The organism is Pseudarthrobacter sp. fls2-241-R2A-168 (genome assembly GCF_030209335.1).
Lineage (GTDB): Bacteria > Actinomycetota > Actinomycetes > Actinomycetales > Micrococcaceae > Arthrobacter.
This window is the reverse complement of the sequence record NZ_JARVSG010000003.1, coordinates 230687-284654: the sequence shown is the minus strand read 5'-3', so window position 1 is coordinate 284654 and position 53968 is coordinate 230687. Positions and strand designations below refer to the sequence as shown.

At 65.9% G+C, this 53968-nt stretch carries 55 protein-coding genes (1 of these 55 only partly in view); 21 read left to right on the top strand and 34 right to left on the bottom strand.

Annotated features, from left to right (window positions below; translation table 11 throughout):
* Positions 1-123 precede the first annotated feature (123 nt).
* From QRN11_RS01940 to QRN11_RS01920, 5 genes are all read right to left on the bottom strand, one after another.
* Entirely contained in the window at positions 124-1839 is a 1716-nt protein-coding gene (locus tag QRN11_RS01940; RefSeq protein ID WP_285249649.1) for an ABC transporter family substrate-binding protein, read from the bottom strand.
* A gap of 61 nt (positions 1840-1900) precedes the next feature.
* On the bottom strand, positions 1901-4138 hold the full coding sequence (locus QRN11_RS01935) for an ABC transporter ATP-binding protein (protein ID WP_285249648.1): 2238 nt from the start codon (positions 4136-4138) through the stop codon (positions 1901-1903).
* Positions 4135-5124: an ABC transporter permease gene (locus tag QRN11_RS01930; RefSeq protein ID WP_091419555.1), complete on the bottom strand. Its 990-nt coding sequence runs from the start codon at positions 5122-5124 to the stop codon at positions 4135-4137. Before QRN11_RS01930 ends, QRN11_RS01935 begins: the two co-directional genes overlap by 4 nt.
* Before the next feature lie 2 nt (positions 5125-5126).
* A complete protein-coding gene (locus QRN11_RS01925; RefSeq protein WP_091419553.1) occupies positions 5127-6110 on the bottom strand; it encodes an ABC transporter permease in 984 nt (327 codons plus the stop codon).
* A gap of 353 nt (positions 6111-6463) precedes the next feature.
* Complete coding sequence (locus QRN11_RS01920) at positions 6464-7072, bottom strand: TetR/AcrR family transcriptional regulator (protein ID WP_502934997.1); 609 nt, start codon at positions 7070-7072, stop codon at positions 6464-6466.
* A gap of 126 nt (positions 7073-7198) precedes the next feature.
* Between QRN11_RS01920 and QRN11_RS01915 the strand changes: the two genes are divergently transcribed.
* From QRN11_RS01915 to QRN11_RS01890, 6 genes are all read left to right on the top strand, one after another.
* On the top strand, positions 7199-7756 hold the full coding sequence (locus QRN11_RS01915) for an NAD(P)H-dependent oxidoreductase (RefSeq protein WP_091419551.1): 558 nt from the start codon (positions 7199-7201) through the stop codon (positions 7754-7756).
* A 108-nt stretch (positions 7757-7864) separates the two neighbouring features.
* Positions 7865-9109 (top strand): non-homologous end-joining DNA ligase, encoded by a 1245-nt coding sequence (ligD, locus tag QRN11_RS01910; protein WP_285249646.1) that lies wholly within the window; start codon positions 7865-7867, stop codon positions 9107-9109.
* 521 nt (positions 9110-9630) lie between these two features.
* Entirely contained in the window at positions 9631-10044 is a 414-nt protein-coding gene (locus QRN11_RS01905) for a hypothetical protein (RefSeq protein WP_285249645.1), read from the top strand.
* A 99-nt stretch (positions 10045-10143) separates the two neighbouring features.
* Positions 10144-11436, top strand: coding sequence for an aminotransferase-like domain-containing protein (locus QRN11_RS01900; protein WP_285249644.1), 1293 nt, complete (start codon positions 10144-10146; stop codon positions 11434-11436).
* Positions 11437-11485: 49 nt separating this feature from the next.
* Positions 11486-11914 (top strand): universal stress protein, encoded by a 429-nt coding sequence (locus QRN11_RS01895; protein ID WP_091419548.1) that lies wholly within the window; start codon positions 11486-11488, stop codon positions 11912-11914.
* 157 nt (positions 11915-12071) lie between these two features.
* Complete coding sequence (locus tag QRN11_RS01890) at positions 12072-12407, top strand: hypothetical protein (protein WP_091419547.1); 336 nt, start codon at positions 12072-12074, stop codon at positions 12405-12407.
* Between the two features lie 23 nt (positions 12408-12430).
* On the opposite strand, the gene QRN11_RS01885 is transcribed toward QRN11_RS01890, so the two are convergent.
* The 5 genes from QRN11_RS01885 to QRN11_RS01865 all read right to left on the bottom strand — a co-directional run bounded on the left by QRN11_RS01885 (position 12431) and on the right by QRN11_RS01865 (position 18080).
* Positions 12431-13048: a phosphatase PAP2 family protein gene (locus tag QRN11_RS01885; RefSeq protein ID WP_285249643.1), complete on the bottom strand. Its 618-nt coding sequence runs from the start codon at positions 13046-13048 to the stop codon at positions 12431-12433.
* A 5-nt stretch (positions 13049-13053) separates the two neighbouring features.
* Positions 13054-14553: a dihydrolipoamide acetyltransferase family protein gene (locus tag QRN11_RS01880; protein ID WP_285249642.1), complete on the bottom strand. Its 1500-nt coding sequence runs from the start codon at positions 14551-14553 to the stop codon at positions 13054-13056.
* A gap of 7 nt (positions 14554-14560) precedes the next feature.
* Positions 14561-15541, bottom strand: a complete 981-nt coding sequence (locus tag QRN11_RS01875; protein WP_285249641.1) for an alpha-ketoacid dehydrogenase subunit beta — start codon at positions 15539-15541, stop codon at positions 14561-14563.
* Positions 15541-16812: a pyruvate dehydrogenase (acetyl-transferring) E1 component subunit alpha gene (pdhA, locus tag QRN11_RS01870; RefSeq protein ID WP_285249640.1), complete on the bottom strand. Its 1272-nt coding sequence runs from the start codon at positions 16810-16812 to the stop codon at positions 15541-15543. Before pdhA ends, QRN11_RS01875 begins: the two co-directional genes overlap by 1 nt.
* A 149-nt stretch (positions 16813-16961) precedes the next feature.
* A complete protein-coding gene (locus QRN11_RS01865) occupies positions 16962-18080 on the bottom strand; it encodes a histidinol-phosphate transaminase (RefSeq protein WP_285249639.1) in 1119 nt (372 codons plus the stop codon).
* 155 nt (positions 18081-18235) lie between these two features.
* Here QRN11_RS01865 and QRN11_RS01860 point away from each other — a divergent pair, with 155 nt between their 5' ends.
* Positions 18236-18658 (top strand): phage holin family protein, encoded by a 423-nt coding sequence (locus tag QRN11_RS01860; protein WP_142057421.1) that lies wholly within the window; start codon positions 18236-18238, stop codon positions 18656-18658.
* A 26-nt stretch (positions 18659-18684) separates the two neighbouring features.
* Here QRN11_RS01860 and QRN11_RS01855 read toward each other — a convergent pair whose 3' ends face one another.
* A complete protein-coding gene (locus QRN11_RS01855; RefSeq protein WP_285249638.1) occupies positions 18685-20010 on the bottom strand; it encodes a hypothetical protein in 1326 nt (441 codons plus the stop codon).
* A gap of 11 nt (positions 20011-20021) precedes the next feature.
* A complete protein-coding gene (locus QRN11_RS01850) occupies positions 20022-20324 on the bottom strand; it encodes a hypothetical protein (protein ID WP_285249637.1) in 303 nt (100 codons plus the stop codon).
* Positions 20325-20474: 150 nt separating this feature from the next.
* Between QRN11_RS01850 and purB the strand changes: the two genes are divergently transcribed.
* Together purB and QRN11_RS01840 are read left to right on the top strand one after the other, a co-directional pair.
* Positions 20475-21917 (top strand): adenylosuccinate lyase, encoded by a 1443-nt coding sequence (gene purB, locus QRN11_RS01845; protein WP_285249636.1) that lies wholly within the window; start codon positions 20475-20477, stop codon positions 21915-21917.
* 125 nt (positions 21918-22042) lie between these two features.
* A complete protein-coding gene (locus tag QRN11_RS01840; protein WP_285249635.1) occupies positions 22043-22717 on the top strand; it encodes a histidine phosphatase family protein in 675 nt (224 codons plus the stop codon).
* Here the strand turns inward: QRN11_RS01840 and QRN11_RS01835 are convergent.
* From QRN11_RS01835 to QRN11_RS01825, 3 genes are all read right to left on the bottom strand, one after another.
* Positions 22714-23637 (bottom strand): serine/threonine-protein kinase, encoded by a 924-nt coding sequence (locus tag QRN11_RS01835; protein WP_285249634.1) that lies wholly within the window; start codon positions 23635-23637, stop codon positions 22714-22716. The genes QRN11_RS01840 and QRN11_RS01835 overlap by 4 nt on opposite strands.
* A complete protein-coding gene (locus tag QRN11_RS01830; protein WP_285249633.1) occupies positions 23634-23921 on the bottom strand; it encodes a hypothetical protein in 288 nt (95 codons plus the stop codon). Before QRN11_RS01830 ends, QRN11_RS01835 begins: the two co-directional genes overlap by 4 nt.
* Positions 23922-23991: 70 nt before the next feature.
* Positions 23992-24507 (bottom strand): MarR family winged helix-turn-helix transcriptional regulator, encoded by a 516-nt coding sequence (locus QRN11_RS01825; RefSeq protein ID WP_285249632.1) that lies wholly within the window; start codon positions 24505-24507, stop codon positions 23992-23994.
* Positions 24508-24651: 144 nt separating this feature from the next.
* Between QRN11_RS01825 and QRN11_RS01820 the strand changes: the two genes are divergently transcribed.
* The 5 genes from QRN11_RS01820 (at position 24652) to QRN11_RS01800 (ending at position 29852) form a co-directional block, all read left to right on the top strand.
* Complete coding sequence (locus tag QRN11_RS01820) at positions 24652-25155, top strand: GNAT family N-acetyltransferase (RefSeq protein ID WP_091419524.1); 504 nt, start codon at positions 24652-24654, stop codon at positions 25153-25155.
* Between the two features lie 58 nt (positions 25156-25213).
* The gene (locus tag QRN11_RS01815; RefSeq protein ID WP_142057405.1) at positions 25214-25648 is read left to right on the top strand and encodes an acyl-CoA thioesterase; all 435 of its coding nucleotides are present in this window, start codon (positions 25214-25216) and stop codon (positions 25646-25648) included.
* Positions 25649-25851: 203 nt separating this feature from the next.
* The gene (locus QRN11_RS01810; RefSeq protein ID WP_285249631.1) at positions 25852-26928 is read left to right on the top strand and encodes an extracellular solute-binding protein; all 1077 of its coding nucleotides are present in this window, start codon (positions 25852-25854) and stop codon (positions 26926-26928) included.
* A gap of 45 nt (positions 26929-26973) precedes the next feature.
* Positions 26974-28041 carry an ABC transporter ATP-binding protein gene (locus QRN11_RS01805; protein ID WP_285249630.1) on the top strand — a complete coding sequence of 356 codons (1068 nt, stop codon included), beginning with the start codon at positions 26974-26976 and terminating at the stop codon, positions 28039-28041.
* Positions 28038-29852 (top strand): ABC transporter permease, encoded by a 1815-nt coding sequence (locus tag QRN11_RS01800; RefSeq protein ID WP_285249629.1) that lies wholly within the window; start codon positions 28038-28040, stop codon positions 29850-29852. The genes QRN11_RS01805 and QRN11_RS01800 overlap by 4 nt, the downstream gene beginning before the upstream one ends.
* On the opposite strand, the gene QRN11_RS01795 is transcribed toward QRN11_RS01800, so the two are convergent.
* Positions 29853-30908 (bottom strand): FAD-dependent monooxygenase, encoded by a 1056-nt coding sequence (locus QRN11_RS01795; RefSeq protein WP_285249628.1) that lies wholly within the window; start codon positions 30906-30908, stop codon positions 29853-29855.
* 55 nt (positions 30909-30963) lie between these two features.
* Here QRN11_RS01795 and QRN11_RS01790 point away from each other — a divergent pair, with 55 nt between their 5' ends.
* Positions 30964-31500 (top strand): TetR/AcrR family transcriptional regulator, encoded by a 537-nt coding sequence (locus tag QRN11_RS01790; RefSeq protein ID WP_285249627.1) that lies wholly within the window; start codon positions 30964-30966, stop codon positions 31498-31500.
* Here the strand turns inward: QRN11_RS01790 and QRN11_RS01785 are convergent.
* The 3 genes from QRN11_RS01785 to QRN11_RS01775 all read right to left on the bottom strand — a co-directional run bounded on the left by QRN11_RS01785 (position 31497) and on the right by QRN11_RS01775 (position 34688).
* Positions 31497-32687 (bottom strand): 4-hydroxybenzoate 3-monooxygenase, encoded by a 1191-nt coding sequence (locus QRN11_RS01785; protein ID WP_285249626.1) that lies wholly within the window; start codon positions 32685-32687, stop codon positions 31497-31499. The two genes, QRN11_RS01790 and QRN11_RS01785, sit on opposite strands and share 4 nt — an antisense overlap.
* 116 nt (positions 32688-32803) lie before the next feature.
* Complete coding sequence (locus QRN11_RS01780; RefSeq protein ID WP_285249625.1) at positions 32804-33547, bottom strand: IclR family transcriptional regulator; 744 nt, start codon at positions 33545-33547, stop codon at positions 32804-32806.
* A gap of 37 nt (positions 33548-33584) precedes the next feature.
* Positions 33585-34688, bottom strand: coding sequence for an FUSC family protein (locus QRN11_RS01775; RefSeq protein WP_285249624.1), 1104 nt, complete (start codon positions 34686-34688; stop codon positions 33585-33587).
* Positions 34689-34849: 161 nt separating this feature from the next.
* On the opposite strand from QRN11_RS01775, the gene QRN11_RS01770 reads away from it, so the two are divergent.
* From QRN11_RS01770 to QRN11_RS01745, 6 genes are all read left to right on the top strand, one after another.
* On the top strand, positions 34850-35686 hold the full coding sequence (locus QRN11_RS01770) for an ACT domain-containing protein (protein WP_285249623.1): 837 nt from the start codon (positions 34850-34852) through the stop codon (positions 35684-35686).
* A 328-nt stretch (positions 35687-36014) separates the two neighbouring features.
* Entirely contained in the window at positions 36015-37376 is a 1362-nt protein-coding gene (locus tag QRN11_RS01765) for an MFS transporter (protein WP_285249622.1), read from the top strand.
* Between the two features lie 80 nt (positions 37377-37456).
* On the top strand, positions 37457-38137 hold the full coding sequence (locus QRN11_RS01760; protein WP_285249621.1) for a GntR family transcriptional regulator: 681 nt from the start codon (positions 37457-37459) through the stop codon (positions 38135-38137).
* Positions 38137-38922, top strand: coding sequence for an aspartate/glutamate racemase family protein (locus tag QRN11_RS01755; protein ID WP_285249620.1), 786 nt, complete (start codon positions 38137-38139; stop codon positions 38920-38922). Before QRN11_RS01760 ends, QRN11_RS01755 begins: the two co-directional genes overlap by 1 nt.
* 33 nt (positions 38923-38955) lie before the next feature.
* Complete coding sequence (locus tag QRN11_RS01750) at positions 38956-40380, top strand: amidohydrolase family protein (RefSeq protein WP_285249619.1); 1425 nt, start codon at positions 38956-38958, stop codon at positions 40378-40380.
* A gap of 8 nt (positions 40381-40388) precedes the next feature.
* Positions 40389-41132 (top strand): maleate cis-trans isomerase family protein, encoded by a 744-nt coding sequence (locus QRN11_RS01745; RefSeq protein ID WP_285249618.1) that lies wholly within the window; start codon positions 40389-40391, stop codon positions 41130-41132.
* A gap of 24 nt (positions 41133-41156) precedes the next feature.
* Here QRN11_RS01745 and QRN11_RS01740 read toward each other — a convergent pair whose 3' ends face one another.
* The 15 genes from QRN11_RS01740 to QRN11_RS01670 form a co-directional block, all read right to left on the bottom strand.
* Positions 41157-42074 carry a diacylglycerol/lipid kinase family protein gene (locus tag QRN11_RS01740; RefSeq protein ID WP_091419508.1) on the bottom strand — a complete coding sequence of 306 codons (918 nt, stop codon included), beginning with the start codon at positions 42072-42074 and terminating at the stop codon, positions 41157-41159.
* An 83-nt stretch (positions 42075-42157) separates the two neighbouring features.
* Positions 42158-43531, bottom strand: a complete 1374-nt coding sequence (locus QRN11_RS01735) for an NAD(P)(+) transhydrogenase (Re/Si-specific) subunit beta (protein ID WP_285249617.1) — start codon at positions 43529-43531, stop codon at positions 42158-42160.
* Positions 43528-43848, bottom strand: a complete 321-nt coding sequence (locus tag QRN11_RS01730; RefSeq protein WP_142057375.1) for an NAD(P) transhydrogenase subunit alpha part 2 — start codon at positions 43846-43848, stop codon at positions 43528-43530. Before QRN11_RS01730 ends, QRN11_RS01735 begins: the two co-directional genes overlap by 4 nt.
* Positions 43848-45017 (bottom strand): Re/Si-specific NAD(P)(+) transhydrogenase subunit alpha, encoded by a 1170-nt coding sequence (locus QRN11_RS01725; protein WP_285249616.1) that lies wholly within the window; start codon positions 45015-45017, stop codon positions 43848-43850. The genes QRN11_RS01730 and QRN11_RS01725 overlap by 1 nt, the downstream gene beginning before the upstream one ends.
* A 163-nt stretch (positions 45018-45180) precedes the next feature.
* Positions 45181-45507 (bottom strand): MmcQ/YjbR family DNA-binding protein, encoded by a 327-nt coding sequence (locus tag QRN11_RS01720; RefSeq protein ID WP_285249615.1) that lies wholly within the window; start codon positions 45505-45507, stop codon positions 45181-45183.
* Between the two features lie 120 nt (positions 45508-45627).
* Positions 45628-46440 carry an IclR family transcriptional regulator domain-containing protein gene (locus tag QRN11_RS01715; RefSeq protein WP_285249614.1) on the bottom strand — a complete coding sequence of 271 codons (813 nt, stop codon included), beginning with the start codon at positions 46438-46440 and terminating at the stop codon, positions 45628-45630.
* A gap of 22 nt (positions 46441-46462) precedes the next feature.
* Positions 46463-47146 (bottom strand): 3-oxoacid CoA-transferase subunit B, encoded by a 684-nt coding sequence (locus QRN11_RS01710; RefSeq protein WP_285249613.1) that lies wholly within the window; start codon positions 47144-47146, stop codon positions 46463-46465.
* A gap of 1 nt (position 47147) precedes the next feature.
* On the bottom strand, positions 47148-47846 hold the full coding sequence (locus QRN11_RS01705; protein ID WP_285249612.1) for a 3-oxoacid CoA-transferase subunit A: 699 nt from the start codon (positions 47844-47846) through the stop codon (positions 47148-47150).
* A 5-nt stretch (positions 47847-47851) separates the two neighbouring features.
* Positions 47852-49069, bottom strand: coding sequence for a thiolase family protein (locus QRN11_RS01700; RefSeq protein ID WP_091419500.1), 1218 nt, complete (start codon positions 49067-49069; stop codon positions 47852-47854).
* Between the two features lie 86 nt (positions 49070-49155).
* Positions 49156-49617, bottom strand: coding sequence for a 4-carboxymuconolactone decarboxylase (gene pcaC / locus QRN11_RS01695; RefSeq protein WP_285249611.1), 462 nt, complete (start codon positions 49615-49617; stop codon positions 49156-49158).
* The gene (locus QRN11_RS01690) at positions 49614-50432 is read right to left on the bottom strand and encodes an alpha/beta fold hydrolase (RefSeq protein WP_285249610.1); all 819 of its coding nucleotides are present in this window, start codon (positions 50430-50432) and stop codon (positions 49614-49616) included. Before QRN11_RS01690 ends, pcaC begins: the two co-directional genes overlap by 4 nt.
* The gene (locus QRN11_RS01685; protein ID WP_285249652.1) at positions 50425-51873 is read right to left on the bottom strand and encodes a lyase family protein; all 1449 of its coding nucleotides are present in this window, start codon (positions 51871-51873) and stop codon (positions 50425-50427) included. The genes QRN11_RS01690 and QRN11_RS01685 overlap by 8 nt, the downstream gene beginning before the upstream one ends.
* Before the next feature lie 44 nt (positions 51874-51917).
* Positions 51918-52475, bottom strand: coding sequence for a protocatechuate 3,4-dioxygenase subunit alpha (gene pcaG, locus QRN11_RS01680; RefSeq protein ID WP_091419497.1), 558 nt, complete (start codon positions 52473-52475; stop codon positions 51918-51920).
* Between the two features lie 3 nt (positions 52476-52478).
* Positions 52479-53351, bottom strand: a complete 873-nt coding sequence (gene pcaH, locus QRN11_RS01675; RefSeq protein ID WP_285249609.1) for a protocatechuate 3,4-dioxygenase subunit beta — start codon at positions 53349-53351, stop codon at positions 52479-52481.
* Between the two features lie 36 nt (positions 53352-53387).
* Positions 53388-53968: the final stretch of a bifunctional sugar phosphate isomerase/epimerase/4-hydroxyphenylpyruvate dioxygenase family protein gene (locus QRN11_RS01670; RefSeq protein ID WP_285249608.1), read on the bottom strand. The gene runs 1303 nt beyond the window's last position; only the last 581 of its 1884 coding nucleotides appear in the window; the start codon falls outside the window, past its right edge; it ends in the stop codon at positions 53388-53390.

Sequence of the window (53968 nt, the reverse complement as noted above, 5' to 3'; positions counted from 1 at the left end):
ACCAGGCCCAAACACCAACAGCAGCTTGACGAAGAACATAGGGACACTCTCACTTCCTTAAAGAAATTGAGAGAGCGTCACCGGAAAACCCACATTAAGTGAGAGAGCGTCCCGGGGGCGAGGTTACTTCTTTTCCCAGCCGAGGGTGGTCCAGTCCGGAACCTGGGACAGGCTCTGGAACAGGGACGGTCCGTAGTTGGCCAGGCCGGTGCGGACGAAGGAGATCTGGGGCCCGTTCATGACCACGCCCATGGAGAAGTACTTCGCCATGTGTTCCTTCTCCACATCCATGGCTGCCTTGTTGCGCTCGGCGTTGTCCTCGATGGAGGTCAATTCCGCGATCTTCTTGTCCAGTTCGGCGTCGCCGAGGCCGTTTTCGTTGGTCTTGGAGTCGTAGTACTGCTTGACGGCAGACGTGGCGTCGGCGCCAACGGTGTAGCCGGAGACGCTCATGTCGAAGTCGCGGCCGCCGATCACCTTGCCGAAGTCGGCGGAAGCACGCTGGTCGATGCCGACGTCCATACCACCGGCCTGCAGCTGCTTCTGCAGGGTCTGGGTGAAGGCCAGGGTAGTGGGATCATCACCGAAGTTGCTGATCTTGAAGGCGGCGGGCTTGCCGTCCTTTTCCATGATGCCGCTGGCGTTCGCGGTGTAGCCGGCGTCGCTGAGCACCTTCTTGGCGGCATCGGGGCCGGTTTCCTTGACGGGGTAGTTGTCCTGGTAGTACTCGGAGAACGGCAGGAGCATCATGGAACCGGAGCTGGGCTCCTCCCAGTTCAGCCCGTTGAAGCGGACCTTGCGGAGGGCTTCACGGTCAACTGCCGCGAAGATTGCCTTGCGGACTGCCACGTCGGTGATCTTCTGGGCATTGATGTTCATGCCGCCGGCGAAGAGCCGCTGGCCGCGGCGGACCTCGGAGTTTTTGGTGCCCTCGAGCTGCTTGTAGAGGGCAATGGTGTTGGCGGACATGGCGTCGATTTCGCCGTTCTTGAAGGCGGCGATCTGGGCGCTGGTTTCAAGCTGGCGGAACACCACGTTTTCCAGCACGGGCTTGTTGCCCCACCACTTCTCGTTCGGCACCAGGCTCACGGTCTTGCCGGCCGCGTCGTACTGGTCCACCTTGAACGGTCCTGCCATCCACTCCGGGTGCATTTCGCCAACGAACCCCTCGTTGAAGATTTCCGGGGTGTTCACGGCCGGGTGGATGAGGCCAAAGTAAAGGTCCTCAAGAGGGTAGGTGGGCTGGGACAGCGTGGTGATGATTTCTTTGTCGCTGCTGCCTGCCTCTACCGACTCGACGAAGGCGTAGGACCCGGAGGAGACAATGTCATAGCCGGCATCCGGGCTCTTCAGGATGTTCCAGGTGTTCTGGAAAGTCTTGATGTCAATGGGAGTGCCGTCGTTGAAGGTGGCTTTGTCGTTGACCTTGATGGTGACGACCTGTTTGCCGTCCTTCACCTCGCTCTCCACGGATTCGCAGAAATCCTTATTGGGCGTGGCCTTGCCTTCGAAGTCCACCTTCCAGCAGCCGCCGATTCCGCCACCGGTGACCGCCACGGGGTTGATCGGGGCCATCAGCGCGGAGTTGTCCGAGCTGTTGCCGTTGTTGGAGAAGCCGTTGAAGTCCGGTCCGATGCTGCCCAGCGGAAGAGTGACTTTCCCGCCCTTTTCAAGATCGGCTGCCGGCTTCTCGTTGATGCTGATGAGCTTGGACAGATCGCTTCCCGCCTCCTGGCCCTTGGCCGTTTCCGGCCCGGTGGCGCCGCCACCGCCGCAGGCAGTCAGGGTCAGAGCCGCAGCAATAGCCGCCGCTCCGCCGATCTTGGTCAGATTCCTCATGGTGTTCCCTTCGTTGTTGCCGGTGGTGATGCTGGTGACGCTGGTGCTGGATGGAACAAATCTACGGTGCATGGCGGTCCGCCGGGTCGTGGACTACCAGCATGTCCTCGTCCAGTTCCCCGTCCGGGAAGAAGCAGGCGAAGCGCTGGTCGAGGACGGGCAGCGGGTTGGCCGCCAGTGCCTGGGCGGCCGCGGATGGTGCCACTGCTTCCAGCGGGGGTTCGAGGGTAAGGCACTTTTCCTTCTTCGCAGCCGGCAGGGCGGCGAACACGGGGCAGCGGGTGGCGAAGTTGCAGCCCTTGGGCGCATCCAGCGGCGAGGGCAGGTCGCCCTGCAGGATGATCCGCTCCCTGGTCCGTTCCACCCTGGGATCCGGCACCGGGATGGCCGAGAGCAGGGCGCGGGTGTAGGGGTGGCGCGGGTTGTCGAATACCCGGTCCACTTCGCCGATCTCCACGATCTTGCCCAGGTACATCACGGCAACGCGGTTGGAGATGTGCCGGACCACTGAAAGGTCATGCGCCACCAGGAGGTAGCTGAGCCCAAGTTCGGCGCGGAGCTTGTCCAGGAGGTTGATCACCCCGGCCTGGACCGAAACGTCCAGGGCAGAGACCGGCTCGTCGAGGACCACCAGCTTGGGATTCACCGCAAGGGCCCGGGCAATGCCGATCCGCTGGCGCTGTCCGCCCGAGAACTGGTTGGGGAAGCGGTTGACGTGGTCCGGCTGGAGGCCCACCAGCTTCATCAGTTCCATGATGCGCTTCTTGATGGACTGGCGGTCCATGCCCGCATTCTGGAGCGGTTCGGCGAGGACTTCGTAGACGGTGAAGCGCGGGTCCAGGGCGCCGGTGGGGTCCTGGAACACCATCTGGAGTTCCCGCCGCATGGCGCTCTTGGTCCGGGCATCGGCAGCCTGTTTGTTGCTGAGGCCGCCGATCACCACTTCGCCGTCCTGGTCTTTGTGGAACTCCATGATCTCCAGGAGCGTGGTGGTCTTGCCTGAACCGGACTCACCCACGATAGAGAAGCATTCCCCCTCACGGATGTCGAAGCTGAGCCCGTCCACGGCTTTCACCGTGCCGATCCTCCGCTTGAGCAGGGCGCCCCTGGTCAACGGAAAGTGTTTGCGCACGTCCTTCAGCTGCAGGACTGTGGTGCGCTCCCCGCGGGGGATGGAATCGAATTCGGACACCGGGACAGGCGGGGCCGAGAAGATGTCATGGACGTCAACCTCGCCGCCGAGTGACCCGGACTTGATGCAGGCGGCCCGGTGCAGGCTGCTTCCGGCCACCGGCGCGAGGGCCGGTTCACCGTCAAGGCAGGCCTCGGAAGCCAAGGGGCAGCGGGGCGCGAACGAGCAGCCGGTGGGTGTGTGGATCAGGTTGGGCGGAATGCCTTCGATGGGGACCAGCGAGGCCTTCTCCGCGACGTCCACCCGTGGCACGGCGCCCAGCAGACCCATGGTGTACGGCATCCGGGGGTTGTAGTAGATGTCCTCCACTGCTCCGGTTTCCACCGGCTTGCCGGCGTACATCACCATGATGTCGTCCGCCATGCCTGCCACCACGCCGAGATCGTGCGTGATCATCACGACGGCGGCGCCCGTCTCCTCCTGCGCGGTATGGAGTACCTCCAGCACCTGCGCCTGGATGGTGACGTCAAGGGCCGTCGTCGGCTCATCCGCGATCAATACACGAGGGTTGTTCGCGATGGCGATGGCGATCATCACCCGCTGGCGCATGCCGCCGGAGAACTCGTGGGGGAAGGCTTTCAGCCTGTCCTTGGGACTGGGAATGCCCACCATGGCCAAAAGTTCGACGGCGCGGGCTTCTTTGGCCTGCTTGCTCATGCCGGGATGGTGGATAGTGAGCGCTTCGATGATCTGGGTGCCCACGGTGTAGACCGGCGTCAGGGAGGACAGCGGGTCCTGGAACACCATGGAAAGTTCGTTGCCGCGGTAGGCGCACATCGCCTTGTCACTGAGGCCCAGCAGCTCCTTGCCATGGAGGCGGACCGAGCCCTTAATTTCGGCCGTGGCGGGCAACAGGCCCATGATCGCCAGCGAGGTGACTGATTTGCCGGAACCCGATTCCCCCACGATGCCGAGCGTCTTTCCGGGCAGGAGGTCAAAATCGACACCCCGGACGGCGTGCACCACGCCGTTTTCGGTGTTGAAGCTGACATTGAGGTCACGGACGGACAGGACGGCGTCGGTGGGACCGTGCAGCCCCGCGACGTGCAGCCGTTCCACCGTTGACTGGGGTTGTTCCGCGGGCCCGGCGGTGATTTCGCTGCTCATGAGGCGTTCCTCTTCACACTGGTATTCCGGGCTTTGCGCTTCCGTGCGCTGCCGCTGGAGCTGGAGCTGGGATCAAAGGCATCGCGCAGTCCGTCATTCATCATGGCCAGCGAGCCGGTGAGGAGGAACATCACTGTGAGCGGGACCCAGAACATCCACGGGAAGGTCTGCACCTGTGAGGTGGCTCCGCCGATGAGGACACCCAGGCTGACGTCCGGGACCTTGATGCCGATGCCGATGAAGGAGAAAGCCACCTCGGCAAGAATGGCCCCGGTGACCCCGCGGGTGACATCCAGGACCAGCAGCGAGCCGATGTTGGGGACCAGGTGGCGCCAGACGATGCGCCGCGGCGGGACCCCCATGTATTGGGCGGCCTTGACGTAATCCCGCTGCATCAGCGACATCGACAAGGACCGGATCAGGCGGGCGGTGCCCATCCAGCTGAAAACCAGCAGCACGATGATCAGCAGCAGCCAGGAGGGCAGGTCCCGTTTCAGCCCTGCGCCTCCGCCGCTCGTGGCCACTGCGACCACCAGCAGGGCGGGCATCATGATGAGCGCCTCGAGGACGAAGAGCATCACCTTGTCCGCCTTGCCGCCAAAGTACGCCATGGTGCAGCCGTAGACGGCGGCGATCAGGACGGACACAAGCCCCACCACGAGGCCGATCAGGATGGAGATCCTGGTGCCTTCGACCGTCATGGCGTAGAGGTCGATGCCTGCCTGGGATGTACCGAGGTAGTGCTCGGCCGAGGGCGGCATGCCGATGTTGAAGGGATCGATCGTCTCTTTGTCCCACTGGGTGAGGTACCCGCCGACGAACGAAAAAACTGTCAGGGCGAGGAAGATGACCAGGCCGGCCACAGCAGTCCTGTTGCGGAGGAAGCGGCGGAAGATAATGGTGTTTTTGCCGATAATGACGTCGGCGTTTTCCAGGTGCGCGTCCTGGGCGACGGCTGCCGGGTCGACGGCGTTGAGGTTGGTCATGGTTACTGCACCCGCACTCTCGGGTCAACAAGGGTAGTGGCGAAGTCCGCCAGGATGGCCCCGAGGGCGAAGATGACGGAGCCGTAGGCCAGCGTGGCGGTGGCGGCGTTGACGTCCTGCAGTGAGATGGCGTCGATGCTCCAGGAGCCCACACCGGGCCAGGCGAAGATCTTCTCTGCGAAGAACCCGCCGGCAAAGATGGCCGGGATGGTGAAAGCGATGCTCTGGGCTACGGGGATGAACGAAACCCGCAGTGCATGCCGCGAGATGGCCTGGTTGCGGGTGAGCCCCTTCGCGCGGGCGGTCCGGACAAAGTCTGCGTTGACGTTGTCCAGGAGGTACTGCCGCTGGGCTATCTGGTAAGAGCCCCAGCCCACGAGTGTGATCGCGATGGTGGGGACGGCGTAGTGCGCCAGCATGTCCACGAACTGCGCCCACCCCGGCGCTGTTCCGGGGGTGGAGATGCCGGTGACGAAGAAGATCCGCTCCCCCACTGTTTCATTGATATTGATGGCACCCAGCTGCACCAGGAAGTAGGCGATGGGGGCAGGCACAATGTAGGCAAGGTAGCTGTAGGAGGTGATGACGCGGTCCTGGAACTTGTATTGCCGCGCCGCGGAATAGACCCCCAGCGCCACTCCAATGACGAGCGTCAGGATGATGGAGGCCAGGAAGAGCCTCGTGGAGATCCAGACGCGGTCACCAAACTCGGCGTTGATGTAGGCTCCGTTGGGGCTGCGGCCCCAGTCCCAGCGGGTGACGATGGCCGTGAGCCATTCCACGTACCGCTCCCACGGGCTGAGGTCCGGGTCCAGGCCTTTGAGGCGCATGGAGTTCGCCACCTGCTCGGGAGTGGGGCGGGGAATGCGTTCCTGTTCCAGCAAGGCCGGCTTCAGGGAACTGACCGCCAGGAAGTATCCCGCCGAGGTGGTCAGGAAGATCATGAAAACGTACGTGATGCCGCGCTTTGCGAGGTACCTGAGCATGGGCCTAGTTCTGTTTCGCCGCCGCCAGCCGGACGTCGGGGCACCAGGGAGCCGGCAGGTGGGTCAGGGTATCGGGCAAATCAACAATCACGTGCTGGATCCTTCCGTTTTCCCGGCGGTGGCGGGGGTTGTGCCGCCTCGCCGGGTCCTTTGCCAGCGGGTAGCTGGCAACCCGCCGGCTGTTGGGCCAGTCCTGTGGACTATGTTGCGGGTCACATTCGAAGAGGAAACTATCACAAGCGGCCCCGCAAAATACGGGCCCATGCGCGCAAACATAACTGCACGTATCAGATTGTTATGAATAACTTTGTGAAGTTGATGTGACTGGACGAGGGTGCGGGAAGGGGCGTAATCTACGCGCCGCTGACAACCCTTGTGACAAGATCCTGCCAGGAAGCAGCCAGCCGCTCCGTACTCACGCCGTGCACCTGGAGGAGGTTGAGGAGGCGGTCCGGGGCGAGGGTGGCGGCCAGTGAGCGGGCCATCAGCCAAGGGTCCGCTTCGAGCCCCTCCTCACGCAGCAGCAGTTCGATGTGCCGGTGCCACAGGGCGGCAGCAGGAGGCTCGAACTCCCCGCGGGAAGTGTTTTGGGCCGCGAGCGCCAACTCGCCGAACTCCACGGTATAGGCGATGCGTTCCACGCCGAACGCGATGAGGCGCTGCAGGCCCGGCGCTCCAGGGCCAAGCGGCGGGGGCCCGAACATAAAGCGCTCCTGGAAAGCTGCCTCGGATTCGCTCAGCAGGGTCAGCATCAGGCCGGCCCGGCTGCCGAAACGGCGGAAGACGGTGCCCTTGCCTACGCCCGCCTGCTCGGCGAGCCGGTCCATTGTCAGCCCTGCCGCGCCGCATTCGCTGATCAGTTCCCGGGCTGCCGTAAGCAGCCGCTCCCGGTTCCGGGCAGCATCGCTGCGTTCCGCGGCGCCCTTTGACGGAAGTTCGGGGCGCATTGAGATGGAGCTCACATCCCACATTCTAGACCCGGGGAATAAGAACCGGACCATAGTCCGTTTAGATGGATGAAGGCATCGAGCCTCTCTTGTTTACCCGGCCGGCGGTCCCCTCCCGCCGCCCCTACCCCAGGAGTCCATATGACCAAGAGCACCGTCCTTACCCTCGTCGGCAGCCTGCGCGCCGAGTCCACCAACCAGAAGCTGGCTGAAGCCATCCAGCTGAACGCACCGGAGCAGGTGGAGGTTGTCATCCACGAAAGCCTGGGCAACATCCCCTTCTACAACGAGGACATCGACGTCGAAGGCCAGGTTCCCGCCGCTGCTGCCGCGCTGCGCGCCGCGGCCAATGAGGCGGACACCGTCCTGTTGGTCACCCCCGAGCACAACGGCACTGTTCCTGCCGCGCTGAAGAACGCCATCGACTGGCTGTCCCGCCCCTTCGGCGCGGGCGCCCTTGCCGGCAAGCCCACCGCCGTCGTCGGCACCGCCTTCGGCCAGTACGGTGGAGTTTGGGCCCAGGACGAGGCCCGCAAGGCGGCAGGAATCGCCGGCGCCCAGGTCCTCGAGGACGTTAAGCTCGCCGTTCCAGGCTCCATGGTGCGCTTCGCTGAACTGCACCCGAAGGACGACGCAGAGGTTGTGGAGCAGATCAAGGGCGTCTTTGATGCCCTTGCAGCCGTCCAGCCTGCCGCCTAAGCAGCCTTCCCGGATGCCCGGCGCGATACTTCGCGCCGGGCATCTCGTGTTTAACCCGGCAGGCCCGCAACTCTGGCTGACGCGCCGGATCGTTGCTAGCGTGACGCCATGAACCCCTCGAAGGCCCCGGCCAGGATCCTTGACATTGCCGGCGCCGAGGTTCGCGTCTCGAGCCCCGACAAGGTGGTGTTCCCCGGGCCCGGGCTGACCAAGCTGGACCTGGTGAACTACTACCTGTCCGTGGCGGACGGAGCCCTGCGCGGCGCCGGCGGCCGGCCCATGGTGCTCAAGCGGTTCCCCAAGGGCATCGATGCGGAACCGTTCTTCCAAAAGCGCGTACCCGAGAACCACCCGGAATTCATCGATACGGCGACGCTGCACTACGCGTCAGGAACGTCAGCCGAAGAAGCCGTGATCCGCGATGCCGCAGGCCTGGCCTGGGTGGTGAACCTTGGCTGCCTGGACCTCAACCCGCATCCCGTCCGCGCAGAGGACCTCGAGCACCCGGACGAGCTGCGGGTGGACCTGGATCCCATGCCGGGGGTGGACTGGTCGCAGATTGTAGACGTCGCCTACGTGGCGCAGGAAGTGCTCGACGACGTCGGGCTGGCCGGATGGCCGAAGACCAGCGGGTCCCGCGGGCTGCACATCCTGGTGCGCATTGCACCGCAGTGGTCCTACCGTGATGTGCGGCTTGCCGCTGAAACACTTGCCCGTGAAGTGGAGAACCGCGCCCCGGGCCTCGCCACGGCGCGGTGGTGGAAGGAGGAGCGCGGCGAGAGCGTCTTCGTCGACTTCAACCAGAACGCGAAGGACCGTACCGTGGCCTCGGCCTACTCGGTCCGGCCCCTGCCGGATGCCCGTGTTTCCACGCCGCTGGCCTGGGATGAAGTGCGCTCCGCGCGGCCCGAACAGTTCACGGTGCTCACCGTTCCCGAACGTTACGAGGAGGTGGGCGACCCCCACGCCGGGATAGACGACGTGGCGGGTTCGCTTGAAGGGCTTCTTGCACTGGCGGCCGAACTGGGTCCGGCAGAGAAGGCGCCGCGCAGCGGGGACGGCTCTGGACGCCGGCAGTCGGTCATGCCGCTGATCGAGGTTGCGCGCACCAAAACCAAACCCGAGGCACTGGCGGCGCTTGAGGAGTGGAAGTCACGGCATGCCGGCCTCCTGCCTGCCCTGCATCCGGCGGATGTGCTGGTTGATGGAATGCGCGGTTCCAGCTCCCTCTGGTACCGCGTCCGGGTGAACCTGCAGCACGTCCCCGAGGCCGAGCGGCCGAGGCAGGAGGAGCTCATCGCCGACTACGATCCGTGGGCTGGCAAGGTATGGCCGGGGCGACCGGATTCCTGATGGCGGGAACGGCACCGCCGTGACCAACTCTTGTCCCAACCGGTACCTCCCGGACATTCTTTGCCGGATGCGCCCGCCGTAACGTTAATTCACGGAAAGTACCGGGACGGGATTGCGGTGCGCGCATGGCAGGCAGGCGCAGTAATGGACAACGGGTGGCGGTGGTCCGTGCTGTGGTGGCGGCATCAGCCCTCGTCCTTCCGCTGTGGCTCGGCTCCTGCACCCTCGCTCCTCCCGCTCCTGCCCCGTCTTCCCCGGCCCCACCGGTAGACCCTGGTCCCGGCCCCGTGGGGGCCCCAGTACCTGCTGACCCCGCCCCCCAGCCCCAGCCACAGGACCCCCCGCCGCCCCAAACTGCGCCCACCCCCGAAGCGCTGGAAACGCAAGCCGCCCAGGCTCCTGCCGCCTCAACCGGGACCGGGCCCGGCGGCACCCCGGCGCCCGTCCCTGGCATACCGAAAGTACCGGCGTCGCAAAGTCCTGCGACATCCGCGCCGGCCCCCTCAGGCAGGGCAGCGGCGGTGCAGGCAGTGACGGCCTATTACGTGTTGCTGGACGACGGCGGAACCAACGGCGTGCGCTTCGGCTGCAATGACAGCCTGGTGGGGGTGGCCCGCACCAGTCCCGCCGCAGAAGAGCCTCTGCCTGCCGCAGTGGGGGCACTGCTCGAAGCACCAACCGAAGCAGTGCTGCCCAAGCCGGCACGCAAGACCTACAACGCCCTGACCAACTCCGACCTGAAGTTCCTGTCAGGCAGCTTCGATGGCACCACCGTCACGGTGTATTTGGCCGGAACACTCCGGCTGGGTGGGGTTTGCGACATCCCCCGGGTGGAAGCGCAACTGACCCAAACAGCGGTGGCAGCCGTGGGAGCCATCCGTGCCGAAATCTATGTAAACGGCAACGGCCTGGCCGAAGCGTTGCGCCTCGACTGACCGGCCTACGTGCTCCTGTTCCTCCACGTTGTCGCCGAGATCGAGCTCGGAATAAACGAATGTTGCCTAGCCGGCAACTCCCGGCTGTATCCTGTGGATGTGACCCATGAGACACTGGACGCCGCAGCACGGACGCTGCCCGCAGAAGCCATTGATGCCATCGAGCGGGCGGCCACGTCCGCCCACCGCCATGAGGACTTGTTCTCAGAGCGCGCAGCCAACATACGCCAGTCCGCCGTCCGGGATGTCTTTGATATTTCCCTGCGCCCCGGACTTGTTTCGCTTGCCGGCGGAAGCCCCTACCTGCAGTCCCTTCCGCTCGACCGGCTGGCCGCCACCGCTGCCGCCATCATCGCCACCGACGGCCTGACTGCCCTCCAGTACGGCAGCGGGCAAGGCACCCAGGAATTGCGTGAGCAGATCTGCGACGTGATGGCGGCAGAAGGCATCCTTGACGCCCGGCCGGAAAACGTGGTGATCACCGCAGGATCGCAGTCCGCACAGGATGTGGCCACCAAAGTCTTCTGCAACCCCGGAGATGTGGTGCTGGTGGAAGACCCTACCTACGTGGGCGCCCTGAACACCTTCGAGGCGTACCAGGTCCAGGTGGAAACGGTGGAGATGGACCAGGACGGCCTGGTCCCGGACCTGCTGGAGGCCAGGATCGCGGCCCTGCAGCTGGCCGGGAAAAACATCAAATTCCTGTACACGATCCCCAACTTCAACAACCCCTCCGGCATAACCCTCGCCCGGAGCCGGCGGCAACAGATCGTGGATATATGCAGCAGGGCGAATATTCTGGTCCTGGAAGACAACCCCTACGGGCTCCTGCGCTTCGAAGGCGAACTGCTTCAACCACTCCGCGCGGAGAATCCGGGGGACGTTATCTACCTGGGGTCCTTCTCCAAGATCTTCGCTCCGGGGCTGCGCATAGGGTGGGCCCTGGTACCGGAGCATCTTCAGCGCCGGTACTACCTCGCGGCAGAATCGGTCACGCTCTGCCCGCCCGCGCTGAACCAGATGATGGTTTCCGCGTACCTGCGGGAGTACGACTGGAAGGGCCAGGTGGAGACCTACCGCGGACTGTACGCCGAGCGCTGCCGGGCCATGCTCGATGCCCTCGAGGAGCACATGCCCGCGGGGACCAGCTGGACCACTCCCGAAGGCGGCTTTTTCGTCTGGGTGACACTGCCCGAGGGTGTGGACACCTACCCGCTGCTGCACAAGGCTATCGACGCCGGAGTGGTGTTCATCCCCGGCGCCGCCTTCACGCCGTCGGACGAGCCGTCCAACAAGCTGCGCCTCGCCTACAGTGCCGTGCCTCCGGAGGCGATCACCGAGGGTGTGCGCCGGCTGGCGCCGGTACTGCGGGAAGCCATCGCCGGGCTGTAGCGTAGGGCTCACCGGACTTAAGCCCGCATACCAAGCAAAGGAGCAATACATGAGCGGAATCATCGTTGTAGGGGTGGACGGCAGCGGTACGGCAAAGAAGGCTGCAGAGTCGGCCCGGGACCTGGCTGCCGCGCTGGGCGCGTCACTTCACGTGGTCTCGGCCTTTGACAGCGACCGCACCGAAGTCTTTGGCAGCGGCAGCGACCAGTGGATCGTCTCCGACGCCGACGCCGCTGAGCACGTGGCCCGCACCGTTGCCGAATCCCTGGGCCGGGACATCAAGGTGACCTACTCCGCAGCCCGGGGACGCCCGGCGGATGCCCTCATCAAGGAGGCCCTGCGGATGGAAGCGCGGATCATCGTGGTTGGCAACCGGCGCATGCAGGGTATTGGCCGGGTGCTGGGCAGCGTTGCCAACAGCGTGGCCCACAACGCTCCCTGCGACGTTTACATCGCCAACACCTACGACGCCGACTGACAGTTACCGCGGACACTCCCCGGGGTGGCGGAAGTCGCCCCGGTGGGTGTCCGTTCTCACGCCCTTTTACGCCCTTTATGCTGCGGGCGCAACGATAAAATTGGATAAGCCCCCAACGGCGCGGACACCCACCTTCCTCCATTATCAAGGGGCCCCATTGCTCACTCTCCAGCGCCGCCAGCTCGTAGGCCACGACATCCTCCTGGCCCGGCACGGCAACCACATCTGCTCTATGCGGGTTGACCGCGGCAACGGCACCGTGGTTGCACTCCTGGACGACGGAAGCGTGGACAGCGCGCCCAACCTGATTGTTCCCGGCCTGGACATGCCGGCCACTGTGGCCAGCGTTCTGCGGGAAGACTGGAAGCTCCTGACCGCCCTGGGCAGCGCGGGAGCCGTACTGGGCGGGCTGATGATCGCGGCAGCCGTTTCCCTTGGAACCATGGCCGATCCCACCACCATCGAAATGCTTACCGCTTACTCGACTTTCTGAGGCTCCCGGGTTCGTTCCCCGGGCTAAGGCACCATCCAGCCTTGCAGCAGCCACCAGATACCGGCCATCACCACGCCACCGAACAGTGACCCGGCAACCACCTGAGCCACCGTGTGGGCCCGCAGCACCACGCGGGACCAGCCCACGGCGGGGATAAGCAGGAGCAACGGAAGCCAGGCCGGGCCGAGCATCATGACGGCAATCACGGCGGACGAGGATATCGCGGCCGCATGCCCGCTGATCTTCCAGAACGGGCTGACGCCGGCCAGCACCACCACCCCGCCCACCACGGCAAGAACCATGGCAACGACGCTCTCCGGCGCCCCTGCAGCCTCCAGCACCAGCAGTCCTGCCACGATCGATCCCAGCGCCATCAGCAGCACGGGCGCGCGCTGCTTCCGGTCGCTGACGTGATGATCGGTAACTTTTCCCAGCCGCACCAGGACCAGGAGCAGGAGCAGCGGGATGACGCAGACGAATAATGCTGCCAGCGCCCCGTACGCCATGGTGCCGGGAAACCCCGGCTGGGTGAGGGGGCTGACGAGCAGCTGCACACTCACCACCACGGGCGGCTGGAACACCTCGGTGATCCAGCCCGCAATCCGGTTTTTGGCACGGATGGCGCCGGCGTTGATGACCATGTTTCCTAATCCAGCAGGAGCGCCGGCTCCTCCAGGATGGCGGCGACGTCGGCCATAAAGCGGGCGGACAGGTCACCGTCCACCACACGGTGGTCGAACGAGCCGCCCAGGGTGGTGATCCAGCGCGGGATCACTTCCCCGTCCAGCACCCAGGGCTTCTGCTTGATGGTTCCGAAGGCCACGATGGCCACTTCGCCGGGGTTGATGATCGGGGTGCCCGTGTCGATGCCCAGCGCGCCGATGTTGGTAATGGTCAGAGTTCCGCCCTGCATTTCGGCAGGCTGGGTCTTTCCGGCCCTTGCCGTGGTGGCCAGGTTGTTCAGAGCCAGCGCCAGCTCCTTCAGCGACAGGTCCTGCGCGTTCTTGATGTTCGGCACCATCAGGCCGCGCGGTGTTGCCGCGGCGATACCCAGGTTCATGTAGTGCTTCACATGGATTTCGGCGGCACCTTCAGCGGTGTCCACCCAGGTGGCGTTGACGCTGGGGTTCCGGGCAGCCGCCCAGATCACGGCCTTGGCGAGGATGAGCAGGGGGGAGACACGGATGCCTTCGAAGTCCCTGGAGGCCTTGAGCCGCTTGACGAATTCCATGGTGCGGCTGGCGTCCACGTCCACAAAGATGCTCACGTGCGGTGCCGAGAAGGCCGAGTCCACCATTGCCTTGGCCGTCGCCTTGCGCACCCCCTTGACGGGGATCTGCTCGATGCGCTGGTCCTGGGGCTTTCCGGCCTTGCCCCAGAATCCGTCCGCCTTGTCCAGTTCGGCGTCCCGTTGTGCCTGGTAGCTGACCAGGTCCTCGCGGGTCACCTCGCCGCGCAGGCCTGTTGCCACGACGTCTGCCAGGTCGATGCCCAGGTCGCGGGCGATCTTGCGGACCGGAGGTTTTGCCAGGACCTTGTTGACGAGTCCGGTGATGGCACCGCCGAACGTGGGCCGTTGGTCCAGGGTTTCGCCGGTTGGGGCTGCTGCGGCGGCTGGCGCACTCTCCGGTTCCGCCGCGTCGCTGTTGGAGGAGCGGGGCTGGACGGGCTCCACCTCCGGGGCGTTGAGCGTGTGGGAGTCGGCGGGCGCGGTCTTCCGCGGCCGGCGCTTGACGGCGTCTGCCTTGGGTCCGGAACCCACCAGCGGACCGCCGGCCAGGGGACTGCCCGGCCCGCCGCCGTCGGCCGTTGCTTCTTCCGGTACATCCGCGGGGAGCTTGCCGTACAGCGGCTGGACGGGGGCTTCGGGAGCCCGTACGTCAGCCGGCGTGGGGTCGCCGGAAACCTCGTCGCTGACGCTGATGATGGCTGTACCAACGTCGATGGTGATCCCTTCGGGGACCAAAAGTTCGCTGACGGTGCCGGCAAAGGGTGAGGGCAGTTCCACGATCGACTTGGCGGTCTCGATCTCGCAGAGGACGTCGTTGATGGCTACGGCGTCACCGGGCTTCACTTTCCAGGAGACGATTTCCGCCTCAGTGAGGCCCTCGCCCACGTCAGGGAGGTTGAACTTGTTCAGGGTCATGGTGTCCTCAGTAGGAGAGGGCGCGGTCCAGCGCCTCGAGGATGCGGTCGATGTCCGGAAGGTAGTCTTCCTCCACCTTGGCAACGGGGTAGGGCATGTGGAAGCCGCCGACGCGGATCACGGGTGCCTCCAGCGAGTGGAATGAGCGCTCACTGATCCGGGCCGCAATCTCGCCGCCGATCCCGCCGAAGGTGGGGGCCTCGTGGGCCACAATCAGCCTGCCGGTCTTTTGGACCGACGCGGTGACAGTGTCGAAGTCGATGGGCGAGATGGAGCGCAGGTCGATGACCTCCACGCTGTGTCCGTCTTCCTCTGCGGCGTTGGCTGCCGCGAGGGCCACCGGGACCAGCGGCCCGTAGGCCACAATGGTGGCGTCGGTGCCGGTGCGCAGGACATGGGCCTTGAAGGGATCACCGGCCGCGCCGGGAGCATCAACGTCAACCTCGCCCTTGAGCCAGTAGCGCCGCTTCGGTTCGAAAACGATCACGGGGTCCTGGCACTGGACTGCCTGCTGGATCATCCAGTAGGCGTCGTGGGGGTTGGACGGGGTGATGATCCGGAGCCCCGCCGTGTGGGCGAAGAGCGCCTCGGGCGATTCGGAGTGGTGCTCGATGGATCCGATGCCCCCGCCGTAGGGGATGCGGATGACCACGGGGACGCTGAGGTTGCCGTTGCTGCGGGAGTGGATCTTTGCCAGCTGCGTGGTGATCTGGTTGAAGCCCGGAAATACGAAGCCGTCGAACTGGATCTCGCAAACGGGGGTGTAGCCGCGCAGTGCCAGGCCGATGGCCGTGCCGATGATGCCGGATTCGGCCAGCGGAGTGTCCACGACGCGGTCGGGACCGAACTCGCCGATCAGGCCGTCCGTCACGCGGTAGACGCCGCCCAGGGCGCCGATGTCTTCGCCCATCAGCAGGGACTTGGGGTGGTCCGTCAGGGCGGTGCGGAGGCCTTCGTTAATGGCCTTGGCAATGGTCATGGTGGTCATCAGTGGCCTGCCTTTGGGGACGCCTGGGCGGTTACTGCCTGCCGGGCCGGCTCTTCTTCCGGCTCCTCGCCTGCGAACCCGGCCGAGTATTCCTCGAACCATGCGAGTTCTTCGGCTACCAGTGGATGGGCTTCAGCGTACGTGTTGGCAAAGGCGGTGCGGATGTCCGGGGTCTCGAGGTCGTGCGTGGTGCGGCGGACGTAGGCGGCGAGCTCATCCCCATCGGTTTTGACCTTGGCGAAGAATTCTTGGTCCGCCATGCCTTCAGAGCGCAGGTACTTCTCCAGGCGGGCCAGGGGATCCTTGGCCTTCCAGGCGTCCTCTTCTGCTGCCTGCCGGTATTTTGTGGGGTCGTCCGCTGTGGTGTGCGCGCCCACCCGGTAGGTGAAGGCCTCAATCAGGACCGGTCCCTTGCCCTGGCGTGCGTGCTCCAGGGCCCATTCCGTGACGGCGTGGACCGCGATGACGTCGTTGCCGTCAACCCGGATACCGGGGAAGCCGTACCCCTTGGCCCTGTTGGACAGCGGCACCTTGGTCTGCACTTCGGTGGGGACAGAGATCGCCCAGTGGTTGTTCTGGCAAAAGAACACCACGGGGGCGTTGTAGGAGGAGGCGAACACCATGGATTCGTGGACGTCGCCTTCGGAGCTGGCGCCATCACCGAAGTAGGCGATCACCGCCGCGGCCGGCTCAGCGGCCGGATTTCCGGTTCCGGCGGCAGTGGCGGCGGCCAGTTTCTGGTCCCGCTGGATTCCCATGGCATATCCCACCGCATGAAGTGTCTGTGCTGCCAGGACCAGGGTGTACAGGTGGAAGTTGGTGTCCTTGGGGTTCCAGCCGCCGTTGGAAACACCCCGGAACTGGCGCAGGAGCTCGGCCAAGTCCACGTTGCGGGTCAGGGCAACACCGTGTTCACGGTAGGTGGGGAAGATGTAGTCCTGCGGCTGGCTCGCGCGGCCGGAACCAATCTGTGCGGCTTCCTGACCTGTCAGTGGAACCCAGAGGGCCAGCTGGCCCTGGCGCTGCAGGGCAGTCGCTTCGACATCGAACCGGCGGATGGCGGCCATGTCAGCGTAAAGTCCGCGGAGCACCTCCGGGGTCAGCTTCCTGGCGTAGTCCGTAAACACGGGATCGAAGCCCAGCTTCCCGTCCGGGCCGAGGAGCTGGACCATCGGTGCCGGGGGCTCACCCATGACTGCTTCGGCATCAGCCTCGCGCTGATCGTCTACAGCTGTTCCGTCGAACTCGGTGGAAGGCAGATGTGTGCCCATACCGTCTCCTTGCTTGCCGCATCCGGATGCAATGCAATGTCGCTGGGATATATGCCGTAAAGGGAATAGATTCCCCTTGCGGCATATATGTTGGCTTACTGATCCTAACTTTATCCTCAGTAACTAAGCGCAAAGCTACTTGTTAAGTGCTAGGAAGCGCGCGGGGCCTTTGTATAGTTCGCACACAACGCGAGAAACCGGCTGTTGGCCTCTTCCTCACCGATGCTCACCCTTACTCCCTCGCCGGCAAATGCCCGCACCGACAGTGCCTGTGTGGCCGCCAGTTCGGCGAACCCTATGCTGTCGGCGCCGAGATCCAGCCAGACAAAGTTTCCCTGCGCGTCGGGAACAGCCCAGCCCAGGCTGCGCAGCCCTTCGGTGACCCGGTCCCGCTCATCCACCAGCCTTTGTACCCTTTCTACAACCTGGGGGTAATTCTGGAGGGAAACAATTGCTGCCGTTTCCGCAATCTGCGACACGGCAAAGGGCGTGGCTGCGACCCGCAGGTGCTGCGTCAGCTCCGGATTGGAGATGCTGTAGCCAACGCGCAGGCCTGCCAGCCCGTGTGCCTTGGAGAAGGTGCGGAGCACCACCACGTTCGGGTACTTGCGGTAGAGGCTGATCCCGTCCACCGCGCCGGGCTCGCGCACGAACTCCTGGTACGCCTCGTCGATGACCACCACCACGTCAGCCGGGACAGAGCGGATGAAGGCCTCGGTCTCAGCGGCACGGAGGGCAGGACCGGTGGGATTGTTCGGGGTGCACAGGAGGATCACTTTGGTTCGGGCTGTGACTGCCGCCGCCATGGCCTTGAGATCATAGCGGCCCTCGCTGGTCAGCGGGACGGGAACACCGTCTGCACCCGAGAGGCCAACGCTGATGGGGTAAGCCTCGAAGGAGCGCCAGGCGTAAACCACTTCATCCGGCTTGCCGTCTTCATTCCGCCCCGCGAACGCCGCCAGCAGCTGGTTCAGCGCGCCCAGGCTGCCCGCGCCGGTGACAATATCCTCGGCGGGAACATCGAGGAATCCGGCCAGCTCGGTGCGCAGGCGGCTGCTCAAGGGGTCGGGGTAGCGGTTGAAGTCCGTTTGCCTCGCGATGGCCTCGATAACCGCCGGGATGGGAGGCAGCGGGTTTTCGTTCGACGACAGCTTGTAGCTGGCCAGTCCCTCCACGGCCGCAGGAGGTTTGCCCGCGGCGTAGCGTGGCAGCCTTGCCACCACAGGACGCGGCTGGATACCCCCGGCAAGGGTGTTTGATGACGTCATGGAGACCAGCCTACTTCTCCCGATGCCGGAAGGAAGGCTGGATTGCGCCGGGGATCAGGTTGACTGATTCGAGCATCTGAAAGGCGGAGCCGGGAGCCCGCGGCCGGCATTCTGTCTTTGAGCCAACCCTCAGGGCGGTGTGAAACCATGGCCCTATGAGACTGATTGCCCGGGTACTGATCAATGGCCTCGCCCTCTGGGTGGCGGGCTGGATACTGCCAGGGCTGGAGATCTCCAGCTCCGCCACAGCGGATGCGGTGGCAAAGACCGGCGTGACACAGGGGACGGACACCATCGGGATTGTCCTCGCCTACCTGTTCATCGGCCTCATCTTCGGCCTGGTAAATGCTTTGGTCCGCCCCCTGGTGAGCCTCCTCGCGCTGCCCCTCACCATCCTGACCCTCGGCCTGTTCACCATCGTGATCAATGCTGCGATGCTCTACCTGACCTCCTGGATCAGCAGCTACACTCCAGTGCACTTCACTATCGATTCCTTCTTCTGGACCGCCGTTTTGGCGGCGATCATCATCACCCTGGTCTCACTCGTGGCCGGCAGGATTACCGGCACCCGACGATAGGTAACTCAGCGCCGGCGCTGCGCCCGCTACCGTCCGCCGTACCCGCGCTCCCGCCTCCGGTTGTCCGCCGCATGGAGATTTGTCTCGGGACCCTTGGTCCGGGACAGGGAGAACCGTGTGGCTGTAGCTGTTCCGCCCGCTCCCAATGCAGCGCCCAGCGCCGCGGTAGATGCAACAAGGGAGGGATCATTGCTGGCTGATACTGCCCGGGCGCCGTCCTGGTAGCTGCTGATCTGGTGACCCGGACCAATACCCACCCGCTCCCCTGTCTGAGCGTACAAATCATTGTTCATAGTCGCTGTTACCTGGTTCCTGGCGTCCCTGTTGGGTGCTCCGTCGGTGCCGGGAACCCAGTCGGTCCGATGCTCCAGATGGAGGGTGCTGACGCCGGGATCCGGCCTGATTCCTGCCACGGGTGACCCTGCTGTCAGCACGTATTTCAGGTCGTAATCGCTCAGGAAATCTTCGTTCGCAGCCAGGTTCATCGCATGGATCCCACCCTGGCTGTAGCCCGCTGCCACCACCGTGGCGCCCTTTTGGGCGCCGGCCGCTTTCAGCGCCTCAAGAACCGCCGCGCTCACATTGCCGGAACGGTTGCCAACGCCCTCGACTATTCCGTTCAAGCCGAATGGATTCTCGTCTGGTGTGTTCAGTTGCGTGCCGGGAATTACCACCACGTATGCCTTTTGTCCTGCGTTCTCGACCTCGATCACCTCGATGAAACCGGCTCCACGCGCATCGATCAGCTGGATACGTTCCAGCAGACCCGCGGGAGAAGGATCGAAATCAATGGGAATGCTTTCTTGCGGCTGGACTTCAATGGGCTGCGGCCTCATTCCTGGATACGCAGCCTCCACCAGCATCTTGGCGAGGGGAGTAGCGGGAACCGCCAGCGCAGTCAGGTTCTCAACAGCCGTTCTGTTCAGGAATCCCGTCCGCCAAAAGTCTGACTGCATCTCCAGCTCAGCGGCGATGAGTGGCCGGTCGGGGTTGCTGTATGTCCCCGCCACGGCTTCCGCCACTTCGTACTCCTGCTTGCAGGCCCGAACGTGGCTGCTGATGCGCTGCAGCTCAGTCCGTACTTTTTGAATGGACCGCTCGGACTCGTCGACGGCATTCATCGCCAGGCTGCCCGACCATCGGGGCAAGTCCTGGAAAGGCACCAGGTCCTCCCAAATCCGGCGGATCTCAACCTCCAATCCAGAGAGCCTGTCCGCCAGGTCATCGAGCTTTTCGGCGCCTCCCGTCAGCTCTTCCAGCTGGAACCTGATGCCGCCGACACCTCCTCGAATAGTGAGGAATCCGTCGTCGGGAGGGCCGGACAGGTGGATGGAGCCGCTGCCTGAGGGCATCACCTCAGACATCAGCGCGCAGCCGGAGACGTGCAGCCGGCAGTGAAGGTCTCCTGGCTGTGCCGCTCCACCGCAGCCCTGGCCTCAGTCAAGGCTTCAAGCGCACGGCGCAGGGCTGCCGACTGAAGCAAAACCGCGTCCCGGTATGCGCGGCCTGCCGGTGACTCCCACTGCAGCAGCTGGATATCCCTGAAGCTGTCCACAACGTCCTCACCGCGGACAACGCAGACGGCCACCCGTTCGGCCAATGCCCTCACCTGCGAGACGCGCAGCATCTCCTGTTGCAGGTCTGCCTCCGCCAGTTGGCTGCCCATCAACCGACCACCTTTCTACGCAAAGCGGCCCCGCTGATCCGCCTGGCATGAACGCTACGGAGGACAACGCGGGTACCCAACCACCGGCGTCGGCTATGTGGACAAGTAACCAGCTAAAGCTGCCACGGCAGTTCATGAAAGAATCAGCACATGCCTGAAACCGCCGCCACAGCTGATACCCGTACGCCCTCAGGACGCCTGGCCCTCGCCGCGTCCCCGGAAAAAATCGCGCTTGGCCCGCTGGACGGCCGCTACCAGTCTGCCGTCGCGCCCCTCGTTGATTACTTGTCCGAGGCAGCCCTCAACCGCGACCGCGTCGCCGTCGAAGTTGAATGGCTCATCCACCTGACCAGCAACAACGTCCTCCCGGGCGCCGGTCTCCTGACCGAGCAGCAGCAGGAGCAGCTCCGCGCGATCGTCACCGAATTCGACGCCGCCTCAGTGGCGGAACTCGCCGAAATCGAGGCAGTCACTGTCCATGACGTGAAGGCTGTGGAGTACTACATCGGGCGCCGCCTGCCCGCCATCGGCATCGAAAACCTGACGGCCATGGTGCACTTTGGCTGCACCTCAGAAGACATCAACAACCTCTCCTACGCACTGGGCGTCAAGGGTGCTGTGGAGGACGTGTGGCTCCCGGCGGCGCGCGCACTGGTGGACCAGATCAGCAAGATGGCGCAGGAAAACCGTGCCGTCCCCATGCTGTCCCGCACCCACGGCCAGCCCGCCACCCCCACCACGCTCGGCAAGGAACTGGCGGTCATCGCGCACCGCCTGACCCGCCAGCTGGACCGCATTGCCAAGACTGAATACCTGGGCAAAATCAACGGCGCCACCGGCACCTATGCAGCCCATGTTGCATCCGTTCCCGGCGCGGACTGGCAGCAGGTGTCCAAGTCCTTCGTGGAGGCCCTGGGACTGACCTGGAACCCGCTGACCACGCAGATCGAGAGCCACGACTGGCAGGCAGAACTCTACGCCGACGTCGCGCGCTTCAACCGCATCCTCCACAACGTCTGCACGGACATCTGGAGCTACATCTCCATCGGCTACTTCGCGCAGATCCCGGTGGCAGGTGCCACCGGGTCCTCCACCATGCCCCACAAGGTCAACCCCATCCGCTTCGAAAACGCAGAAGCGAACCTGGAGATCTCCAACGGCCTGCTGGACACCCTGGCTGCAACGCTCGTCACCTCCCGCTGGCAGCGCGACCTCACGGACTCCTCCAGCCAGCGCAACATCGGCGTGGCGTTCGGCCACTCCCTCCTGGCCATTTCCAACGTCGCCAAGGGCCTGGAACGCCTGGATGTAGCCGAAGACGTGCTGGCCGGGGACCTCGACACCAACTGGGAAGTCCTGGGCGAAGCCATCCAGATGGTGATGCGCGCCGAGGCGATCGCCGGCGTCGAAGGCATGGAGAACCCCTACGAGCGGCTCAAGGACCTGACCCGCGGACAGCGCGTGGATGCTGCCCGAATGCAGGAATTCGTGCAGGGCCTGGGCCTGTCAGCCGATGCCGAGGCGCGCCTGCTCGAACTGACGCCCGGCAAGTACACGGGCATCGCGGACCAGCTGGTGGACCACCTCAAGTAATCCGCGGCAGAAGCCAGGAATAGTACGACGGCGGCGCCGGGCTTTGCGGAGCCCGGCGCCTTCTGTTACGGGAGCCTTTCCCGGGGCTGGCCGGGAGGCACGCTGCCAGGTGCGAAACTGGAGGAATGAAGCTGCTCCTCATCCGCCACGGGCAAACCCCCGGCAACGTGCTTGGCCAACTGGACACCGCCCACCCCGGCCCCGGGCTGACCGAACTCGGTGAACGGCAGGCGGAAGCCCTGGCCCGGGCGCTGGCAAATGAGCGGATCGACGCCCTGTACGCGTCCACCCTCATCAGGACGCAGATCACCGCGGCGCCCCTGGGCCGGAGGCAAAGCCTGGACGTGGAGGTGCTGGACGGCCTGCACGAGATCGAGGCGGGGTCGCTGGAAAAGCTGACGGACCACGAATCGCACAAGCGGTACATGGGAACGGTGATTTCCTGGGCCGCAGGAGACCTTGACCGGCGGATGCCTGCAGGTCCTGACGGGCACGAATTCTTCGGGCGTTTCGACGCCGCCATCGCAACCGTTCTGGAACGGGCATCAGGCGGGGAGGCCACCGTGGCCGTGGTCAGCCACGGTGCGGCCATTCGCACCTGGGCCGGACGCCGGGCGGACGGCGCGGACCACGAGTTCGCTGCCAAGCACGTACTGGCCAACACCGGAATCGTGGCCTTGGAAGGCGATCCGGGCAACGGCTGGAAGCTCCTCCATTGGGACGGCAGCCCCGTGGGTGGCCTGGCCCTTGCTGATCCCACCGCCGAGGATCCCACTGGAAAGAACGTGGCGGAGCCCTAAGCCGGCTGCCCGATCCGGCGCGAGGGGAACACGGTCAATTTCCTGCAGGGACCGCTCGCCTTCGCAGGTGGTGTGCGTACCAGCCGGCTGGCCATTGCGGCGGCCTCGGCAGCGGTCGGCCGTGCAGCGCTGTCCATGGCCGTCAGGGCCTGGAGCAGGTTGCACCAGCCAGGTCCAAGGGAGTCCGGAACGGCGGGGCTTCGGAGGGTCCTGGCCACCAGCGACTCGATGGCTGTGCCGGGGAAAGCCTTGGCTCCGGTCAGCAGCTCCAGCAGCACCAGTCCCATGGCATAGACATCCCAGGTGGTCCGCGCCGGTCCGCCTGCAGCCTGCTCAGGGCTCATATAGTGCACCGTTCCCGATGAGATGCCAGGTTCGGGAGGCGAACCCGCCGCAGCAACGATGCCGAAGTCGATGATGCGCACGGGACTTCTCCGAAGACCGCTCAGCATCAGGTTGGCAGGCTTGATATCACGGTGCACCAGGTCCTTTTCGTGCAGGTGGGCCAGCGCTCCAAAGAGGCCGGAGGCCCAGGCGGCGACATCTGGGGCCTGGGGCGGGTGCGTGTGGATCACTTCGGAGAGGCTCGCTCCCAGGGCCAGTTCTTCGACCAGGAAGGGACGGCCGGCCAGCGGTGTCCCGGCAGGCATCACGCCCTGGGTGATAAATCTGATGATCGACGGATGGTCCAATCCAGAAAGGACGGCGGCTTCGTTCGTGGTCCGCTCGAAGTGTTTCCTCGAGTCGCCCACAGCCACCTTGACGGCTACGTCCGGGCCGCCCTCACGGTCAATGGCGCGGAAGACTTCAGCGAGCGAACCGCGGCCCAGCCGTTCCTTGAGCTCGTAGCGAGCCGCCACGGTTGCCCCGGACAGGAGCGTGGCCTGCTTCTGCCCCACCACCAGGGCATGGGTGCTCATGCAGACAGGGCGGGGATGTGGGCTGCACCCAGACCTGCGTCCAGCTGGAAGCCACAGCCGCAGCGCCACACGGGCGGCAGCTGGACAGGGCCGCCGTCGTCCGGTCCAAAGGTGTAGCCGACGGCGGCCGGTCCCACCGCCGGGGTAACCAGCTCCATGCTGGTACCGCAGTGGACGGCGGCGAGCCCGGCGGGCCCATCAGTCGTCGGAAAGCCGTTCAGCGATGTCCGGCCCGCAAAGATGTCAGGGGAACCAAGCTCAGTAAAAGTAACCAACGCACTCACGACTCCGGTCTGCTGGGGTTCAGGAACTGATCGTAAGCATACATATTGCTAGGTCATCTAGCTAGCCCGCCTAGTTACTTTCTTTATGCCCTTCATCGAGATGCTCGAGGGCTTCGGTCATGGTCTGCAGGAAGTCGACCACCACCCGGGCCTCCTCAGCGCTGAGCCCTTCCGCAACCGCCATCATGCGCCGGTGCATCGCACCAAGAGTCACCCGGACCTCCTGGTCCGATTCGGGTGTGGGAACCACTACTACCGAGCGCCGGTCCGTGGGGTGCGCCTCACGGCGGACGTGGCCACTCGCTGCAAGCCTGTCGATGAGCGAAGTGGTGGAAGCGCTGGTGATTCCCAGAAACTGGCTCAGGTCCTTAGGGGCCACACTCCTGCCTGAAGCCTGGGCGCGGAGGAGGTAGCGCAGCGCGAGAATGTCCGTCTCCCCCATGCCCATGGAGTCGCGCGTGGACCGTCGGACAGCAGTCTCGGCCGCGCGATAGTCGCGCAGCGACTTCAGCACGGCCGCACTGTAGTCCAGCTGCCCGTCCGGGCCATACCAATATCCGGAGCCTTCATTGCCTTTGGAGCGCATAAAAATATCCTAGACCAACTAATAACTAGCCAGCCAAGTGAATTAGCGCGCAGCGTTATCCGGCCGCTTACGGGGAAGAAACACCCGCGTAACCGGCGCCTCTTAGCCTTGTTAGGCATATCCCTTCGGCGAATCGAGGCAGACATGCAGACCAATCCCCGGCTGAACATCCGGCAGGTCGCCTGGTCCAACCCGGTGGGCGCCGACCTTCGCCACGCCCAGCAGGCCGAACTCGACGCCCGCTTTGGCACGCCGGACCACGAACCGGGTCCGCCGCCGTCGAGCGCTGACTGCGCAGTGTTCCTCGTGGCGTACGACAAAGGCTCCGGCCAGCCCGTGGGCTGCGGCGGCCTGCGGCTCCTTGACCCGACGACGGCGGAAATCAAGCGCCTCTACGTCCTGCCCTACACCCGCGGCTCGGGCGTGGCCAGCTCCATCCTTGCTGCCCTGGAAGCCGAAGCCTTCAAACAGGGAATCACCCGCATCAAGGCCGAAGCCGGTTCCGCCCAGCCCGACGGACGGAACTTCTACGAGAACTCCGGCTTTGAACCCGTTCCCAACTTTGGCCCCTACGTAGGCGTTGAACACTCATATTGCTACGCGAAGACCATCCACGCCCGCAGCGCAGCGCACACAGCAATGGCCTAGCAGCAGGACGTGGCCGTCATACTCGTTGGCGCCGACGCTCCTCAGCTAACCTCTGCCTATGGAATCAGCAGACATCACCTTCCGCACCCGAAAGTGGGTCCGGCCCGAGGACCTGAACGCCAACGGCACGCTGTTCGGCGGCAGCCTGCTGAAGTGGATCGATGAGGAGGCTGCCATTTATGCCATCCTCCAGCTCGGCAACGGCCGCGCGGTCACGAAGTACATTTCGGAAATCAACTTCGTCAGCTCCGCCGTCCAGGGCGACCTGGTCGAGATGGGGCTGACCGCCACCCGTTTCGGCCGGACGTCGCTGACCATGCGGGCCGAGGTCCGGAACATGATCACACGCCAAAGCATCCTGACCATTGAGGAGATCGTCTTCGTCAACCTCGACGCCTCCGGCAAGCCGGAGCCGCACGGCTACACCGAAATCACCTACGACCGGGACAGGATCCCCACGCACCACCTGACGGACGCGCTCCAACAGGACTGACTCTTGGACTGCACGACGGCGGCCGGCAGCAACGAGAGTTAACCCCAGGTTTACGCGCGGGGCGCCAGCCGTTTCTCGAGCTGGACCACAGTGGACAGTCCGGCTGTTTATCGAATCGATAGCAATAAAGCCGGATTTTCGCCATGCCCAGCTATAGGCTGGCCGGACATGCTCCGATTCCAGTCCAGAAATGAGTCCTGATCGTGCGTAAATTCCACACTTTGGCTGCCGCCGCCGTCGCCGTTGCCCTGCTCGCGGGATGCGGCGGGGGCGGAACGTCCCCCGCCGCCCCGGCCGATTCGTCACCGGCTGCTGCCGGTGGTTCCGGCGAAACACTGGTGGTTTACACCAACTCCAACGGCGAAGGCCGCGGGGACTGGCTGACCGCAAAGGCTGCGGAAGCAGGCTTCAAGATCGAGATCGTGGGAGCAGGCGGCGCTGACGCCACCAACAAGCTGATCGCCGAAAAAAACAATCCGATCGCCGATGTCGCTTTCGGCCTGAACAACATGTACTTCTCGCAGATCAAGGCCGAAGGCGTCCTGGAACCGTACGAGCCGGCCTGGGCCGGGGACGTTGATAAGGAACTGGCGGACGGTGAAGCCTACTGGCCCCTGGTCAAACAGGCCATCCTCCTGGGCTACAACTCCGACAAATTTTCCAAGGATGCCGCGCCGCGGGACTGGATTGATCTTTGGACGAAGGACGAATTCAAAGCCCGCTACGAGCGCGTGACGGGCCTGGGTACCGCCACAGCCCAGCTGGTTTTCGCAGGCATCCTTAGCCGCTACCGCGATGACTCCGGCGATCTGGGCATTTCGGATGAAGGCTGGAAGCAGGTGGAGCAGTACTTCCAGAACGGCAGCCCCGCTGTTGCCAAGACTGACCTCTTTGCCCGCATCGCCTCCGGCGAAGTGGATATGGGCCAGATGCCGTCATCGATCATTGCCGACCGCGAAAAGTCCTTCAACGTCAACGTCGAGACCGTGATCCCTTCCGCCGGCGTTCCCCTTGCCGTGGAGCAGATAGCCCTGGTGAAGGGCACCAAGAAAAAGGATGAGGCGCAGAAGTTCATCGACTGGTTCGGCAGCGCCGAGGTCCAGGGCGAGTTTGCGCAGAAGTTCAACTCCATGCCGGTGAACAAGGCGGCCCAGGCCAAAGCCAACCCGGACGTGGTGGACTTCTTCGCCGACCTCAAGCAGCAGGACATCGACTGGGAATTCGTGCAGGAAAACATGGGTGCCTGGGTGGAGAAGATCGAGCTCGAGTACATGACGTAACCGGTTCCGCCCCGCCCGCTTCCGGTTCCACCAGACAGGGTAGCCATGATCCGCTTGGACAACATCGAAGTTTCCTTTGGCGATTTCACCGCCATCCCGAACCTGGACCTGCACGTCCGGCCCGGCGAGTTTTTCACCCTGCTGGGACCGTCGGGCTGCGGAAAGACGACGGCGCTGCGCACCTTGGCCGGTTTCATCCAGCCATCCAAGGGCACAGTGCGGGTGGACGGCAAGGATGTCACCAGGCTTCCCAGCGACAGGAGGCAGGTGGGCATGGTGTTCCAGAACTATGCCCTTTTCCCCAGCATGAGCGTGTGGGAAAACATTGCCTTCGGCCTGCGCGTACGGAAAGAGAAACCGGCGGACAGCGACCACATGGTCCGGGACATCGCCCGGCGGGTGGAGCTCAGTGATGATCAGCTGGCCAAGAACGTAGCAGAACTGTCCGGCGGGCAGCAGCAGCGCGTGGCGGTGGCGCGTGCACTGGTCCTGCGGCCCAAGATCCTGCTGCTTGATGAACCCCTGTCCAACCTGGACGCGAAGCTGCGGCACCAATTGCGGCAGCAGCTCAAGGACCTGCAAAGCCAGTTCGGCATCACCACTGTTTACGTCACGCACGATCAGGACGAGGCGCTGGCGATGAGCGACAGGGTGGCAGTGTTCAACAAGGGCGTGGTGGAGCAGGTGGGCACGCCCCAGGAGATCTACGACCATTCCGCGACCGAGTTCGTCTGCAACTTCATCGGCGACAGCTCGGCGCTGACTCCGGAGTTCGTCGCGGAGGTGAACCGCCGCTCGGGATCTGCGCTCAGCACGGACGCCAGCTCCTACCTGCGGGTGGAAAAAGCGTCCCTGCATTCGGGGGCGGAAGGGGGAGCCGCCGTCGGACTTCCCGGCACGGTTCTGTCCCGCACCTACCACGGCCTGCACAGCCGCTACGTGGTGCGCAGCCACGGCTCGGATATCCGCCTCCTGGTCCGGGAGGACGGCGGGCCGCAGCCGGAGCCGGGAAGTGATGCCACGGTGTATCTCCGGCCTGAACACGTCCTGCAGTACCACCCTGCGACCGGCAGGGCGCTGGAGCGGGAAGACCAGGCGGTACCGCTGCCATGAGCGGCACGCCGGTCCGCAGCATGGCCCGCTCCCCCTTCGTCCTGGTGGTGGGTGTTGTCCTCACCTGGTTCATCGCCGCGTTCCTGGTGTGGCCCAACGTGAATATCCTGATGGCGACGTTCTTCCCGGACGGCAGTTTCTCCGGCCGGGCCGCGGAGAAACTGTTCTCCTCCCAACGGGCCATGAAAGCCCTGGGGAACAGCTTCCTGCTCGCCGTGGCACTGTCCATCACGGTGAACCTGGTGGGAGTCTTCATTGTCCTGGTGACGCACTACTTCCGGATCAGGGGATCCAGGATCCTGTTTTTGGGCTACGCCTCGACGTTCATCTACGGCGGCATTGTGCTGGCGGCCGGGTACAAGTTCATCTACGGCGACAAAGGCATTGTCACGTCCCTGCTGGTCAAGGTGTTCCCTGGCCTGGACCCGGGCTGGTTCTCGGGTTTCTTCGCGGTCCTGGTGGTGATGACTTTTGCCACCACCACCAACCACATGCTGTTTGTGGCCAACGCGTTGAAGGGCATCGACTACCAAACTGTGGAGGCGGCCCGGAACCTCGGCGCTTCCACCTGGACAATCCTCCGGCGGATTGTCCTGCCCATGCTCAAGCCCACGCTGTTCGCCGTCACCATCCTGTCCTTCCTGACCGGCCTCGGCGCTTTGAGCGCCCCGCAGGTGCTGGGCGGCCGGGACTTCCAGACCATCACGCCGATGATCCTGACCTTCACCAACAGCCCCACCTCCCGCGACCTCGCTGCGCTGCTGGCGGTCATCCTGGGCGTGGCCACCATCCTGATGCTCGCCGTCATGTCCCGGCTCGAAAAAGGGGGCACGTATTTTTCGGTGTCAAAGGTGTCCTCGGCCCTGCAGAAACAGCAGATCACCAACCCGGTAGCCAACGTGGTGGTCCACACCCTGGCGTACCTGCTCTTTGCCGTATACACCTTGCCGGTACTCCTGATTGTGCTGTATTCCTTTGCCGACGGCGCCGCCATCCAAACCGGGCAGCTCTCACTGGACAGCCTGACGCTGGAGAACTACGCGCGGGTCCTGACGCAGCAATCCGGGCTGCGGCCGTTCATCGTCAGTGTGGTGTACAGCGCCCTGGCAGCCCTGATCGCCGTCGGCGGCCTGCTGTTCGTGGCCCGCCTGCTGCAGAAGTACCGGAACTGGGTGTCCACCGCCTTCGAATACCTGCTGCATATACCGTGGATCCTGCCCTCGGCACTGCTCGCACTGGGCCTGATCATCAGTTACGACCACCCCAATCCCCTGGTGGGCGGTGCCGTCCTCACGGGCACCACGGTGATCCTGCTGATCGCCTTTGTGACGGTCAAGATCCCCTTCACGCTGCGGATGCTCAAGGCGTCCTTTGCCTCCGTGAATTCCTCGCTGGAGGAGGCGGCGGCCATCATGGGCGCCAAAACCCTCTACGTGTTCCGCCGGATCCTCCTGCCGCTGGTGCTGCCGGCAGCCGCCGCCATCACAGCCCTGAACTTCAACAGCCTGCTGGATGACTACGACACCGCGATCTTCCTGGCCCACCCGCTGGTCCAGCCCCTGGGCCTGGTGATCAAGGCCAACACTGACGGTGCCGAGGGTACTGAGGGTGTGGCCAACACCTTTGTGTACACCGTGCTGCTCATGGTCATCACTGGTATCACCATGTACCTGGTGTACGGCCGGTCCGGGCGGAAAGGGCCCGGCCGAAAGCGGCTGCCGGCAGCGCCTCCTCCCGCGGCAGTTCCCGGCCCCGCACTTGGCATGATGTCCGATGACGAAACGGGGAAGGCTGCCGCTCCCGTCCGCTGATCAGCCTGCAGAACCGCTGCCGACGGCGGCACGCACCTGCCGCCGTCGCGCCAGGCTGAGCAGCCGGTCCCGGAGGGGCTGCCCGCCTTCTGCCAGCGCAACGCGCGCGAGCGCGGAGGAGGCCACGCTCAGGGCACGGGTCCGCAGGCGGCGCTGCCGGTCGTAGGCCTGAAGTGCCTGCTCCTCAGGCAGCGTGTTCAGAAGATCGGCCAGTGTTACCGCGTCCACCAGCGATTCGCAGGCGCCACGTCCGAGGGTGGGGGCCATGGCATGGGCAGCGTCACCGATGAGCACGGTCCTGCCATGGACGAAGGACTTGAGACGCGGAGTTGTCCAGATCCGCTGCACCAGGCAGGCTTCGGGCGTGGCGGCCGCCAGTACTTGCCGGACGGCCGGCGCGTACGCTGCGAAGCGCTCCCGGGTCTGCTCCAGGGCTGACGCTGCGTCGATGCCGTACGGGCCAAGCGTGGACCGGTAGCTGGCGTACCAGAACATTCCACCCCTGGCGGAGGCGATGCCGAACAAGTCGCCGCGGCCCCAGTACTCGCCGACCACGTCCGGACTGACCGTCGAGGGAAGGGTCCCGCGCAGGGCGAGGTAGGGCGTGAGTTTGGCGGCGCTGCGGCTGCCCCAGCCCTCGCGGCGGACCAGGCTGTGCACGCCGTCTGCCCCGACCACCAGGCCACCCCGGGGCGGAAGCGCCTGGACATGGTCCGTGACGCGGCGGACGGTAGCGGGGACGGCCGCATCAAGCAGCCGCAGCAGCTCGATGCGGGAGACCGCGAACATGTCCCCGGCACTGACGGTGACCCAGGGCTCGCCTGCGGCATTGCGGACTGAACCGCTGCCAATCACCGGGCTGACCGCCCGGGCCTCCTCCAGCACCCCAATCCGGGCCAAGGCGCGCTGGGCGTTCGGCCACATCCCCAGCGCGTTCCCCACGCTGGGCAGCTCCGGCCGCTTCTCGTAAACCGTCACCTCGAAGCGGTTCGGGTCCAGGCAGGACGCCAGCGCCAGGCCGGCAATGCCGCCGCCAACAATCGAGATTGTTTCCATGGCAGCGATTTTACTACTTTTGTAGTGAACCGGAAGAGGCAATTACACTGAGCGCATGCCTGACCGCCGGACCCAACTGCTGGACGCTGCCCTTATGGTGGTGGCCGCCAAGGGAATGAAGGGCCTCACGCACCGGGCGGTGGACGCGGCAGCGAACCTGACGGAAGGCACCACGTCCAACTACTACCGGAGCCGCGCCGCCCTCGTTGAAGCGGTTCTGGACCGCCTGGAGCAGCTGGACGCGGCACTCCTCCAGGACCAGGGGCCGGCCGGTCCCCCGCAGAATATAGAGGAGCTGGCAGGTCAACTGTCCGCCCTGGTGACCGCCCTGGCCGGCCAGCACGCAGGCCTCACCCGCGCCCGGCTGGCGCTCTCGCTGGACAAGCCCGGGTCGGTAACGGCCGGGCACTTCCGGCTGGTGGGCGGCCTGGAGCAGGCCATCGCCGCGCTGGGGATAGCCGACGCACCGGCCCGTGCCCGGGACGTGGCTGATTACGGTGACGGCGTGCTGCTCCATCTGCTCACCGTCAGGCGCGATGAGCAGCCCGACACTGCAGCCATCGCTGCAGCAGTCCGGCGGCTGCTGGGTTAGCTCGCGCCGGGCCAGCCGGTGTAGGCCTCGGCGAGGTAGGCCATGCCGTGCCGGGAAGTCACCACAGAGTGGAGTTCACCCAGTTGCCGGGCGCGGGAGAAGTCGTCGGCGCCGGCGGGGGTGTGCAGCATGGTGGTCATCCAGTAGGAGAACTGCTGGGCCTTCCATACGCGCTCCAGCGCGCGGTCGCTATAGGTCTCCAGCAGCCGGTCCGAGCCGGAGTTGTAGTGGCTGTCCAGCCCTTCCAAGAGCACCTTGACGTCATGGATGGCCAGGTTCAGGCCCTTGGCCCCGGTGGGCGGAACGGTGTGCGCGGCGTCCCCTGCAAGGAACAGGTTGCCGTGCCGCATGGGCGTGTGGACGAAGCTGCGGAACGGCAGCACCATCTTCTCGATGACCGGCCCCTCCTTCAGCTCAAAGCCGTTGCCGTTGACCCGGCTGCGGAACTCGGCCCAGATCCGGTCGTCATCCCACTCCGCCACGTTCTCCTTGGGATCGCACTGGAAGTACATCCGCTGCACCGTCTCGGTGCGCTGGCTGATCAGGGCGAAGCCGTTGTCCGAGTTGGCATAGATCAGCTCATCCGAGCTGCGCGGCGCTTCGGCGAGGATCCCGAACCAGGCGAAGGGGTACTCGTGGAAGTACCACTTGCGGTGCGCCTCCGGAATCTGGAACCGGCAGTGGCTGCGGGAACCGTCCGCGCCCACCAGGAAGTCCGCCTGGATCTCGAACTCCACGCCGTCGGCGTCGGTGAACCAGACCTTGGGTTTGCCCTCAAGATCGTGGACGGAAGTGTCCGTGACGCTGTAGCGGACGTCGCCGCCGTCGTCCTTCCTGCGTGCGGCGAGGTCCAGGAAGACGTCCGTCTGCGGGTACAGCCACACGGATTCGCCCACGAGGTCCTTGAAGTCCACGCGGTGGCTCTCGCCGTTGAAACGCAGTTCGATGCCGTCGTGCCGGTCGCCCTGGCGCAGCACCCGGTCCGAGACTCCGCTGTCCACCAGCAGGTTGACGGTGCCGTGTTCCAGGATGCCGGCGCGGACGGTGTGGGCGATGTCCTCGTGGCTGCGGACTTCGATGACCGTGGACTCGATGCCCGATTTCGCCAGCAGGTGGGAGAGCATCAGCCCGGCGGGCCCGGCTCCCATGATGGCCACCTGGGTGGTGATGGTCTTGCGTGCTGGCATGGCGTGTCTCGCTTCGTTGCGGGGCTCCGCAGGGGCGGTGCCGGGCTGGTGGGTCTGGCAATCAGTGTGCGCCACCGATGGTGATTCCCGACACGGAAATTCCGTTGAATGGTCCGCTAGGAGTCAGCCAGCTGGCGGGCGATGCCGCGGGCAGCTGTCTGCAGCGCTGGCACCAGGGCCTGCAGGCGCATCTCGCGCAAAGGAACCACGACGCCGAGCGATGCCACCGCACGTTGCTTGCGGTTGAACACGGGGACAGCAATCCCCCACGTGTCCGGATCCACCACACCTTTCAGTTGGGCGAAGCCCTGATGGGCCGTTTCGGCCAGCAGGGTCCGGACGTCCTCCTTGATGAGCTTCCCGTCGGGATCAACGAACTGGTCCAGGTATTCGGCTTGGAGCGACCTGTCCTGGTGGGCCATCAATGCCAGCCCCGCGGACGAGATATGGACCGGCATCCGGCCCGCCACCTGGGCGCGGTTGGCCACCGAACCGCGCCGGGACAGCCGCTCCACAAAAAGCGCCTCCCAGCCGTCCAGCACCGCCAGGTTCACGTTCTGGTTCAGGACGTGCTGGATGTCCTCCATAAACGGCATCGCGACCTGGCGCAGCGCCAGCGCCGGGGACGTCCGGTTCACGAGCTCCCAGAGGCGGAGTCCCGGCTGGACCGTACCGCCGGGGCCGGTATCGAGCAGTCCGTGTCCGGCGAGTTGGCGGACCAGGCGGTGGGTGGTGGTCAGTGGCAGCCCGGCGCGTTCGGCGAGTTCGGAGAGCTGGAGCGCGCCCACATCCTGCGGAAACGCGGCGATCAGGCGGACAATCCGGTCCACCACGGAGTCGCCGGAAGGGGAATTGGCCACCGCGCACCCCGTTTCCGTTCAATGGACTGCTTCCAGCCTACCCCTGCCGCGCCGGCGGGGACTGGGCCACCTTGCCGGGACCCGTCGTCGTACGTTCCCGTAAGCGGCGCCAGGCGTCTGGTGCCAGCACTACGGCAATGCCGACGGCGGCCCCGATCACCGTCTCGATGATGCGGTCCCGGAGCAGGATGTCGGGCGGGGACGGCACCACCAGGAGGGTGGAAATGAGGGCAAGGGGCGTCACGAAGAGTTGGGCGAGCAGGTACTGGCGGATGATGAACATTTCGGCCCCGAACTGGCACAGGGCCATCACCAGCACGGTCTGCCAGGGCTCCAGGTGCAGCAGCACAATCCCGGCCAGGATTACGAGTCCAAGGATGGTGCCGATGATCCTTTGGATGCCGCGGCGGACGCGGTGCCGGGTGGTGTGCCCCACCAGCGGCACCACGGCAGCGACCATGGCCCAGTAATTGTGCCCGAACCCCAGCAGCTCCCCCGCCCAGGTGGCCAGGGAGCCGGCGAGTCCGGCGGCGATGAGGTAGCCCAGGCCCTCCAGCCAGGCCGCGCGTTTCTCGTTGGGCGTGCGACGGACGCGCCGGGGCCGGACCCACGGGGTCCGGTGGCTGGGCAGGACCCTGGCAGAGAAGCCGATCAGCAGGCAGAACGCAGAGGTGAGCACGGCCACCAGCATGGCCTGCCACAGCGGCGGTTGGTTGGGAATGGAGGCGATGGCCGCAAACGCGAAGATATGGAACAGCGAGCCCGCGGGACGGATCCGCCACCAGGAGATGATCAGGGAACAGGCGCCGGCCACGAGGGTGGTGGCGGGAACCAGGAGCCAGGCCGTGCCGGCGCTGTCGAGGTTGAGGGCTGTTGCAGTCCGGGCCGCGAGCGTGGCCAGCAGGATGACGGCCAGCATCAGCAGACCGGCGCGCAACTGAAGTGCGAAGCGTGTGCCGTGGGGCTCGCCGCGGCCGTAGATGCCGGTGAAGGCGCCGAAGGACGCGAAGATGGCCAGGTCCAGCCGCCCCAGGAACACCAGCGTGAGGAGCGGAACGAAGACTCCCACGGCGCACCGGAGCGCGGGGTGGTGGTCCTTGTTGCCGGGACCAATAGTGAACATCTCGGCGAGCAGCTTCAAGGGGCGGCGCCTTCCTGCGGGGCGGGTGGATTTCTATCGGGCGGCCGCGCTGACGTTCCTGCTAAATCCTACGGCGCAGCCCTCCGCAGCCGGATATGGCGTTCCCATGAATGGAACCATGGGGCAACACCACCGAAACAGCCCCGGCCGATGCTTGAGACATGAAGCCTCCCGCACGGAACACGCCCGCGGCCGAATTGAGCTGCGAAGTCTGCGGCATGATGCCCGAACCTCCCAAAGCGCGGCTGACCCTGGCCAACGTGGCCGTGATGCTGCCCATCGAACTCCTGGTGCACGCCCTGGTGGTGGAAACCCACCTGCCGTACGTGGCCAAGGTGTTGGTACTCACCCTCACTGCCACGGTGCTGGTGATCTGGGTGGCCGAACCGTCGGCAGCCCGGATCCTGCGCGGGTGGCTGCATGCTCCGGCGTTGCGCCACCGGCGGAAGCTGGGAGCGGCCCCGGCACTCTGGCGGGCGCGGACCGTCCTGCGCGATGAGCCGGGGTCCCTGCAAAAGCTGACCCGGGCATTGGCGAGGACCGGGACCAATATCCTCAGCATCCACGTTCACCCCGTGGCCGGAGGCGTGCTGGACGAGTTTGTCCTTTCGGCTCCCGGGCACCTGGGTGAACGCGAACTCCTGGACGCCCTGCACGACGGCGGCGGCACCCGCTCGCACGTCTGGCCCACCACCGCCCTGGCCATGGCCGACGGGCAGACCAAGGCCCTCAGCCTCGCCGCGCGGATCGCCGACGCACCGGACGAGCTCCCCCTGGCGGTGGCCGAGCTCCTCCAAGCCAGGATCCTTACCCCTGCAGATTCGGTGCTGGAGAAGCACGACGCCGGGACCCTCCTGAAGATCCCCACCGCCTGGCATGGCCCCATCACCTTCGTCCGGCCCGGGGAACCGTTCACGCCGGCAGAGTCCGCCCGCGCCCACCGGCTCGCAGAGCTCGCCGAAATCCTCGCGCACCGGCGCGCCGGCTCTTCCCGGTAGCCGCCCGCCCAACTAAGTAGCGCTAAGTGTCGTTTTCGAGCTTCATAACGACACTTGGCGCTACCTGGTTGGGATTTGGGGCAGTCACAATCCGTATTTAGCGGGGCCTCCACCCGCAGAATGCGAAAACCCTTGACAGTGGCGCGCGTCACTCCTACCTTTGATTTTGGGATCCCAAATTGGGATCCCAAAAGAGATCATCCGTCCGGCGCTCCGGATCGCCGTACTGATCCTGTCTTACTCTCTGCGGGCCTTTCACCTTGCCATCCCGGTCCGCATACACGATTCGTACCTTCCTATCCGTAAACTTCCCCGTGAAGGAGAAGCTGTGTCCATCCCCAACACTGAAACAACGCCGGCAGCTGCCGAAGGCACCACCGGCAACCCATCAAGCGAACCCGGCAAGGACGGCGTGCAACGGCGCACTGCCGTCCGCTGGAAGCTCTTCCTGCTGCTGCTGGTCCTGGTTGCGGTTAATTACATTGACCGCGGCTCGATTTCCGTTGCGCTCCCGATCATCCAGAAGGAGTTCAATCTCGCTCCTGAACTGGTGGGCCTCCTGCTCTCGGCCTTCTTCTGGACCTACGCCGTGATGCAGATCCCGGTGGGCTTGCTGATCGACAAGTTCGGGCCCCGCAAAGTCATGACCGCCTCCTGCATCGGCTGGGGCGCCGCCACCGCCGCCTCAGGCATGGCCGGCGGATTCCTCAGCATGTTCATCGCCCGGATGGGCATTGGAGTCACCGAAGCCGGTGTAATGCCTGCCGGCGGCAAACTCAACGCCATCTGGATGCACAAGTCCGAACGCGGGCGCGGCGCCACCATCCTGGACGCCGGTGCGCCACTCGGCGCCGGGCTGGGCGGCATCATCATTGCAGCCCTGATCGCCTCCACCGGCAGCTGGCGCTGGTCCTTCGTCATCGCCGGTGCCGCCACCGTGCTGATGGGCCTGGCCGTCTGGTGGTACGTCCGCGACAACCCCCGCGAGCACCGCGGCGTCAACGAGGCCGAAGCCGCCTACATCGAGGCCTCGCACGCGGCCGAGGACGCCGAGGCAAAGCTGGACGGCGGTCAGGGCAAGCGCGCACTGCTCCCCTACCTCAAGTTCCGTTCCTTCTGGGCGATGTGCTTGGGCTGGCTGGGATTCAACGGCGTCTTCTACGGCCTGCTGACCTGGGGCCCGCTCTACCTGGCCCAGGCCAAGGGCTTTGACCTGAAGACCATCGGCTGGTCCACCTTCGTCATCTTCGGTGCAGGCTTCGTCGGCGAAATCATCGGCGGCACCATCGCCGACAAATGGCGGGCAGCCGGCGCCTCGGCCAACCTCGTCATGCGCACGCTCCTGGGCATCTCCAGCGCCGTGGTCATCGGGGGCCTTGTGGGCGTCACGGTTGTTGCAGACCCCACCACCGCCGTCGTACTGCTCTCCCTGGTGATGTTCTTCCTGCGCTGGGTTGGCCTGTTCTGGAGCATCCCCTCCATCCTGGGCGGGCGCACCAACGCCGGCGTGCTGGGCGGCGCCATGAACTTCAGCGGCAACATTTCCGGCTTCGTCACACCCATCGCCGTCGGACTCATTGTTGGCGCCACGGGCTCCTACACCTGGGCGCTGCTGTACTTCGTGGGATCCGCAATCATCATGGGCGCCTCCGTCCTGACCCTGAATTACAACAAGCGGCTTCCTGTCTAAGCTGGCCATCTGAGGCAATACGCAATCCGCGCCCCCGCTGCCGGGAGCCGTGTCATACCAAGAATCGAAAATGGAGCATCATGCTGACCGCAGAAGAGACCCAGGACAAGGACCGCCCCCTTCGCGAGACTGTCCGGGACACCCTCCGCACCCGGATTTTTGAAGGACACTACGCTCCCGGCACCCGGCTGGTGGAACGCGACCTCGCAGCAGAATTCTCCGTATCCCGGCTGCCGGTCCGTGAAGCGTTGCGCATGCTCCGCCAGGAAGGCCTCATCAGCGACCGCGGGGCACGCGGAGCGGAAGTCAGTTCATTGAGCCCCAAGGATGTGGAAGACCTCTTCGACGTCCGCCAGTCCCTGGAAGTCCTGGCGTGCCGGCTTGCAGCACAACGGGCCACCCAGAAGGACCTCGCCTACCTGTTGGGACTCCTGGACAGCGCCGAAGGCTACCTGGCCAAAGGGGCCGTCATGGAGGCGCACCGGGCCAACAGTGAATTCCACGATGCCATCACCGGCATCGCGGACAACAATTTCCTCAAGTCGGCCCTGGAGCCCCTTCAGGGCCGGATGCACTGGTTGTTCCGCCATGTCAGCGACCTGCCCGAACTTATCCACGAACACCGCGAGCTGTACGCGGCAATCGCCAGCGGAGACCCGGACCGGGCTGCAGCACAATCCGCGTCCCATATCGGCAAGTACCGCGAGCAGTTTCCCGAGGACTTCCAGAAAACCGAACCCCAACTCCACCGGAAGAAATAATGCGACTCCTGGTCATCAACCCCAACATCAGCGACGATGTCACCGCCCTGATCGAATCCGAGGCCCTCCGCTCGGCTGCGGCCGGCACCGAACTGCTGGTGCGTACCGCAGGCCACGGCGTGGAGTACATCGAGACGCGCTTTGAATCCCTCCTTGCCGCCGGCGCCGTGGCTGAAATCATCGCGGAGCACACCCGCCCGGGAGCCGAGCCCGTGGACGCGGTTGTGGTGGCAGCCTTCGGCGACCCCGGCATGCCCGCGCTCAAGGAACTGGCTGACGTGCCCGTCGTCGGCATCACCGAAGCTGCCCTGTGCGCTGCCGCCCTGCAGGGCCACCGCTTCTCCATCATTGCCATCTCGGACCGGATCAAACCCTGGTACCGCGACTGCGTGGAGCGGTTCGGCCTGGCCGGAAGGCTGGCCTCCATCAGGTCCATCAACGAATCCCTCAACAGCATCGGCTCGGTCCAGCAGGACTTCAAGGAAACCCTCCTGGCACTGAGCCGGCAGGCCGTCGCGGAGGACGGAGCCGACGTCGTTATCCTCGCCGGAGCCCCGCTCGCGGGACTCGCCCGGGAACTCGCAGGGCAAATCCCCGTGCCTGTGGTGGACGGGATCTCCGCCGGCATCCGGATGGCCGAGGCGGTGGCAGGGCTCCAGGCCGGACCGCACCGCGCCGGCGCCTTCGCTCCGCCGCCCGTCAAGGGCCGCAAGGGACTGAGCGAAAACCTGGACGCCGCCCTTGCCGCCCGCCAGCACGCCGTCCATCCGGCACCAACCGCCTAACCCCAACGCCTCATTTCGAGAAAGAGGACACCGATGTCCCGCCAGCCAGACCTCGTCATTGCCAACGCCACCGTAGTCAACAGCTCCGGCCGCCGGAACGCCCACATCCTGGTGCAGGACGGCCTCATCACCCAACTCCTCGACGCTACCGAAGCCGTGCCGGCCGCTGCACGGACCATCGACGCCGCCGGCCGCCTGGTGATTCCCGGCGGAGTGGATGGCCACTGCCACGTAGCCCAGGTAACGGGCCGGTTCCGCACCCTGGACGACTACCGCACCACCTCCACCGCGGCCCTGTGGGGCGGCACCACCACCATCATCGACTTCGGCATCCCCCGCGACGCCCAGGAAACACCCCTTGCCGCCGTCTTGCACAAGAAGGAACTGGCCACCGAATCCAGGTGCGATGTGGCCCTCCATGGGGCTGTCATCAGCTGGGACGAAACAGTGCCGTGGCAGCTGGAGCAGCTCGCCGCCGAGGGGGTGCGTTCGGTGAAGATGTACACCACCAACCGCGGCACAACCATGGCGGACGGGGACACTATCCTGAAAGTCATGCGGGAGATGGTCCGCCTGGACGGGCTGACCTACATCCATGCCGAGCACGATCCGATCATTGCGGACTGCACCGAGCAGCACGCCCAGGACGGACGTATCGGCATCACGCACCTGCACCGGACCCGGCCCGAACTCGCCGAGGAAATTTCGGTCAAGGAAACACTGGCGATGGCTGAGTACACCGGTGCCCCCGTCTACTTCGTCCACCAGTCAACACCGGGTGCCGTGGACCTGGTGGCGGAGGCACGTGCCCGGGGCCTGGATGCTTTCTCGGAAACCTGCCCGCACTACGTCACGCTGGATGACTCCGTCTACGGCTCGGCCTTCCCGGAGTGGTTCGCCTGCTGCCCGCCCATGCGCGACGCCACAACGGTGGCCGCACTCAAGGAGCGGCTTGCCTCGGGGGCCATCCACACGATGTCCTCGGACCACTCCTGCTACGACCTGTCCCAGAAGCGCGAGCGCACCGACGATGTGCGGGCTATGCCGCACGGCCTGCCCGGTGTGGAGACCCGGATGCCTGTCACGTTTACGGCGATGACCTCCGCCGGCGCCTCAGTGGAGGACTTCGTTGAAGCGTTCTCCGCTGCCCCGGCACGGATTAATGCTGTTCCGGGCAAGGGACGCATTGCCGAAGGATTCGACGCCGACCTGGTGGTCTTCGACCCCACAGAAGAACGTGTGGTGGACGGCACCGCCCTGCACATGGGAACGGATTTCTCGCCCTTTGACGGGAAGGCCCTGACCGGCTGGCCCGCCGTCGTTGTTTCCAACGGCCGGGTGGTGCTGGATGCCGAAGGTTTCCACGACCCCGGCGCCGCCGGCCGCTTCATCCCCCGCAACGGCTTCCGCCAGCACCAGGCCACTCCCGCCGTCCCCGCCCACGCCGCAGCCCTCTAGGAGTCCCCATGCCCTCAACTACGCGCCCCATCCGCATCGGCATGATCGTGCCGTCCTCCAATACCTGCCTTGAGCCCCAGACCTACCGGATCCTGGGCTCCCGCACCGACGTTACGGTCCATTTCACCCGGATCCCCGTCACCCGCATCGCCCTGGATGATTCCTCCGATCGGCAGTTCGACCCCGCGGTGATGCGCGAGGCTGCCCGGCTCCTGGCGACGGCGGATGTGGACGTTATTGCCTGGAACGGCACCTCCGGCTCCTGGCTGGGATCAGCCCACGACGAGGAACTCGTACGTGAAATCACCGACGCCACCGGCATCCCCGCTACCACCTCCACCCTGGCGTACCTCGAGGCATTCCGGTCCTTCGGCACCGAGCGGATCGGCCTGTTCACGCCATACACGGAGGACGTCAACCACCGGGTCATCGCCGCCTACGAGCAGGAAGGGATCAAAACCGTGGACCACCGTGCCCTGGGCTTGAGCGACAACGAATCCTTCGCGCGCGTGACCGACGACGAGATGCTCCCGGGCTCACGGGAGCTGGCGGCGGCTGCGCCGGATGCCCTGGTGTATCTGTGCACCAACCTCTACGGCGCCAACATCGCCGCCGGCATCGAGGAAAGCACCGGGGTGCCCGTGCTGGATTCGGTGGCCGTGACGCTGTGGCATGCCCTCAAGCTTTCCGGGGCACCGCTGCTGGACCCGCGGTGGGGGAAACTGCTGGCCCAGCTACCGCCGCAGGGTTAGAGCCGCAGCGTTACATCCGCAGCGTTACATCCGCAGGGTCAGGGCGGACGGCTCCATGGTCATCAGGACGTGTTTGCCCTTGCCCTCGTGGTCGCCGTCGAGCTGGTAGTCGTCGTTGTGTTCCAGGGTAACTTCCACGGTTTTGCCCTGGAAATACTCCACCGCCGTGTCCTTGCCGCGGCCCTTGCCGATCATCCCGGCAAGCACTGAGAGCCAGCCCAGCTTTCCGTGGTGGGGCGCCAGGACGGCAACGTCCAGCAGCCCGTCATCGACCTTGGCGTCCGGAAAGATCTCCAGCCCGCCCTGCACCTTGCCGCAGTTGCCCACCATCACGCTGCGGACGCCGCGGTGCACCACGGTTTGGCCGTCAATCACGATGGTTGCCTTGACCGGCTTGCCGGGCAGGTTCCGGATGCCCGCATCCACGTAGGCCAGCCACCCCACCTTGTCCTTGAGGTCCTCGTTGGTGTCGGCCATGATGGTGGCGTCATACCCCACTCCGGCCATCACCAGGAAGAGCTGCTCCTTGTCCGGATCGCTCCGGCGGGCCCGGACGACGTCGATCTTCCGCTCGGTGCCGATGAGCGCACCGGCCATGGCGCCGTCGTAGTCCGTGACATCCATGCCGAGGTTGCGGGCCAGGAGGTTTCCCGTGCCGAGGGGAAGCAGGCCCATCGGGGTGTCTCCGCCGGACAGGACCTCCGCCACGCACCGGACTGTCCCGTCGCCGCCGGCGGCAATCACGATGTCCGCGCCCTGGGCGAGCGCTTCCTTGGCCTGCCCGACGCCGGGATCCTCCTTGGTGGTTTCGAACCAGAGGGTTTCGCCCCAGCCGTTCTCCACGCAGTGCTTGGCCACCAGGCCGCGCACGTCGATGTCCACCGGCTTGGCAGGATTGATGATGATGGCTGCGCGGCTGGGGGCAGTGGAATTGGCAGTCATGGCGTCCTCTGGTGGCGGATGGAAAGGCTACTTCTCAAAGAAGAGTAACCCGCCGGGCGGGAGGTGCGGTGCAGCACGGCAGGCTACAGCGTTTTCACTGCGCCAAGGACCTGAGCCAGGGAGTCCTTGGCGTCACCGAAGAGCAGGGACGTCTGTGGCTGGTAGAGCAGATCGTTCTCGATCCCGGCGAAACCGGGCCGCATGGACCGCTTCAGGAACACCACCTGCCGGGCATCCGCCACCTCGAGGATGGGCATGCCGTAGATGGGCGACCCGGAGGACGTCTTGGCCGCGGGGTTTACGACGTCATTGGCACCCACCACCAGCGCCACGTCCGCCGTTTTGAACTCCGGATTGATCTCGCCCATCTCCTTGAGCGATTCATAGGGCACGTTGGCCTCGGCCAGGAGCACGTTCATGTGCCCGGGCATCCGGCCGGCCACCGGGTGGATGGCGAAGTCGACCTCAATGCCGCGCGCCTCCAGCGCCAGGGCCAGTTCGGCCGCGGTGTGCTGGCCCTGCGCGACGGCCAGGCCGTACCCGGGAACGATAATCACACGCTGCGCGTAGCCAAGCAACACGGCCACGTCCTCGGCGCTGGAGGACCTCACGGGACGCTCGCTCACGGCGGTGGATCCCGCCGTCGAACCTCCCCTGAAGGCGCCGAACAGGATGCCCGCGACGCTGCGGCCCATGGCGGCGGCCATGGCGCGGGTGAGGATGGTACCGGAGGCGCCCACCAGGGTGCCCGCCACCACCAGCAGCACGTTCCCAAGGACCAGCCCCGAGGCCGCGACGGCCAGGCCGGTGAAGGCGTTCAGCAGCGAGATAACGATCGGGACGTCGGCGCCGCCCACCGGAAGCACCAGAAGAACCCCGGCGGCGAGTCCCAGCACCAGCAGCAGCACCGCGAGCGCGGATGAACCGGTGAGGATGACAGCGACGCCGGCCGCCACCGCCGCGATGAGCACCGCCGTCATGACTGCCGGCAGGCCCGGGAACACCACCGGACGGGTGGTCATCAGCTCCTGCAGCTTGGCAAAGGTAACGCCGGAGCCGGCGAAGGAAACTGCACCGACCAGGAGGGTGAAGACGATGGCCAGGCGCACCCAGGGATCGTCCGCGTGGCTCAGCTCCAGGAGCGCCACGAGGGCCGCGGCGCCGCCGCCCACCCCGTTGAACAGCGCCACCAGCTGCGGCATCTGGGTCATTTTCACGCGCCGCGCCACCGGCGCCGCCACTGCCGCGCCCACGGCTATGGCGGCGAGGATCCAGGGGATGTTCTCCAGCCGGGAGGACAGGAAAACAGCGACGACGGCGATCAGGGCTCCCAGCGCCCCGATCAGGTTTCCGCGGCGGGCGGTGCGCGGGGAGCTGAGGCCGCGCAGGGCCAGGATGAAGCAGACGGCCGCGGCCAGGTAGAGCAGCGAGGACCAGACGGGATCGAGGAGGGTCACTTGCCGCCAACCTTCCCCGCTGCAGCCTTTGTGCCGGCTTCCTTTCGGGCGTGGAACATATGCAGCATCCGGTCGGTCACCACAAATCCGCCCACCAGGTTGGCTGTGGCCAGGACGACGGCGAGCAGGGCTACCGCGAGCACCCACGGGTCCGCTGCCTGGCCGGCCACGATGATGGCCCCCACCAGGATGATCCCGTGGATGGCGTTTGCGCCGGACATCAGCGGCGTGTGCAGGGTGCTGGACACCTTGGAGACCACTTCGAAGCCAACAAACACCGCCAGGACAGTGATGGTCAACAGGCTGATCCCGTCCATCAGAGCACCCCTTCCCGCCGGCTGCCGGCTCTGGCCGCGAGCAGTTCGGCGGTGGGCTGGTGCCGCACCGCGCCGTCGTGTGCCAGGCAGGCTCCGGCGAGTACTTCGTCGTCGAAGTCCAATGCCAAAGCGCCGTCCTTGATCACCAGGGCCAGCAGGTTGGCCACGTTTTTGGCATAAAGACGGGATGCGTCGGAGGCCATCGCCGACGGGGCATCCTTCAGGCCCACCAGGGTGACATGGCCGGAGCCGTCCGCGGTGGGGACCGGAATGTCCTGGCCGGGGACAACACCCTCCACGTTGCCGCCGGACTCGGCGGCGAGGTCAACAACCACCGACCCGGGGCGCATGCCCTGCACCATCTCGGTGGTGACCAGCAGTGGTGCGCGCCTGCCGGGGACGGCCGCCGTCGTAATGAGCACGTCCGCCTGCGCCACATGCGGGGCGAGCAACTGCCGCTGCCGCGTGCCGGCGTCTGAGCTGAGCTGGCGTGCATAGCCGCCGGCAGCCTCCGCGGTTTCGAGGTCCAGCCGGATGAAAGTGCCGCCCATCGAGGCCACTTCATCTGCGGAAGCGGGGCGGATGTCGTTGGCGAAGACGCGGGCGCCGAGCCGTTTTGCCGTACCGATGGCCTGCAGGCCGGCCACTCCGGCGCCCAGGACCAGGACCCGTGCCGGCGGCACGGTCCCGGCTGCGGTCATGTACAGCGGAAAGAACCGGGGCAGCCGGATGGCGGCTTCCAGCACGCAGCGGTACCCGGCGACGAGCGCCTGGGAACTGAGGGCATCCATGGACTGGGCGCGGGAGATGCGGGGCACCAGTTCGAGGGCAAAGGCTGTGACGCCGGCGTCCGCGAGGGCCTCCACCGTCGGGAGTTCGGACGACGGCGACCCGAGCCCCGCCGTGACCGCTCCCCTTTTCAGGGACCTCACGGTGTTCGGGTCAAGGGGGCGGACATGGGCCAGGACATCCAGCTGCGCCAGGTCCAGCTCCGGGACCACCTGCGCTCCGGCCTGGTTGTACGCCGTGTCCGCGTGGCCGGCGGCGTCACCCGCGCCCGCCTCGACCAGCACGTCCACGCCCAGCGCCACCAACTGCTTGACCGACTCGGGTGTGGCGGCCACCCGCCGTTCACCCTCCCGGCGTTCCCGCGGTATGCCCAGTTTCACCCGCCGACTCCCATCGCTGCACGAGTGCTTCGCCGCCGCCCCTGTTTCCCCTGGTGGACCAGGGGCTTCGCGGAGCGGCGCTGCTGCACGTAGTTGGCTAGAGTCTATGGCCCGTACCCCTGTGGCGGGAGTGGTGCGGCCGGCTTGGGTGGCAAAGAGTTACTTAGTGGCTGCCCGGCTTCCCTCCCGCTTTCCCTCCCGCCAGGCGGTAGGAGTCCTCCAGCAGTTCCTTGAGCAGCTTCCCGTTGATCCGCTCGAGCCGGACCAGCACCAACTGGGGTGAGCGCTCATGATGGGGCGTCCAGAAGAAAATCTCCGGCTCGGTGCCGGCAAGGGCTTCACGTTCTTCTGTCTTGACCGTGAGGACTCCGGGTTCCCAGATCCTGGCCAGCAGGGTCTTGGCGAACCACGCCGGCTGGCCCCAACTGGGCCGCTCTGAGACCCCGGGCAGTGCCAGGGCAGCTTTTCTGACATCAGCTTCGGTAGCCATGGGCCACAGTCTGCGCTCTGTGTACCGGCCTGCGCAATGAGGCCGGGGTTCGGTGCGCAGGGGCAGTCCCTGCGGACCGAAAGGTTCGCTGGGTGCGCCCTCCCGCGGGCTAAGCCCCTGTTACCTCCGGGCAGTCAGGTCCGCGGAGACGAGTTTCGCCGTCGCCACGATTTCCCGGGCCACCGATGCCAGGTAGGCGTCGGGGTCCGGTTGGGCTGCGACAGTCTGGGCCTGCAGCGAGACGTTGACGGCAGCCACGACCTTTGGGCCGTCATACACGGGGGCCGCCACGGACATCAGGCCCAGTTCCAGTTCCTGGTCCAGCAGGCACCAGCCCTGGGCGCGGACCGTGTCCAGCACTGCGAGCAGCTCTTTGGCAGTGCCGATGGCCCGCGGTGTGAGCGGTTTGATCTCCGCGGCCGCCAGGTATGCCTTCAGGTCCGCGGGCGGCAGGCCGGCCAGGAGCACCCTGCCCATGGACGTGGCATAGGCCGGGAAGCGGGTGCCCACGGTGATGCCCACGTTCATGATCCGCCGCGTGGTTACGCGGGCGATATAGGCGATGTCCGTCCCGTCCAGCACCGCCGCGGACGTTGATTCACCAAGCTTCAGGGACAGCTCCTCCAAGTGCGGCTGCGCCAGCTGCGGCAGCGACAACCCGGACAGGTACGCATACCCGAGCTGGAGCACCTTGGCGGTGAGGGCGAAGGTTTTGCCGTCAGTCCGCACGTAGCCCAGCTCCACCAGGGTGTGCAGGAACCGCCGGGCCGTTGCCCGGGTCAGGTCCGTCCGGGCTGCCACTTCGGTGAGGGTCATGACCGGGTGGTCCGTATCAAACGCGCGGATCACGGCCAGCCCGCGGGCCAGCGACTGGACGTACTGGTCGCTGGCCTGCGGTGCAGCCGGGGTGTCTGTGCGGACGGCGTTGGTCATGGTTACCAATCCTAGGGTGGACTCAGGCAGCTCTGGCGGCCGTGAGCGGGACCGGCACCAGTTCCTGGAGTTCTTCGAAGGTGCAGCCGAAGGTTTCGCGGACGGTGACGCCGTCGGGGCCGGTGAGGAACACGGCTTTGTCGGTGTAGACGCGGGTGACGCAGCCGACGCCGGTGAGCGGGTAGGTGCAGGCGTCCACGATCTTGGAGGCGCCCTGTTTCGTCAGGAGCGTCATCATCACGAACACGTCCTTCGCCCCGGTGGCGAGGTCCATGGCACCGCCGACGGCGGGAATCGCCCCGGGCGCCCCGGTGTGCCAGTTCGCCAGGTCACCGGTAGCGGAGACCTGGAACGCGCCCAACACGCAGATGTCCAGGTGCCCGCCCCGCATCATCGCGAACGAATCAGCATGGTGGAAGTACGAGGCTCCCGGGAGTTCGGTGACCGGGATCTTGCCCGCGTTAATGAGGTCGCCGTCGATTTCGTCCCCTGTGGCCTCCGGGCCCATGCCGAGCATCCCGTTCTCCGTGTGGAGGGTGATGTCCTGGTCCTCGGTGAGGTAGTTGGAGACCAGGGTGGGCTGGCCGATGCCCAGGTTCACAAACGATCCCGGGGCGATGTCCTTGGCCACGAGGCGGGCCAGGTCATCCCGGCCCAGGGGCGTGGCGGAGGTCTGGATGGATGTTTCGTTGGACTGGACGGTCATCTCAGGCCACCTTTTCGCTCGTGCCGGCGGTGCTGTCGGAGGCCGCCACGCGGACAACCGTATTGACGTAGATACCGGGCGTGACCACGTTCTCCGGGTCAAGGGAACCCGTGGGAACGATCTCGGAGACCTGCACGATGGTCTGCTTCGCCGCGGCGGCCATGATGGGACCGAAGTTCCGGGCGGTCTTGCGGTAGACCAGGTTGCCCTTCCCGTCCGCCTTCAGGGCCTTGATCAGTGCAACGTCGGCGTGGATCGGTGTTTCGAACACCTGGCCGCGGCCGTCAATGATCCGGGTTTCCTTGCCCTCGGCCAGCATGGTCCCGTACCCGGTGGGGGTGAAGAACCCGCCGATGCCCGCTCCGGCGGCGCGGATGCGCTCGGCGAGGTTGCCCTGCGGGACGAGTTCGAGTTCGATCTCGCCGGCCTTGTACTTGGCATCAAAGTGCCAGGAATCGGACTGCCGCGGGAAGGAGCAGATCATCTTCTTCACCCGGCCTTCCTTGATCAGCAGGGCAAGGCCCTGGTCGCCCTGCCCGGCGTTGTTGTTCACCACGGTCAGGTCCCTGGCTCCGCATTCGAGCAGCGCGTCGATCAGTTCGAACGGCTGGCCGGCGTTGCCGAACCCGCCGATCATCACCGTGGAACCGTCCTTGATGCCGGCCACGGCATCGGCCACGGTGTCTACAAAATTCAGCATCTCTCTCAGCCCTTCACACCAGCAGTTACGTTTTCGAGCACCACGGCCAGGCCCTGGCCCACGCCGATGCAGATCGCGGCGACGCCCCAGCGCTCCCCGGAGGCCTGCAGGGACCGGGCCAGGGTGCCCAGGATCCGGGTGCCCGATGCACCCAGCGGGTGGCCCATCGCGATCGCCCCGCCGTGCCGGTTCACAATCGAGGCATCGATGTCCCAGGCATTGATGCAGGCCAGCGACTGCGCGGCGAACGCTTCGTTAAGTTCGACAGCGCCCACCTGGTCCCAGCCGATCCCCGCCTTCGCCAGCGCCTTGTTCGCCGCCTCAACCGGGGCGTAGCCGAAGTACTGCGGATCATTGCCGTGCGCGCCGCGCCCGGCAATACGGGCCAAGGGCTCGAGCCCGAGCAGCCCGGCGGCAGCCTCGGACCCCACCCAGGCCGCAGAGGCGCCGTCGGACAGCGGCGACGCGTTGCCGGCGGTGACCGTGCCGCCCACCTCCGCGCCCTCAGGCTCTGAACGGAACACCGTCTTCAGTGCCGCGAGCTTCTCCGCGGTGGAGCCGGGGCGGATGCCCTCGTCCCGGACCAGGTCAGTGCCCGGCACGGGGGCGACGAGGTTGTCGTAGAAGCCCTCGTCCCATGCCGCGGCGGACAGGTTGTGCGAGTTTGCGGCGAACTCATCCTGCGCCTGCCGGGTCACCCCGTACTTCTCGCGGAGCCGCTCGGTGGCCTCGCCCAGGGAAATGGTCCACTCCTTGGGCATCGCCTTGTTCACCAGGCGCCAGCCCAGAGTGGTGGAGGCCAGGGTCATGTCCCCGGCCGGGTACGGCTTCTCCGTCTTGGGCAGCACCCACGGCGCCCGGGACATCGACTCCGCCCCGCCTACAAGCACCACGTCCGCGTCCCCGGCGTTGATCTGGCGCGAGGCAATGATCGCAGCATCCAAAGAGGACCCGCACAGCCGGTTCACCGTGGTCCCCGGAATGGACACCGGCAGCCCGGCCAGCAGGGTGCCCATCCGGGCGATGTTGCGGTTTTCCTCGCCGGCGCCGTTGGCGTTGCCGAACACCACCTCATCAATCCGCTCCGGATCCAGCCCGGGGGCGCGCTTCACGGACTCCCTGATCACGTGCGCGGCAAGGTCGTCCGGGCGCACGGCGGCAAGGCCGGAACCGAACTTGCCGAACGGGGTGCGCACGGCATCGTACACAAAAGCCTGATTCATGATGCTCCTCTTAATTCTGTCTGTGGCCACCCAACTAAGTAGCGCTAAGTGTCGTTTTGGGGGTTCAAAACGACACTTCGCGCTACCTAGTTGGGCTGGGGTTCGTCGGTACGGGTGCTGTCCAGGTCAGTACTGTCCATTTCACGGAACACCTGCTGGGCAGTTTTGAAAGCGGTGTTGGCGGAGGGGACGCCGCAGTAGATGGCGGTCTGGAGCAGGATTTCCTTGATCTCGTCCCTGCTCAGGCCGTTGGTGAGGGCAGCCCGGATGTGCATGGCGAGTTCTTCCCAGTGCCCGTGCGCCACCATCGCGGTGATGGTGACGGCGGACCGCATCTGCCGGGTCAGGCCCGGCCGGGTCCAGATGCCACCCCAGGCGATCCGGGTGATCATGTCCTGGAAGTCCTCGGTGAACCCATCCTTGTTGGCGTTGGCCCGGTCCACGTGCGCGTCGCCAAGGACTTCGCGCCGGACCACCATGCCGCCGTCGTAAACCTCCTGGCTGGTGGCAGCGGGCTGGACCACGCCGTGCCGCTCCGTCCCGCTCACTTGGTCGCCTCCCGCGATTCAGCCCAAGCCAGGAGCCCGCGCATCAGCTCCGCCAGGTGGGCCGGCGCCTCGGCGGGGGCGAGATGGGCCACTCCCTCGAGCGTGACGGCGGTGGCGGTTCCGCCGCCCGCGGTGATCCCCGTGGCGACTTCCTCGGCCATCGACGGCGTGGCCACGCCATCGAACGCCCCGGCAATAACCTGCGTGGGGACACGGATGGTGCCGAGTTCGTCACGGACATCAAAGGCCGCCAGCGCCTCGCAGCAGAAGGCGTAGCTGAAGCGGTCGGCGTCGCGCAGGGCATGCAGGAGCCTGCTGCTCAGCTCAGGCTCACGGTCCATAAAACCAGGGGCGAACCAGCGCTCGGCCGAGCCCTGGATCATCACCGGTGTGCCCTGGTTGCGGACCGTTTCGGCGCGTTCCAGCCAGCCCTCAGCGGTGCCGATCTTGGCTCCGCTGTTCTGGACGGACAGGCTCTTGAGCCGCTCCCCGTGCTGGATCCCGAGCTGCAGGCCGGTGGCGCCGCCCAGGGAGACCCCCGCGTAGTGGAACGCCTCTCCCGGGGCGATGGAATCGACCAGGTCCACCACCGCATCAGCCAGCGCCGGAACGTCAAACGTTTCCGTCGCCGCGGGCGAGACGCCGTGGCCCGGCAGGTCCCAGGCCACCACGTCGTAGTCGGTCCCCAACAGCGACGCAGCCCTGTTCCACAGGATCGAGGAGGTGCCCAGGGACGGGCCCACCACCAACAGGGGGTGGTCGCCCAGGGGCCGCTGGGGTGACAGCAGCGCTGCCTTCAGGACTGGTTTAGCCACGGGAAGCTCCATTCGCATCGGTGTGGGCAGGTGAATTGGCAAAGTCCGGGTACGCGGCCAGGATCCGCCGCGAGATCTCCGCGGCCTCGCCGAGGTAGCTGGCCGGGTTGAGGAGTTCCTCCAGCCGGACGTCCGGCAGGACCGACGCCTGAACGGCCTCACGGAGCAGCTTGCGGTAGGTGGCAGCCTGCTCCGCCGGCTGTGCCTGGAGGGTCTGATCCACCACGCCCTGGAGCTGCTGCTTGCCGTTGAGCCCGTCCTTGTCCTCAAGCAGAGGGGCCACCACGGCCCCGACGCCCTCGGCCAGCAGCAGCGGACCGGCCAGGTCCAGGTTGCGGCGCATGCCGTCCGGGAAAACCTGCAGCCCCTCGGCAAGCTCCCGGACGTGGCCGGCAGCGCCGAGTGCCAGGGCCAGGAGTTGCCGGAGCGCAGGCCACTCGGTGTGCCAGGCTCCGTCCGGCCGTTCGTCGTTGAAGTTGGCGGCCGCCAGGTGCAGCTGGGCTGCCAGGGCCGGAGCCTGGAGCGCGGCGCTGCGGACCAGCACGGACAGCACCGGGTTCTGCTTCTGCGGCATCGCCGAGGAAACCCCCCTGCCCGCGGCCCGCGGCTCGGCCAGTTCGCCCACCTCGGGCCGGCTCAGGAACAGAACGTCTGCAGCAATCTTGCCGAAGGCATCCAGCACCGAAGCCAAGGCATGGCCCAGTGACGTAATGGTCAGCCGGTTGGTGTGCCACGGCGCCGGTGCAGGGGCGAGCCCCAGCTGGGACGCGAGGGCATCAGCCAGGCCAAACGGAGTAGAGGAAGAACCGGACGTCAGGACAGTGCCGGCGGCCAGCGTTCCGGCCGCACCGCCGAACTGGACCGGGAACTGCAGCGTTTCAAGTTGCCGGCCCGCAGCCCCGACGCCGTGGAACCACTGGGCGGCGCGCAGGCCGAACGTGAGCGGCAGCGAATGCTGGGTCAGGCTCCTGCCCACGCACAGCGTGTCCGCATGCTGCTCCGCCAAGGCGGCGAGCGCCGCGGTGGTGCGTTTCAGGTCGGACAGGAGCGCCTCGACGGTATTGCGGGCCAGCAGCATGAGTGCGGTGTCCAGGACGTCCTGGCTGGTCAGCGAGGTGTGCACCGCTTTTCCGGCTCCGGCATTGCCGGTGTCCAGCGCTGCCACCTCCTTGCGCAGGCTGGCCAGCAGCGGGATCACCGGGTTGCCGCCGCCCTGGGCACGGCGGGCGATGTCCGCAGGATCGTAGCGGCCCGCTTCAGCGGCGGAGGCGACGACGGCGGCCGCACCGGCAGGTGCCAGGCCCGCCTTTTCGAGCACGGCAGCCCAGCCGGACTCGACGGCGAGGATTGCCGCCAGTACCGCACGGTCCCCCGTTAGCGCGCCGACAAGCGGCGACGCCGAGACAGGGCTGAGCAGGCCGGCGGCGCCGTCGGACCCCACACTGCGGGCCCCGAAGGATCCGCCCGCTGAACTGGCCGCGTCAGTCACTGGAAGTCCAGGAAGACTGTCTCGCCCTCACCCTGAAGGCGGATGTCAAAGGTCAGGCCGCCGTCGGGATCGCGCCGGGCGATGAGCGTTGTGCGGCGCTCGGGCTCCAGCGAGGTGAGCAGCGGATCGTTGGCCAGCGCCTCGGTGTCCTCCGGCAGGTAGATCCGGGTAAACAGGCGGTTGGTCAGGCCGCGGGCAAAGATGGCCACGGAGATGAACGCCGCCGCGCCGGGCTTGGTGGGACCCGGATTCACGGTGGTGAAGGTGTACACGCCGGAGTTGCCCACGGCGCCGCGGCCCCAGCCGGTGAAGGTGTACCCGTCGCGGACCAGGGAACCCGTCTTCTGGACGATCCTGCCCTCGGAGTCGGGCTGCCAGATTTCCAGGATGGCATCCGGGATGGCCTGGCCGGATCCGTCGTACACGGTGCCCTGCAGGCGGATGGAGCCGGGCGAGCCGGGCGCGAGGAGTTCGTTGTCCTTTTCGTACGGCAGGGCGTAGCCGTAGAACGGGCCCACGGTCTGGCCGGGGGTGGGTACTAGTTTGGTGCTCATCTTCTACTCCTCGTCTCCGTCGGCGCCCAGCGCCTCGTTTTCCGTCCAGGTCCGCTTGGGACCGGTCAGGACGATGTCCCAGTTGTAGCCCAGCGCCCATTCGGGTTCGGTGAGGCTGTGGTCGTAGTTGGCCACGAGCCGGTCGCGGGCGTCCTGGTCCACGATGGTCTGGTAGATGGGGTCCAGCGGGAAGAGCTGGTCGCCGGGGAAGTACATCTGGGTGATGATGCGCTGGGTAAACTCGGTGCCGAACAGCGAGAAGTGGATGTGCGCCGGGCGCCACGCGTTCAGGTGGTTCTTCCACGGGTAGGCGCCGGGCTTGATGGTGGTGAACCGGTACGAGCCGTCCGGGCCGGTGATGCAGCGGCCGATGCCCGTGAAGTTGGGGTCGATCGGGGCCGGGTGCTGGTCGCGTTTGTGGATGTAGCGGCCAGAGGCGTTGGCCTGCCAGATCTCCACGAGCTGCCCGGCCACCGGGCGGCCGTTGCCGTCCAGGACCTTGCCGGCCACGATGATCCGCTCGCCCTGGGGCTCACCGTTGTGCTGGATGGTCAGGTCCGATTCCAGGGCGTGCACGTCCTGGTGCCCGAACGCCGGGGAGTACAGCTCGATGGTTTCCGGGTCCGCGTGGTGCAGGCTCTTGGTGGGGTGGCGCAGGATGCTGCTGCGGTACGGCGGGTAGTCCAGCCGCGGCTGGGTCTCAGGCTCGGCACCATCCTTGAGGGCCCTGGCATAGGCGTCGCCGATCGCGTTGATCTCGGCACTGAGGTCGGCTTGGGTTTCGATGGCACGGTCCAAGGGAAGGTGCGCTGCTTTCGGCTCGGCGGGCGGCACAAGCTCTTCCGATTCCAGCTCGGCATTGATGTCTTCCGGCACGGCTGGCTCCTTTCGTAGGGCGGGTTGGGTGTGGTGTCAGGGGCGTTGGAGCGAGTCGTACTGGACGGCGTGGCGGACCGGAGCGTTGGGCGCTCCGTAGCCGTCATAGTTGCCGCGGCGTTCCACCATTTCAAAGAACACACTGCCAACGGTGGCGGTGTAGAAATGGAGGAATTCCCCGCTGGCGTCCCGGTCGTACAGGAGGTTCAGCTCCTGGAGGGTGGCCAGGAATCCCGGTTCAAGGTCGAAGCGGGCGTCCAGGTCCTCGTAGTAATTGGCGGGAATCTGCAGGAATTCCAGGCCGCGGTCCCGGGCGGACCGGGCAGTGGAAACAAGGTCGTCCACAGCGAACGCGATGTGTTCCTGGTAGGTCTTGCGCGCCTGCCGGGCCGGCGACTGCTGCACGGGTGCTTGCTGCACCGGGGCGAGGTTCAGGACCAGCCGCACCGCGCCGTCGGACGTCTGCATGACCTGCGAGCGCACCAGGCCGCTGGGGCTCGGAACTTCCGCGAACGGCTGCGGTTCCAGGGCCAGGGCGCTGGTGTAGAAGAGGACGGCCTCATCGAAGTGCTGCCACGGCTGGGCCAGGTTTACGTGGTCGATCACCGCGCTGGCTC

Coding starts and splice junctions, on each gene's coding strand:
- QRN11_RS01940 (WP_285249649.1), bottom strand. CDS start 1,839: ATGAGGAATCTGACCAAGATCGGCGGAGCGGCGGCTATTGCTGCGGCT.
- QRN11_RS01935 (WP_285249648.1), bottom strand. CDS start 4,138: ATGAGCAGCGAAATCACCGCCGGGCCCGCGGAACAACCCCAGTCAACG.
- QRN11_RS01930 (WP_091419555.1), bottom strand. CDS start 5,124: ATGACCAACCTCAACGCCGTCGACCCGGCAGCCGTCGCCCAGGACGCG.
- QRN11_RS01925 (WP_091419553.1), bottom strand. CDS start 6,110: ATGCTCAGGTACCTCGCAAAGCGCGGCATCACGTACGTTTTCATGATC.
- QRN11_RS01915 (WP_091419551.1), top strand. CDS start 7,199: ATGACCAAGAGCACCGTCCTTACCCTCGTCGGCAGCCTGCGCGCCGAG.
- ligD (WP_285249646.1), top strand. CDS start 7,865: ATGAACCCCTCGAAGGCCCCGGCCAGGATCCTTGACATTGCCGGCGCC.
- QRN11_RS01895 (WP_091419548.1), top strand. CDS start 11,486: ATGAGCGGAATCATCGTTGTAGGGGTGGACGGCAGCGGTACGGCAAAG.
- QRN11_RS01885 (WP_285249643.1), bottom strand. CDS start 13,048: ATGGTCATCAACGCCGGCGCCATCCGTGCCAAAAACCGGATTGCGGGC.
- QRN11_RS01880 (WP_285249642.1), bottom strand. CDS start 14,553: ATGACCCTGAACAAGTTCAACCTCCCTGACGTGGGCGAGGGCCTCACT.
- QRN11_RS01875 (WP_285249641.1), bottom strand. CDS start 15,541: ATGACCACCATGACCATTGCCAAGGCCATTAACGAAGGCCTCCGCACC.
- pdhA (WP_285249640.1), bottom strand. CDS start 16,812: ATGGGCACACATCTGCCTTCCACCGAGTTCGACGGAACAGCTGTAGAC.
- QRN11_RS01865 (WP_285249639.1), bottom strand. CDS start 18,080: ATGACGTCATCAAACACCCTTGCCGGGGGTATCCAGCCGCGTCCTGTG.
- QRN11_RS01860 (WP_142057421.1), top strand. CDS start 18,236: ATGAGACTGATTGCCCGGGTACTGATCAATGGCCTCGCCCTCTGGGTG.
- QRN11_RS01855 (WP_285249638.1), bottom strand. CDS start 20,010: ATGCCCTCAGGCAGCGGCTCCATCCACCTGTCCGGCCCTCCCGACGAC.
- QRN11_RS01850 (WP_285249637.1), bottom strand. CDS start 20,324: ATGGGCAGCCAACTGGCGGAGGCAGACCTGCAACAGGAGATGCTGCGC.
- purB (WP_285249636.1), top strand. CDS start 20,475: ATGCCTGAAACCGCCGCCACAGCTGATACCCGTACGCCCTCAGGACGC.
- QRN11_RS01840 (WP_285249635.1), top strand. CDS start 22,043: ATGAAGCTGCTCCTCATCCGCCACGGGCAAACCCCCGGCAACGTGCTT.
- QRN11_RS01835 (WP_285249634.1), bottom strand. CDS start 23,637: ATGAGCACCCATGCCCTGGTGGTGGGGCAGAAGCAGGCCACGCTCCTG.
- QRN11_RS01825 (WP_285249632.1), bottom strand. CDS start 24,507: ATGCGCTCCAAAGGCAATGAAGGCTCCGGATATTGGTATGGCCCGGAC.
- QRN11_RS01820 (WP_091419524.1), top strand. CDS start 24,652: ATGCAGACCAATCCCCGGCTGAACATCCGGCAGGTCGCCTGGTCCAAC.
- QRN11_RS01815 (WP_142057405.1), top strand. CDS start 25,214: ATGGAATCAGCAGACATCACCTTCCGCACCCGAAAGTGGGTCCGGCCC.
- QRN11_RS01805 (WP_285249630.1), top strand. CDS start 26,974: ATGATCCGCTTGGACAACATCGAAGTTTCCTTTGGCGATTTCACCGCC.
- QRN11_RS01800 (WP_285249629.1), top strand. CDS start 28,038: ATGAGCGGCACGCCGGTCCGCAGCATGGCCCGCTCCCCCTTCGTCCTG.
- QRN11_RS01795 (WP_285249628.1), bottom strand. CDS start 30,908: ATGGAAACAATCTCGATTGTTGGCGGCGGCATTGCCGGCCTGGCGCTG.
- QRN11_RS01790 (WP_285249627.1), top strand. CDS start 30,964: ATGCCTGACCGCCGGACCCAACTGCTGGACGCTGCCCTTATGGTGGTG.
- QRN11_RS01785 (WP_285249626.1), bottom strand. CDS start 32,687: ATGCCAGCACGCAAGACCATCACCACCCAGGTGGCCATCATGGGAGCC.
- QRN11_RS01770 (WP_285249623.1), top strand. CDS start 34,850: ATGAAGCCTCCCGCACGGAACACGCCCGCGGCCGAATTGAGCTGCGAA.
- QRN11_RS01760 (WP_285249621.1), top strand. CDS start 37,457: ATGCTGACCGCAGAAGAGACCCAGGACAAGGACCGCCCCCTTCGCGAG.
- QRN11_RS01755 (WP_285249620.1), top strand. CDS start 38,137: ATGCGACTCCTGGTCATCAACCCCAACATCAGCGACGATGTCACCGCC.
- QRN11_RS01750 (WP_285249619.1), top strand. CDS start 38,956: ATGTCCCGCCAGCCAGACCTCGTCATTGCCAACGCCACCGTAGTCAAC.
- QRN11_RS01745 (WP_285249618.1), top strand. CDS start 40,389: ATGCCCTCAACTACGCGCCCCATCCGCATCGGCATGATCGTGCCGTCC.
- QRN11_RS01740 (WP_091419508.1), bottom strand. CDS start 42,074: ATGACTGCCAATTCCACTGCCCCCAGCCGCGCAGCCATCATCATCAAT.
- QRN11_RS01730 (WP_142057375.1), bottom strand. CDS start 43,848: ATGGACGGGATCAGCCTGTTGACCATCACTGTCCTGGCGGTGTTTGTT.
- QRN11_RS01720 (WP_285249615.1), bottom strand. CDS start 45,507: ATGGCTACCGAAGCTGATGTCAGAAAAGCTGCCCTGGCACTGCCCGGG.
- QRN11_RS01715 (WP_285249614.1), bottom strand. CDS start 46,440: ATGACCAACGCCGTCCGCACAGACACCCCGGCTGCACCGCAGGCCAGC.
- QRN11_RS01710 (WP_285249613.1), bottom strand. CDS start 47,146: ATGACCGTCCAGTCCAACGAAACATCCATCCAGACCTCCGCCACGCCC.
- QRN11_RS01705 (WP_285249612.1), bottom strand. CDS start 47,846: ATGCTGAATTTTGTAGACACCGTGGCCGATGCCGTGGCCGGCATCAAG.
- QRN11_RS01700 (WP_091419500.1), bottom strand. CDS start 49,069: ATGAATCAGGCTTTTGTGTACGATGCCGTGCGCACCCCGTTCGGCAAG.
- pcaG (WP_091419497.1), bottom strand. CDS start 52,475: ATGAGCACCAAACTAGTACCCACCCCCGGCCAGACCGTGGGCCCGTTC.